Source organism: Sphingomonas tagetis (assembly GCF_024211275.1).
GTDB lineage: Bacteria > Pseudomonadota > Alphaproteobacteria > Sphingomonadales > Sphingomonadaceae > Sphingomonas > Sphingomonas tagetis.
Window position 1 is genome coordinate 1 of sequence record NZ_JAMLDX010000006.1, and the last position, 56,935, is coordinate 56,935.

At 65.7% G+C, this 56,935-nt stretch carries 53 protein-coding genes, 1 tRNA gene and 1 pseudogene (1 of these 55 cut by a window edge); 24 read left to right on the forward strand and 31 right to left on the reverse strand.

Features of this window, described 5'->3' with window-relative positions; all coding sequences use genetic code 11:
* From M9978_RS09305 to M9978_RS09320, 4 genes and pseudogenes are all read left to right on the forward strand, one after another.
* Nucleotides 1-104, forward strand: a pseudogene (locus M9978_RS09305) (IS5/IS1182 family transposase); the annotation flags it as partial.
* Between the two features lie 266 nt (nt 105-370).
* Nucleotides 371-739 carry a hypothetical protein gene (locus M9978_RS09310; RefSeq protein ID WP_254292755.1) on the forward strand — a complete coding sequence of 123 codons (369 nt, stop codon included), beginning with the start codon at nt 371-373 and terminating at the stop codon, nt 737-739.
* A 20-nt stretch (nt 740-759) separates the two neighbouring features.
* A complete protein-coding gene (locus tag M9978_RS09315; RefSeq protein WP_254292756.1) occupies nt 760-993 on the forward strand; it encodes a hypothetical protein in 234 nt (77 codons plus the stop codon).
* 189 nt (nt 994-1,182) lie between these two features.
* A complete protein-coding gene (locus M9978_RS09320) occupies nt 1,183-1,503 on the forward strand; it encodes a hypothetical protein (protein WP_254292757.1) in 321 nt (106 codons plus the stop codon).
* Between the two features lie 351 nt (nt 1,504-1,854).
* On the opposite strand, the gene M9978_RS09325 is transcribed toward M9978_RS09320, so the two are convergent.
* A complete protein-coding gene (locus tag M9978_RS09325; protein ID WP_254292758.1) occupies nt 1,855-2,085 on the reverse strand; it encodes a hypothetical protein in 231 nt (76 codons plus the stop codon).
* A 381-nt stretch (nt 2,086-2,466) separates the two neighbouring features.
* Between M9978_RS09325 and M9978_RS09330 the strand changes: the two genes are divergently transcribed.
* Complete coding sequence (locus tag M9978_RS09330) at nt 2,467-2,703, forward strand: hypothetical protein (RefSeq protein WP_254292759.1); 237 nt, start codon at nt 2,467-2,469, stop codon at nt 2,701-2,703.
* A 14-nt stretch (nt 2,704-2,717) separates the two neighbouring features.
* Here the strand turns inward: M9978_RS09330 and M9978_RS09335 are convergent, their stop codons facing one another.
* From M9978_RS09335 to M9978_RS09345, 3 genes are all read right to left on the reverse strand, one after another.
* Nucleotides 2,718-3,218 (reverse strand): hypothetical protein, encoded by a 501-nt coding sequence (locus tag M9978_RS09335; protein ID WP_254292760.1) that lies wholly within the window; start codon nt 3,216-3,218, stop codon nt 2,718-2,720.
* A 449-nt stretch (nt 3,219-3,667) separates the two neighbouring features.
* Nucleotides 3,668-3,886 (reverse strand): PEPxxWA-CTERM sorting domain-containing protein, encoded by a 219-nt coding sequence (locus M9978_RS09340; RefSeq protein ID WP_254292761.1) that lies wholly within the window; start codon nt 3,884-3,886, stop codon nt 3,668-3,670.
* Between the two features lie 169 nt (nt 3,887-4,055).
* On the reverse strand, nt 4,056-5,441 hold the full coding sequence (locus tag M9978_RS09345) for a helix-turn-helix domain-containing protein (protein WP_254292762.1): 1,386 nt from the start codon (nt 5,439-5,441) through the stop codon (nt 4,056-4,058).
* A 193-nt stretch (nt 5,442-5,634) separates the two neighbouring features.
* On the opposite strand from M9978_RS09345, the gene M9978_RS09350 reads away from it, so the two are divergent.
* From M9978_RS09350 to M9978_RS09360, 3 genes are all read left to right on the forward strand, one after another.
* The gene (locus M9978_RS09350) at nt 5,635-5,793 is read left to right on the forward strand and encodes a hypothetical protein (protein ID WP_254292763.1); all 159 of its coding nucleotides are present in this window, start codon (nt 5,635-5,637) and stop codon (nt 5,791-5,793) included.
* A gap of 116 nt (nt 5,794-5,909) precedes the next feature.
* A complete protein-coding gene (locus tag M9978_RS09355) occupies nt 5,910-7,055 on the forward strand; it encodes an acyl-CoA dehydrogenase family protein (protein ID WP_254292764.1) in 1,146 nt (381 codons plus the stop codon).
* A gap of 14 nt (nt 7,056-7,069) precedes the next feature.
* Complete coding sequence (locus M9978_RS09360) at nt 7,070-7,858, forward strand: SDR family oxidoreductase (protein ID WP_254292765.1); 789 nt, start codon at nt 7,070-7,072, stop codon at nt 7,856-7,858.
* Here M9978_RS09360 and M9978_RS09365 read toward each other — a convergent pair.
* A complete protein-coding gene (locus M9978_RS09365; RefSeq protein WP_254292766.1) occupies nt 7,855-10,113 on the reverse strand; it encodes an NADP-dependent malic enzyme in 2,259 nt (752 codons plus the stop codon). The two genes, M9978_RS09360 and M9978_RS09365, sit on opposite strands and share 4 nt — an antisense overlap.
* Before the next feature lie 232 nt (nt 10,114-10,345).
* Here M9978_RS09365 and mutS point away from each other — a divergent pair, with 232 nt between their 5' ends.
* On the forward strand, nt 10,346-12,919 hold the full coding sequence (mutS, locus tag M9978_RS09370) for a DNA mismatch repair protein MutS (RefSeq protein ID WP_254292977.1): 2,574 nt from the start codon (nt 10,346-10,348) through the stop codon (nt 12,917-12,919).
* Complete coding sequence (locus M9978_RS09375) at nt 12,919-13,077, forward strand: hypothetical protein (RefSeq protein WP_254292767.1); 159 nt, start codon at nt 12,919-12,921, stop codon at nt 13,075-13,077. The genes mutS and M9978_RS09375 overlap by 1 nt, the downstream gene beginning before the upstream one ends.
* Here the strand turns inward: M9978_RS09375 and M9978_RS09380 are convergent.
* The 4 genes from M9978_RS09380 to M9978_RS09395 all read right to left on the reverse strand — a co-directional run bounded on the left by M9978_RS09380 (nt 13,070) and on the right by M9978_RS09395 (nt 17,532).
* A complete protein-coding gene (locus tag M9978_RS09380) occupies nt 13,070-13,645 on the reverse strand; it encodes an NADPH-dependent FMN reductase (protein WP_254292768.1) in 576 nt (191 codons plus the stop codon). The genes M9978_RS09375 and M9978_RS09380 overlap by 8 nt on opposite strands.
* Before the next feature lie 387 nt (nt 13,646-14,032).
* Nucleotides 14,033-14,524, reverse strand: coding sequence for a hypothetical protein (locus M9978_RS09385; protein ID WP_254292769.1), 492 nt, complete (start codon nt 14,522-14,524; stop codon nt 14,033-14,035).
* A 50-nt stretch (nt 14,525-14,574) separates the two neighbouring features.
* Nucleotides 14,575-16,764: an excinuclease ABC subunit UvrB gene (uvrB, locus tag M9978_RS09390; RefSeq protein ID WP_254292770.1), complete on the reverse strand. Its 2,190-nt coding sequence runs from the start codon at nt 16,762-16,764 to the stop codon at nt 14,575-14,577.
* Nucleotides 16,765-16,962: 198 nt separating this feature from the next.
* A complete protein-coding gene (locus tag M9978_RS09395) occupies nt 16,963-17,532 on the reverse strand; it encodes a hypothetical protein (protein WP_367305066.1) in 570 nt (189 codons plus the stop codon).
* Nucleotides 17,533-17,688: 156 nt separating this feature from the next.
* Here M9978_RS09395 and M9978_RS09400 point away from each other — a divergent pair, with 156 nt between their 5' ends.
* Nucleotides 17,689-18,261, forward strand: coding sequence for a DUF3617 domain-containing protein (locus M9978_RS09400; RefSeq protein WP_254292771.1), 573 nt, complete (start codon nt 17,689-17,691; stop codon nt 18,259-18,261).
* A 40-nt stretch (nt 18,262-18,301) separates the two neighbouring features.
* On the opposite strand, the gene M9978_RS09405 is transcribed toward M9978_RS09400, so the two are convergent.
* On the reverse strand, nt 18,302-18,754 hold the full coding sequence (locus M9978_RS09405) for a hypothetical protein (RefSeq protein WP_254292772.1): 453 nt from the start codon (nt 18,752-18,754) through the stop codon (nt 18,302-18,304).
* A gap of 100 nt (nt 18,755-18,854) precedes the next feature.
* Here M9978_RS09405 and ligA point away from each other — a divergent pair, with 100 nt between their 5' ends.
* On the forward strand, nt 18,855-20,999 hold the full coding sequence (gene ligA / locus M9978_RS09410; RefSeq protein WP_254292773.1) for an NAD-dependent DNA ligase LigA: 2,145 nt from the start codon (nt 18,855-18,857) through the stop codon (nt 20,997-20,999).
* A gap of 151 nt (nt 21,000-21,150) precedes the next feature.
* Nucleotides 21,151-23,700, forward strand: coding sequence for a TonB-dependent receptor (locus M9978_RS09415; RefSeq protein ID WP_254292774.1), 2,550 nt, complete (start codon nt 21,151-21,153; stop codon nt 23,698-23,700).
* 105 nt (nt 23,701-23,805) lie between these two features.
* On the opposite strand, the gene M9978_RS09420 is transcribed toward M9978_RS09415, so the two are convergent.
* The 7 genes from M9978_RS09420 to M9978_RS09450 form a co-directional block, all read right to left on the reverse strand.
* Complete coding sequence (locus M9978_RS09420; protein ID WP_254292775.1) at nt 23,806-24,156, reverse strand: S24 family peptidase; 351 nt, start codon at nt 24,154-24,156, stop codon at nt 23,806-23,808.
* An 81-nt stretch (nt 24,157-24,237) separates the two neighbouring features.
* Nucleotides 24,238-25,152, reverse strand: coding sequence for a hypothetical protein (locus M9978_RS09425; protein ID WP_254292776.1), 915 nt, complete (start codon nt 25,150-25,152; stop codon nt 24,238-24,240).
* Nucleotides 25,149-26,390, reverse strand: coding sequence for a TIGR04063 family PEP-CTERM/XrtA system glycosyltransferase (locus M9978_RS09430; RefSeq protein ID WP_254292777.1), 1,242 nt, complete (start codon nt 26,388-26,390; stop codon nt 25,149-25,151). Before M9978_RS09430 ends, M9978_RS09425 begins: the two co-directional genes overlap by 4 nt.
* Nucleotides 26,391-26,488: 98 nt before the next feature.
* Nucleotides 26,489-27,484, reverse strand: a complete 996-nt coding sequence (locus M9978_RS23310) for a site-specific integrase (protein ID WP_254292778.1) — start codon at nt 27,482-27,484, stop codon at nt 26,489-26,491.
* A 22-nt stretch (nt 27,485-27,506) separates the two neighbouring features.
* Complete coding sequence (locus tag M9978_RS09440) at nt 27,507-27,749, reverse strand: hypothetical protein (protein WP_254292779.1); 243 nt, start codon at nt 27,747-27,749, stop codon at nt 27,507-27,509.
* A 1-nt stretch (nt 27,750) separates the two neighbouring features.
* Nucleotides 27,751-28,239: a hypothetical protein gene (locus tag M9978_RS09445; RefSeq protein ID WP_254292780.1), complete on the reverse strand. Its 489-nt coding sequence runs from the start codon at nt 28,237-28,239 to the stop codon at nt 27,751-27,753.
* Nucleotides 28,240-28,283: 44 nt separating this feature from the next.
* The gene (locus M9978_RS09450; protein ID WP_254292781.1) at nt 28,284-28,991 is read right to left on the reverse strand and encodes a hypothetical protein; all 708 of its coding nucleotides are present in this window, start codon (nt 28,989-28,991) and stop codon (nt 28,284-28,286) included.
* Between the two features lie 487 nt (nt 28,992-29,478).
* Here M9978_RS09450 and M9978_RS09455 point away from each other — a divergent pair, with 487 nt between their 5' ends.
* Nucleotides 29,479-29,961: a hypothetical protein gene (locus M9978_RS09455; protein WP_254292782.1), complete on the forward strand. Its 483-nt coding sequence runs from the start codon at nt 29,479-29,481 to the stop codon at nt 29,959-29,961.
* A gap of 31 nt (nt 29,962-29,992) precedes the next feature.
* On the opposite strand, the gene M9978_RS09460 is transcribed toward M9978_RS09455, so the two are convergent.
* From M9978_RS09460 to M9978_RS09480, 6 genes are all read right to left on the reverse strand, one after another.
* Nucleotides 29,993-33,937: a peptidoglycan DD-metalloendopeptidase family protein gene (locus M9978_RS09460; RefSeq protein WP_254292783.1), complete on the reverse strand. Its 3,945-nt coding sequence runs from the start codon at nt 33,935-33,937 to the stop codon at nt 29,993-29,995.
* 223 nt (nt 33,938-34,160) lie between these two features.
* Nucleotides 34,161-36,140 carry a prohead protease/major capsid protein fusion protein gene (locus M9978_RS09465; protein ID WP_254292784.1) on the reverse strand — a complete coding sequence of 660 codons (1,980 nt, stop codon included), beginning with the start codon at nt 36,138-36,140 and terminating at the stop codon, nt 34,161-34,163.
* A gap of 68 nt (nt 36,141-36,208) precedes the next feature.
* A complete protein-coding gene (locus tag M9978_RS23315; protein ID WP_367305067.1) occupies nt 36,209-36,409 on the reverse strand; it encodes a helix-turn-helix domain-containing protein in 201 nt (66 codons plus the stop codon).
* 129 nt (nt 36,410-36,538) lie between these two features.
* A complete protein-coding gene (locus M9978_RS09470; protein ID WP_254292785.1) occupies nt 36,539-36,796 on the reverse strand; it encodes a hypothetical protein in 258 nt (85 codons plus the stop codon).
* A 26-nt stretch (nt 36,797-36,822) separates the two neighbouring features.
* On the reverse strand, nt 36,823-37,053 hold the full coding sequence (locus tag M9978_RS09475) for a hypothetical protein (protein WP_254292786.1): 231 nt from the start codon (nt 37,051-37,053) through the stop codon (nt 36,823-36,825).
* 6 nt (nt 37,054-37,059) lie between these two features.
* Nucleotides 37,060-37,608 (reverse strand): hypothetical protein, encoded by a 549-nt coding sequence (locus tag M9978_RS09480; RefSeq protein ID WP_254292787.1) that lies wholly within the window; start codon nt 37,606-37,608, stop codon nt 37,060-37,062.
* Between the two features lie 325 nt (nt 37,609-37,933).
* Here M9978_RS09480 and M9978_RS09485 point away from each other — a divergent pair, with 325 nt between their 5' ends.
* The 3 genes from M9978_RS09485 to M9978_RS09495 are packed head-to-tail and all read left to right on the forward strand — an operon-like array spanning nt 37,934 to nt 41,180.
* Nucleotides 37,934-38,083 (forward strand): hypothetical protein, encoded by a 150-nt coding sequence (locus tag M9978_RS09485; RefSeq protein ID WP_254292788.1) that lies wholly within the window; start codon nt 37,934-37,936, stop codon nt 38,081-38,083.
* The gene (locus M9978_RS09490) at nt 38,076-39,434 is read left to right on the forward strand and encodes a DUF5935 domain-containing protein (protein WP_254292789.1); all 1,359 of its coding nucleotides are present in this window, start codon (nt 38,076-38,078) and stop codon (nt 39,432-39,434) included. The genes M9978_RS09485 and M9978_RS09490 overlap by 8 nt, the downstream gene beginning before the upstream one ends.
* Nucleotides 39,435-39,437: 3 nt before the next feature.
* Nucleotides 39,438-41,180 carry an asparagine synthase-related protein gene (locus M9978_RS09495; RefSeq protein ID WP_254292790.1) on the forward strand — a complete coding sequence of 581 codons (1,743 nt, stop codon included), beginning with the start codon at nt 39,438-39,440 and terminating at the stop codon, nt 41,178-41,180.
* Here M9978_RS09495 and ruvB read toward each other — a convergent pair.
* The 5 genes from ruvB to M9978_RS09520 form a co-directional block, all read right to left on the reverse strand.
* Entirely contained in the window at nt 41,177-42,199 is a 1,023-nt protein-coding gene (gene ruvB / locus M9978_RS09500; RefSeq protein WP_254292791.1) for a Holliday junction branch migration DNA helicase RuvB, read from the reverse strand. The genes M9978_RS09495 and ruvB overlap by 4 nt on opposite strands.
* A 109-nt stretch (nt 42,200-42,308) precedes the next feature.
* Nucleotides 42,309-42,905 carry a Holliday junction branch migration protein RuvA gene (gene ruvA, locus M9978_RS09505; RefSeq protein ID WP_254292792.1) on the reverse strand — a complete coding sequence of 199 codons (597 nt, stop codon included), beginning with the start codon at nt 42,903-42,905 and terminating at the stop codon, nt 42,309-42,311.
* 9 nt (nt 42,906-42,914) lie between these two features.
* Complete coding sequence (ruvC, locus tag M9978_RS09510; protein ID WP_254292793.1) at nt 42,915-43,400, reverse strand: crossover junction endodeoxyribonuclease RuvC; 486 nt, start codon at nt 43,398-43,400, stop codon at nt 42,915-42,917.
* Nucleotides 43,401-43,500: 100 nt separating this feature from the next.
* Complete coding sequence (locus tag M9978_RS09515) at nt 43,501-44,244, reverse strand: YebC/PmpR family DNA-binding transcriptional regulator (protein ID WP_254292794.1); 744 nt, start codon at nt 44,242-44,244, stop codon at nt 43,501-43,503.
* A 64-nt stretch (nt 44,245-44,308) separates the two neighbouring features.
* Nucleotides 44,309-44,548 (reverse strand): DUF2312 domain-containing protein, encoded by a 240-nt coding sequence (locus tag M9978_RS09520; RefSeq protein ID WP_254292795.1) that lies wholly within the window; start codon nt 44,546-44,548, stop codon nt 44,309-44,311.
* 128 nt (nt 44,549-44,676) lie between these two features.
* Here M9978_RS09520 and M9978_RS09525 point away from each other — a divergent pair, with 128 nt between their 5' ends.
* Complete coding sequence (locus M9978_RS09525; RefSeq protein WP_254292796.1) at nt 44,677-45,108, forward strand: DoxX family protein; 432 nt, start codon at nt 44,677-44,679, stop codon at nt 45,106-45,108.
* 4 nt (nt 45,109-45,112) lie between these two features.
* Here M9978_RS09525 and M9978_RS09530 read toward each other — a convergent pair.
* Nucleotides 45,113-45,189: transfer RNA gene (locus M9978_RS09530), tRNA-Asp, on the reverse strand.
* A gap of 45 nt (nt 45,190-45,234) precedes the next feature.
* Nucleotides 45,235-46,485 (reverse strand): AI-2E family transporter, encoded by a 1,251-nt coding sequence (locus M9978_RS09535; RefSeq protein WP_436977178.1) that lies wholly within the window; start codon nt 46,483-46,485, stop codon nt 45,235-45,237.
* Between the two features lie 96 nt (nt 46,486-46,581).
* Between M9978_RS09535 and M9978_RS09540 the strand changes: the two genes are divergently transcribed.
* Nucleotides 46,582-48,060: an FGGY family carbohydrate kinase gene (locus M9978_RS09540; protein ID WP_254292797.1), complete on the forward strand. Its 1,479-nt coding sequence runs from the start codon at nt 46,582-46,584 to the stop codon at nt 48,058-48,060.
* Nucleotides 48,061-48,324: 264 nt separating this feature from the next.
* On the opposite strand, the gene M9978_RS09545 is transcribed toward M9978_RS09540, so the two are convergent.
* Nucleotides 48,325-50,028, reverse strand: coding sequence for a class I adenylate-forming enzyme family protein (locus tag M9978_RS09545; RefSeq protein WP_254292980.1), 1,704 nt, complete (start codon nt 50,026-50,028; stop codon nt 48,325-48,327).
* Between the two features lie 194 nt (nt 50,029-50,222).
* On the opposite strand from M9978_RS09545, the gene M9978_RS09550 reads away from it, so the two are divergent.
* The 5 genes in view from M9978_RS09550 to M9978_RS09570 are tightly spaced (at most 28 nt apart) and all read left to right on the forward strand, a layout consistent with a single transcriptional unit that may run on beyond the window.
* The gene (locus tag M9978_RS09550; RefSeq protein ID WP_254292981.1) at nt 50,223-51,449 is read left to right on the forward strand and encodes a serine hydrolase domain-containing protein; all 1,227 of its coding nucleotides are present in this window, start codon (nt 50,223-50,225) and stop codon (nt 51,447-51,449) included.
* 28 nt (nt 51,450-51,477) lie between these two features.
* Nucleotides 51,478-53,505 carry a 3-hydroxyacyl-CoA dehydrogenase NAD-binding domain-containing protein gene (locus M9978_RS09555; protein WP_254292798.1) on the forward strand — a complete coding sequence of 676 codons (2,028 nt, stop codon included), beginning with the start codon at nt 51,478-51,480 and terminating at the stop codon, nt 53,503-53,505.
* Nucleotides 53,498-54,856, forward strand: coding sequence for an amidase family protein (locus M9978_RS09560; RefSeq protein WP_254292799.1), 1,359 nt, complete (start codon nt 53,498-53,500; stop codon nt 54,854-54,856). Before M9978_RS09555 ends, M9978_RS09560 begins: the two co-directional genes overlap by 8 nt.
* Nucleotides 54,853-56,040 carry an acyl-CoA dehydrogenase family protein gene (locus M9978_RS09565; RefSeq protein ID WP_254292800.1) on the forward strand — a complete coding sequence of 396 codons (1,188 nt, stop codon included), beginning with the start codon at nt 54,853-54,855 and terminating at the stop codon, nt 56,038-56,040. Before M9978_RS09560 ends, M9978_RS09565 begins: the two co-directional genes overlap by 4 nt.
* A 1-nt stretch (nt 56,041) precedes the next feature.
* Nucleotides 56,042-56,935: the 5' portion of an acyl-CoA dehydrogenase family protein gene (locus tag M9978_RS09570; RefSeq protein ID WP_254292801.1), read on the forward strand. The gene runs 240 nt beyond the window's last position; only the first 894 of its 1,134 coding nucleotides appear in the window; it begins with the start codon at nt 56,042-56,044; its stop codon lies off the right edge, out of view.

Genomic DNA, 56,935 nt, shown 5'->3' on the forward strand with positions numbered 1-56,935 from the left:
GGAAGCGCCTCGTGCGCGACTACGAAAAACGCCTCGACGTCTCCGAAGCCATGATCCACGTCGCCCTCGGCAGCCTCATGCTCCGCCGCATCGTTCATCCGTAAGCATTCTCAAACGGACTCTTAGGCCGATTCTGGTGTGACCACATTGATGCTGGTTAATGGGCGGTAGGCACTTTGGGGCCAGTAGCCTTTGAAGCGGCGGCCGCCCGGCGGATGCTGTCCGATGCCGGGGCGACCTCGCTCCGCTAGTCCTAGGTCGTGAACAAACCCCTATGTCCAGCAGGCGATGGCTCACAGATCAGCGGTAAGTCGAAGATCAGCAGAACCCTCCCGTGGCCATCGCAAGCGTGCCTTGGTAAGTCTTGGACATGCGACCGCCGCCTGAGTTCTATATCCCCGGCGTGCCCGCTGATCGGCAAGAAGAGATTTACGGCCGCTTCGCTGCGACGGGAGGTGGGTCCGTTCCGCCCATCGAGGAGCGTATATATTCGATCACCTTTGAGCTTGGCGGGGTCGGGTGGACTGCCACCGTTGGTTGCCAACTGTGTGGCACTCGACCGCGGGAGAAGAAGTTTTCTCGTAGGAACTGGATGGATGCGCCGGTCTTCAGCGATACCGAGATCGCCGTGATCATTCCCAGTCACCCCTATCTGATTTTCCACTGGGGCGAGCGATCGCCGTGGCCCAATCCGTTTTTCGCGAATGATGTGAAATCGGTAACGAAATTCAGCGCATGATGTTTCGGGGAGGCAACGATATGTGGTGGATTGTCTATGGGGCCGCAGGTGTGGCCCTCCTGTCGAGCTTCAAGGGCGACAAAAGCGCCATTTGGGACGGTTCGACAATCGGCATGTCTATCGGCCTTGTCGTCGCTGCGCTCAACGGCTTCGAGTTGTCGATGGTCGCCAAATGTGCGGCAATAGGCGCGTTATATGGCCTGGCCTCACAGATGCGCGCAATGATTGAGGATCGTCACACACAGGGCGCGTGAGGAACGGCGGACGCGGCTCAGATGCCGGTGCTTGAGAGTTGTGGACGGGCGAATAGACTCCCCCAAAAGCTCAATTTGAGTAACTCGATCAAGAATATGTATTCGATAGAAGTTGTCTGAAGATTGCGCGCGCGGCATGGCGACGCAATGCGCGGCTGCTTTGGCAACTCGGTGCGGCACAGCCGGGAGATGATCAAGTTGATCCGCGCCACGGCCGATCTAAGCGCATCCCAGATTGTTCAACATCACTTCATCGCCTCGGAAACGAGCGAGACGCGCAATCGCAACGGATCCAAATGGTGCTCGCAGTGCGCGATACTGGAGGCGAAGCTCGATCTCGGGCGCTATATAATTGATCAATCGGAATGCACGGCTACTGCCAAGGTACGAGAAGAAGCCGTCTTGTCGGACGAATGGGTGGAAGAGACCGCGAAGCTGATGTGCTCGCTGGCGGAGCTTTCCGGCACGGTCTACGCGGGTTGGGAGTGGTTGGGAGCTGTAACTGAATAGCGCGACAATCAGCGGCTGCCGCAAGCGGAAATCGACCGGATTTCAAACAGGCCAGCTACTGGTTCGTTTGAGCGTGGACGTTGGAGCGGCGGGTCCAATGTGAGATCAAATGCAGGCCAGAAATCTTGGATTTGCAGCGGTGCCCCGTTCTCGAACGAAACGGGTCTGGCGTCTCTTGATTCGACAGTTACATCGTCCGGAGTTGGACTCTCCGACAGGCTCCGCTTCGTCCAAAGCTGCAGTAAAACGTCGCCCCGGCGGATGCTGTCCGGAGCCGGGGCGACCGGCGTCGAGTAGGCCTCAGCTATGAACAAAGCACTACCCATGCTGTCGCCCAGATTTTCAACCAGACTAATTTCCGCGACTGGCGCCAGCCATGCTCGAATCGCCGCCAACCAAGGCAGCGTGCGCGGCCTTTACGACCAGAAGTCGCGCGTTCGAACCCTGAGCAAATGGCACCCGGCATAACTGAAGGTCGGCCTGGATGCGATCCGCGACGCGATTGAGCTCGGTAACGCGGGGATGGCGGCCCTCGGCGATGCAAGCGATCAGCTCGGGCGCAAATGTCTTGGGCTGCGTCATCGCCGATCCTCCTCTTGCTTGCTTAGCTGGGATTGATGACCGATTTGGGAAAGGGGTGAACGCTGAAATGATCGCGTTGCCTTGCACTGCGGCGTTTGCCTGTCCGGCGCTGCAGCCTCATGATCTCCGGTATGGACCGACGCCGGCTCCGTTGCGGTCTCGGCGCTCAGCTCAGCAAAAGCGATGCCGGCGATGGTTGCTGAAACCTGCTGTTAGTTGATTTCACTCAAAGGCTGCGGCGCTTGCCTGTTGACCATTGCTTCATCGGCGCGACCGTTGCCGCGGGCATTGATCTGAATTAGCCCGGAAAAAGACGTTCGACGGCGTTTGAGGCGACTCGCTTGTTGGAGGCATCGGGATTATGCCAAGTCTATTGGCGTCATGGCCTCGATCACGGCGCTGACGACAGCAAATGGAAAGCTGCCACGCACCAAGGGAGCTTTCAACATGCTTGCCGAGCAAGACCGCAGCTACCTCGAACGCCGCTACCATGACAGCCTGCTTCGAGCGGAGACTGCGACCGATCCTGGCATCGCGAAAATTCACCGCGAGTTCGCTTTGCAGTACGAGCGGCGCTTGAATGACCAAGGGCCGTCGTTGCGCGTGGTTCAGGGATAAACCACGCGCCGACATTACTGCCCGTCTGGTGGTGGCGCAGGCGGTGCAGGCGACGGCGAAACGCGCGGCACAGCTGCAGCCAGGTCAGCATCGGTCAACGTCACGGGCTGATCGCAAACGGCTACCTTGTGGACCTTCCTTCCGTCCGCAAGTTCGATCACGACAGAAACAAGTCTGGTGCAGGAGGTGCTGTCGACCGGTATCTGGGCCGAGCTGCGTGCCGCGAGTGGAGCATTGCCAGGCAACCGCAGGTTAATTCCCAATGTGCCCATACTTCGAACCAGCTGGCCAAATCCTTGGCGTGAAGACTTGGTGACGCGGATTGCGATACTGCTGATCACCTGGCCGCTTTGGTTCTCAATGCGGATGGACTTATCAGCCTGACAGGTTTCGCAGTCACCAGCTTTCACATTGGCGCGCTCACCCGGCTGCGGCCGGTTCGAAGGCTGCGCTTGACCAGCATCCTCTTGCGGCATGACGGGGGCGAAGAACGCCGCAATCAGCAACACGTGCATAGTCATTTTTTACCATCGCAACGGCGCCGAGTCGCTGCAAATTATCTACGCCTTATTCGTGACACTTGGCTCGCAGCTTGAGCGATCGAGACGCGGCCAGCCGTGGCGATGTCGCCTCATCCGGACAGTCTAGTGGCAGGTGTCGATGCCGCGTTCGAACAACAGGTCCTCGACGTTCCACAGCGACAGCGGTAACCGGCTACAGCGCAATCAAGGGGTCGCGCTGACCTAGGTAGCGCTAACGGGTCTGGCTCAATGCGCGGCCTGATGTCCGGGGTGGCGCCGTGCCATCACCGCCATAACGTCTCGTAAGGGGTCGTGTGCCGCCTGACCGTTATCAGGATCGCCGCATCACCGGCGTGACGGCTCAAGATGGGTTGGAAGCGGACTTCGTAAATAACGAAGCGCCGCCAGCCTCCCGACCGGCAGCGCTTAGTTAATCTGTCCAATCATGCAAAATTATGGCTCACCGTATTGATTGCCACTTTGCGGCGGCGGATAGCAAATCCGATCGAGCCGAATCCGCGCAACATCATGATCCAAGTCGCAGGCTCGGGCACAGCGGAAATCGCGGTATTGAAAGTTATGTTGTCCACCGCTTCGATCAGGTTAATCGGCGCGCCATTCGCATTTGCGTAAGAAAACTCGAAAAAGTGACGGAAGTTCATTTGCGCTGAACCGGCCGCCCGCAGGATGGGCGCGGCGTATCTGCACTGATAAAGCGCCGGATGAATATATATTACGCGTCGGATCGTGCGGAGCTACGCGCGCGCCTTTTATCAGCCACGCAGCCGCACTCCCTTGCCTACGACTACAACGGGGTCGTAACCCGCCCCTCTAATCCCCCGCGAAACCGAACGGCGATGCCCCCGCCTCGCGTTCGTTGACCAGCATTGCGCGGCCCGCGGGCGGGGCGCTGCGCTGGGGACAGTCGGCGCGGGTGCACGCCCGACAGCCCAGCCCCACGGGCACCGCCTCACCGCCGAAATCGAGCCCGCGGGCTGCGGCAAGGCCGGTCGCGGCGCTCGCCGCCAGCCCCAGCGTCACCACGAAACGCGCGCGCACCGCGCCGGCCCAGCCGCCCGGTGGCGCGACGCAGCGCGACGAGGTGAACCAGCGCGACCCGTCCTCCAGTTCGACCAGCTGGACGATCCGCTCGTCGGGCCGGGCAAAGGCGGCATAGGCATCGAGCAGCGGGCATGGCACCGTCGATTCGACGAGGGGAGAGCCGCTCGCCCCGGCAAAGCGCTTCGAGACTTGCCCGGCGCGGTCAATGCGCAGCATGAAGAAGGGCAGCCCGCGCGCGCCGACGCGCTGCAGCGTCGTCAGCCGGTGCGCGACCTGTTCGGCGCTCGCCCCGAAGCGGCGGCGCAGCAGTTCGAGGTCATAGCCGGTCGCCTCGCACGCGCGCAGGAAACGGGCATAGGGCATCATCACCGCGGCGGCGAAATAGCCGGTGAGGTGGCGGCGATAGAGCCGCTCGGCCACGCGATCGGCGAAGCCCGCGCCGCGCACCAGCGCGTCGATCTCCGCGCGCGCTTCGCCCGCGAGCTGCCGCGCCAGCGCGAACACGCGACTCGGCGGGTCGAGCGCTTCGCTCAATTGCAGCTGCCTTGCATGCAGGTCGAGCCGCGTGCGGATGCCCGCCAGCACCTCGATCGGCAGCACGCGGATCGACAGCTGATGCTTGACGCGCAGCCGCTCGGCCATCGCCCCGAACACGTCGCTCGACGCGATGCGCAGCCCGTCGGCGAGCGCTTCGGCGGTCGCGTCGAGATCGGCGAAATGATTGCGCCAGCGCTCGACTTCGCGCCGCACCGCCGCGCCGGGATCTTCCCCCTCCCCCGGCGTTGCCGCGCCCGCGCCGCCGAGCCGGTCATAGGCGCGCGCAAACGCCTCTGCCCCGCCCGGCGCGCCCGCCAGCCATTCGGTCAGTTCGCTGCGGTCGATCTCGATATCGGCGAACAGCGGATCGGCGAGCCGCCGCCGCATCGCTTCCTCACCGCCGCCCGGCTCGCCGGCCGACAAAGAGCGCGGATCGAAATCGAAGGTCTCGGCCAGCGACAGCATCAGCGTCGCCGACAAGGGCCGCTGGTTGCGTTCGACGAGGTTGAGATAGCTTGCCGAGACGCCCAAGCTCTCGGCCATCGCCGCCTGCGTCAGCGCCAGCCCGCGCCGCAACCGCCGCACCGCATGCCCCGCGAACAGCTTGCGCTCCGCCATTTTCCTACACGCCCCGTTTCTGTCACCTTCGCCCAAGGATGAGCGAATGACGATGTCAATTATTTACAGAATATCCAATCTTTGTCACGCGGAAAGCACACCGCGACCGTCTTTGACCCCCGTAAAAACTGTCAACTTCGACAATCAGCGTTCATACAAAACCTAGTCTGATTTACAGTGAGGAGTTGCCCCGATGACCGGTCCCGAACCCGCCCGCGCCCGCCCGATCTTCTCGACCGCCGATTTCGCCCTGCTCAAGGAAGCGGTCGCCGACTACACCCGCAAGATCGCAGACGACCCCCGCTCGGTCCAGTTCGCGAACCTCTACCACCGCCTCGGCCGGCTCGGCTGAAGCACAGCTGCTAAGAAAGATTGATGCCCGTCGGGGATTGCCCGGCGGGCATTTGCGTCTGTTTCGGCGCACTGCTATTCGCTCGATTCGAATAAAGGGTATGGAGCGGATCGCCGGTGAGTCTTGATCCTGAGACGTTCGATGCATTGATCGGCACGGTCCGCCGCTTCGTCACGGAACGGCTCCGCCCGCTCGAAGCCGAGGTCGAAGCCGCCGACGCGATACCCGACCCCATCATCGCGGAGATGAAGGCGCTGGGCCTGTTCGGGCTGTCGATCTCCGAGGACTATGGCGGGCTTGGCCTGACGATGCTGGAAGAGGCGAAGGTTGCGATCGAGATGGGCCGCACCACCCCCGCCTTCCGCTCGGCTTTCGGCACCAATGTCGGCATCGGCAGCCAGGGCCTCGTCATGGCCGGCACGCCCGAGCAGAAGGCGCAGTGGCTGCCGCGCATCGCCAGCGGCGAAATCATCACGAGCTTCGCCTTGACCGAACCCGATGTCGGCAGCGACAGCGGCGCGGTGAAGGCGCGCGCCGTTCGTGAGGGCGACACCTATCGGCTGTCGGGCACCAAGCGCTTCATCACCAATGCCGACAAGGCGTCGCTGTTCACCGTCATGGCACGGACGAGCGACGAACCCGGTGCCCGCGGCGTGTCCGCCTTTCTCGTGCCGCGCGACCTGCCCGGCATCTCGATCGGCGAGCCCGAGAAGAAGATGGGGCAGCGCGGCGCGAAGGTCGCCGACGTGATCTTCGACGACGTCCCCGTCCCCGCTGCCAACCGGCTCGCTGAAGAAGGCGAAGGCTTCCGGCTGGCGATGCGCGTGCTCGACCGCGGTCGGCTGCACATCAGCGCGGTCAGCGTCGGCGTTGCCGAGCGGCTGATCGCCGACAGTGTCGCCTATGCCGGCGAACGCCGCCAGTTCGGCAAGCCCATCGCCGAGCACCAGCTGATTCAGGCGATGATCGCCGACAGCAAGACCGAGGCGCTCGCCGCCCGCGCGCTCGTCCTCGAAACCGCTCAGGCCAAGGATGAAGGCAAGGACGTCGTACTCGAATCCGCCGCCGCCAAGCTGTTCGCGACCGAGATGGTTGGCCGAGTCGCCGACCGCGCCGTGCAGATTTTCGGCGGCGCCGGTTACATCGCCGACTATGGCATCGAGCGGCTCTACCGCGACGTCCGCCTGTTCCGCATCTATGAAGGCACCAGCCAGATCCAGCAGCTCATCATCGCCCGCGAAACGTTGAAACGCGGCGGCTGATCAAGGGGAAAGACATGGACACCAGCAATTTCTTCCGTCTCGACGGCCGGATCGCACTCGTCACCGGCGGCAGCCGCGGCATCGGCAAGATGATCGCGGAAGGCTTCATCGCCCAGGGCGCGAAGGTCTATATTTCCTCGCGCAAGGCGGCGGCGTGCGAGGAGACCGCCGCCGAGCTCGGCCCCAACTGCATCCCGCTGCCGATGGATGTCGCCACGGTCGAGGGCTGCAAGGCGCTGGCGGCAGAGCTCGCCACGCGCGAGGACCGTCTCGACATCCTCGTCAACAATGCCGGCGCCGCCTGGGGCGTGCCGTTCGAGGAGTTTCCGGAAAGCGGCTGGGACAAGGTGATGGACCTCAACGTCAAGTCGCCCTTCTTCCTGACGCAGGCGCTGCACGGGCTGCTGAAAGCGCAGGCGAGTTTCGACGCGCCGTCCAAGGTGATCAACATCACCTCGATCGACGGGCTGCGGCTCAATCCGTGGGAAACCTACAGCTACCACGCGTCGAAGGCGGCGCTGATCTATCTGACCAAGCGCATGGCGGCGCGGCTGATCCGGGATGGCATCATCGTCACCAGCCTCGCGCCCGGGGCGTTCGCCAGCGACATGAACAAGGCAGCCCGCGATCATGGCGACGAGGTGGCGAAGCGCATCCCGATGCGCCGCACCGGCACGCCCGAGGACATGGCCGGCGCCGCGATCTTCCTCGCCAGCCGGGCCAGTAACTATGTCGTTGGCGACACGCTGGTGGTCGATGGCGGGCTGGTCAACGCGTCGCTGGGCACCAGCATCGACGCCTAGCGCGCGATACCGCCAGCCGCCAGCACCGCCAGCGTCACCAGCTCGCTCGCCGTCGAGGTCATCGGCGCGACCTGAACCGGCTTTTCCATGCCCATCAGCATCGGCCCGATCATGCTGTCGCCACCCAGCTCGCGCAGCAGCTTGGCCGAGATATGGGCCGACTGGAGGCCGGGCATGATCAGGATGTTGGCCGGACCGGACAGCCGCGCGAAGGGGTAGTTGGCGAGCTGGCGCGGGTTGAGCGCGACGTCGGGCGCCATCTCGCCTTCATATTCGAAGCCGACCTGCCGCGCGTCGAGCACCTGCACGGCGTCGCGGATATTGTCGAGGAACGCGCCCTTGGGGTTACCGAAGGTCGAATAGCTGAGGAAGGCGACGCGCGGCTCATGGCCCATGCGCCGCGCGACTTGCGCGGTCTGCTCGGCGATGTCGGCGAGTTCCTCGGCGGTGGGACGCTCGTTTACGGTGGTGTCGGCGATGAACACCGTGTGGCTGCGGCCGACCATGATGTGCACGCCGAACGCCGTGCGACCCTCGGCCACGTCGATCACGCGGCGGATCTCGCGCATGTTCTGCGCATAGGGGCGGGTGATGCCGGTGATCATCGCGTCGCCCTCGCCCAGCTGGAGCAGCAGCGAGCCGAAGATGTTGCGGTCCTGATTGACCATCCGCTCGGCGTCGCGGCGGAGATAGCCGCGCCGCTGGAGCCGCGAATAGAGGAAGTCGACCATCGCCGGGACGAGCGGCGAGTTGCGGCTGTTATGCACCTCGAAGCTCTCGGGATCGCTCACGCCGAGCGCGCGCAGCCGGTCGGGCACGTCGTCGCGGCCGACCAGCACCGGCGTGCCATAGCCGCCGTCGCGGAAGGCGATCGCGGCGCGCAGCACCACTTCTTCCTCGCCCTCGGCGAAGATCACGCGCTTGGGATGCGCGCGGGCGCCCTCATAAGCGAGCGTCAGCACCGAGGTGGTGGGGTTGAGCCGGCCCTTGAGCGTATGGCGATAGGCCGCCATGTCGAGGATCGGCTTGGTCGCGACGCCCGAATCCATCGCCGCCTTGGCGACCGCGGCGGGCACGACCTCCATCAATCGCGGATCGAACGGCGCCGGGATGATGTAATCGGCGCCAAAGCTGTGCACGCGGCCATAGGCCAGCGCCACTTCCTCGGGCACCTGCTCGCGCGCCAGCTCGGCGATGGCATGCGCCGCCGCGATCTTCATCTCCTCGTTGATCCCGGTCGCGCGCACGTCGAGCGCGCCGCGGAAGATGAACGGGAAACCGAGCACATTGTTGACCTGATTGGGATAGTCCGAGCGGCCGGTGGCGACGATCGCATCCGGACGCACTTCCTTCGCCAGCTCGGGACGGATCTCGGGCTCGGGATTGGCCATCGCGAAGATGATCGGCGCGGGCGCCATGTCCTTGACCATCTCGGGCTTGAGCGCGCCGGCCGCCGACAGGCCGAGAAACACGTCGGCGCCGACCAGCGCTTCGGTCAGCGTGCGCCGGTCGGTGGCGACGGCGTGCGCCGACTGCCACTGGTTCACGCCCTCGCGGTCCTGCGTAATCACGCCCTTGCGGTCGCACATCAGCACATTGTTCTGACGGACGCCCATCGCCTTGATCAATTCGGTGCAGGCGATCGCGGCCGCGCCCGCGCCGTTCACCACCACCTTGATCTCGTCCATCTTTCGGCCCGTCAGCAGGCAGGCATTGATCAGGCCCGCCGCGGTGATGATCGCGGTGCCGTGCTGGTCGTCATGAAAGACCGGGATGTTCATGCGCTCGCGCAACGTCTGCTCGATGATGAAGCATTCGGGCGCCTTGATATCCTCGAGGTTGATGCCGCCGAAGCTCGGCTCCATCAGCTCGACGGCGTCGATGATGCGGTCGACATCTTCCGTCTTCAGCTCGATGTCGATCGAATCGACATCGGCGAAGCGCTTGAACAGCACCGCCTTGCCCTCCATCACCGGCTTGGAGGCGAGCGCGCCGAGATTGCCCATGCCGAGGATGGCGGTACCGTTGGAGATCACCGCGACGAGATTGCCCTTGGCGGTATAGTCGTAGGCGGTCGCGGGATCGTCGGCGATCGCCTGCACCGGCACGGCGACGCCGGGCGAATAAGCCAGCGCCAGGTCGCGCTGCGTGGTCAGCGGTTTCGACGCGACGATCTCGATCTTGCCGGGCCGGCCCTCCGAATGAAACAGCAGCGCCTCGCGCTCGGAAAACTGGACATTGGCTTCTTCGGACATGCGTCTCTCCCGGTTGGCCCCCTTTAGGGTCGGGGCGGGGCGGATTGCAACGTGAGAGCGCGGAAGGGCAGCTATCGATGCCGTTGCTGCTGCGCCGATCGGCGGGACCGGAATGTGCGGAAAAGCGCACAGTTCGACGATCCACACGAATCATGTCGGGCTTCCGACGGCGCCATTGTCCGTTTCCACCGCCTCGGCTACCTCCGCGCCGATGACTGCCGCCCCCACTCCGATGATGGCGCAATATCTCGCGCTCAAGGCGGAGGCGACCGACTGTCTGCTCTTCTACCGGATGGGCGATTTCTTTGAACTGTTTTTCGACGATGCCAAGACGGCGAGCGCGGTGCTCGACATCGCGCTGACCGCGCGCGGCGAGCATGACGGCGAGCGCATCCCGATGTGCGGGGTGCCGGCGCATTCGGCTGAGGGCTATCTCGCCCGGCTGATCAAGGCGGGACACCGCGTCGCCATCGCCGACCAGATCGAGACGCCCGAGGAGGCAAAGAAGCGCGGCGGGTCGAAGGCGCTGGTCGCGCGTGCGATCATCCGCGTCGTCACCGCGGGCACGCTGACCGAGGAGGCGTTGCTCGACAGCCGCACCGCCAACTGGTGCGCCGCGATCGGCGAAGCCGGTGGCGAGACGGCGATCGCCGCGGCGGATATTTCGACCGGGCGGTTCGAAATCCTGGAGTGCAGCGCGGAGGCCGTCGGCGCGGCGCTCGCCCGTCTCAATGCGGTCGAGGTGATCGCGGCCGAGGGCAGCGAGAGCCTCGACGCGACCAGCTCTCGCCCCAAGGCCGAGTTCGACAGCAGCGGCGGCGAGGCGCGGCTCAAGAAGTTGTTCGGCGTGGCGACGCTCGACGGGTTCGGCCAGTTCAACCGGGCCGCGCTGTCAGCCGCGGGCGGGCTTGCGGCATATCTCGAACACACCGCCAAGGGTTCACTCCCGTTCCTGCGTCCGCCGCGCATCACCCGCAGCGACGCGTGCATGGCGATCGACGCGGCGACACGCGAAAGCCTTGAGCTGACGCAGAACCAGTCAGGCGCGCGCAAGGGCAGCCTGCTCGACGCGATCGACCGCACCGTCACCGGCGCAGGCGCGCGGCTGCTCGCTGCCGATATCGCCGCGCCGCTGATGGACCGCGCGCTTGTCGAAGCCCGGCTCGACCTCGTCCAGCGCTTCCATGACGAACAGAATCTGCGCGACGACCTCCGCGCCAGCCTCCGCGCGCTGCCCGATATCGGCCGCGCGCTGGGGCGTCTCGCCGCGGGGCGCGGTTCGCCGCGCGATCTAGGCCAGCTGCGCGACGGACTCGACGGGGCGTGGCGGCTCGGCGAGAAACTGGCGAAGCTGCCCCAACCACCGCAACTGCTCGCCGCGGTCGCGCCGGATCTGCGCGGGCATGGCGCGTTGATCGACCTGCTCCAGCGCGCGCTCGTCCCCTCGCCGCCGATCGATGCAGCGCATGGCGGCTATATCGCCGAGGGCTATGACGCCGCGCTCGACGATTTGCGCGATGCCGGTGCCGGCGGACGCCGCGCCATTGCCGCGCTGGAGGCCGACTACAAGCAGCGCACGGGCATCGCCGGGCTCAAGATCAAGCATAATGGCGTGCTCGGCTATCATATCGAGGTCGCGGCGAAACATGCCGATGAGCTGATGCGCCCGGACAGCGGCTTCACCCATCGCCAGACGCTGGCCGGCGTGGTCCGCTTCAACGCGCCCGAGCTGCACGAGATCGCGATCAAGGTGACACAAGCGGGCGCGCATGCGCTGACCGCCGAGGCCGCGCATCTCGAGGACTTGACTGCCGCCGCGCTTGATCGGCGCGAAGCGATTGCCGCGACCGCCGACGCGCTGGCAAGGCTCGATGTCGCCTCGGCGCTGGCCGAGCGCGCGGCGGAGGGCGGATGGACACGGCCCGTGCTGGTCGATCACGCCTGTTTCGAAGTCGAGGGCGGACGCCACCCCGTGGTCGAATCGGCGCTGGCACGCAGTGGCGAGCGTTTCGTCGCCAATGACTGTGCGCTGTCCGAATCCAATCGGCTGTGGCTGGTCACCGGCCCGAACATGGGCGGCAAGTCGACCTTCCTGCGCCAGAATGCCCTGATCGCCGTACTCGCACAGGCAGGTGCCTATGTCCCGGCGGCGCGGGCGAAGCTCGGGCTGGTCGACCGGCTGTTCAGCCGCGTCGGCGCTTCGGACAATCTCGCGCGCGGACGTTCGACCTTCATGGTCGAGATGGTCGAGACCGCCGCGATCCTGGCGCAGGCGACGCCACGCAGCTTCGTGATCCTCGACGAGGTGGGGCGCGGCACCTCGACCTATGACGGGCTCGCCATCGCCTGGGCGGTGGTCGAGGCGATCCATGAGGACAATCGCTGCCGCTGCCTGTTCGCGACGCATTATCACGAACTGACGCGACTGGCCGAGCGGTGCGAGGCGCTGTCGCTGCACCATGTGCGGGCGCGCGAGTGGAAGGGCGATCTGGTGCTGCTGCACGAGGTCGCGGAAGGACCTGCCGACCGCAGCTATGGCCTCGCCGTGGCGCGGCTCGCCGGGTTGCCGCCGGTGACTCTCGCGCGCGCCAAGGCGGTGCTGGCGAAGCTTGAGGCGGGACGCGAGAAGACCGGGGGGATCGCCGCGGGGCTCGACGACCTGCCGCTGTTCGCCGCGGCGATGGTGCAGGAAGAGGAAGCGGTCGATGCATTGCGCGCCGAGCTTGGCGCACTAGATATCGACGCGCTGAGCCCGCGTGATGCACTGGATACGCTCTACCGGCTCAAGACTTTGATGGACCTTTGATGCGCGAATCCGGCCTTTTCGGGATCATCCAGATCGTCTTCGTGACCGTGCGCGACGGTTATTCGACGGCGCGCGCGTGGCAGGTGATGGCGGCGTTCGCGCTGCTCGCCGCGATCCCGATCGCGCTGGTCGTCGGCATCGCGCTGCTGCTCAGCTAGCGCGAGCCGCCTTCGCCGCCGCGATCCACCACAGTAATTCGTCGGCGAAGCGCGGGAAGCCGCGCACCAGCGCCTGCCCGCCCTCGCCCTGTGGCTCATCCTTCTCGTCGAGCGTCTGGCCGATCTGCGCGACGGTGATCGTCGCGGGCACCACCGCCATACCCATCCCGGTCAGCGTCGGGTGCCACATCGAGTTGCTGCGCGCGCCGGCGAGCCGGCCCGCCGAGTAACTGACGATGGCAGCCGGGCGGCGTGCCCATTCGGCGAGGAAATGGTCGGTCAGGTTCTTTAGGCCGGGCTGCATGCCCCAATTATATTCGCCGGCGACGAACAGGAATCCGTCGGCGCTGCGCAGCTTTTCGGCCAGCGTTTCCATCGCGGCCGGCGCTTCGCCCGGCGGATAGTCCATGTAGCGCCTGTCGAGCATCGGCAGCCCGACATCCCTGGCGTCGATCAGCTCGGCGTCCAGACCGCGCGCCGCCAGTTGCGCGACGATCCACCGGGCCAGCCGGATGCCGACGCGCGCTTCACGGTAGGAGCCGTAGAAAACGAGAATGCGGTCGGCCATGCGCGTGCTCCCAAAATGAAAGAGGCCACCGGGGCCATCCCTGGCACCCGGTGACCTCCGACATGGTCAGCGGCCGGAAGCTCCAGCCCGGGAGACCATGCGGGCCGCTTGTCCGCTGCTGGCGCCGTTGATTGGGGGAGGATACCCCCCGTGCGCCGTGCCGGTGGAGGGCTTCCACCGGTTGCATCGGATCTTAGCGGCGCGTCTCCCGAACGAACTGAACCGACCCCACTGCTGAACCATGAGACATCGGATCACCTCCTTTCGCTTGTTAAAACGCTGTACCCGGCCTGGGCACGGATGAACTTTGAATCATCCTGACTCATAGAACAAGTCTTGTAATGCATCGCGAAATCGGCGAATCTCAAAGTTCTGGCGCATGACAGCTCAGCGCCGGCAATCCTCAGCGACACGAAGCACCTCTGCCCAGGCAGGAATCACCAGCGGCGGCTGTGATGCGCTCTCGACGATGAATCGCCCGCGGCTATAGCCCATCGCATCGATTAGCGGGTCGCTGGCGGGCAACGCCGCGCCCGACAGGCTGCGCGCGGTGCTGGTGGTGCGGATCGTCATCGGGCCTGAAGCCGTACCCCGGGCGAGGATCAGCCTGCTACCGCCGGCCTCGCACTGGATCGAGAAGACCGCCGCACCGCCCGATCCATAGACCGCCCCCGTCCCCTGCCCGTCGCGCCGATAGCTCCAATTGCCCGGCGTCACCGGCCAGTCGCGCCAGTCGCTGCTGGCGGCGGGGGGCGGCGGCGCGGGTGCCGGGGCAGGTGCGGGAACCGGTACCGGGCGCGCCGGCGCAGGCGGCGGGGCCGACGGCGCCACGCAACCGGCGAGGATGGCAAGCGAAGCACAGGCGAGAAGGTTACGCATGGACAACCTTATGGGGGAGCGAGTCCGGCGGCTCAACCGTTCGCCGCCACTCAACGCTTTGCCCCACCCCATTTGCGCTGCACCTTGCCGTAACGCGTCTTGCGCGTGCCTGGCTTGCCCTCGTTGCTGCGGCCCATCACCGGCGCGCGGCGCAGTTCGTGCGGCAGGCCAAGCTCTTCCGCCTCGAGGCTGCGGATCTCGTCGCGCAGGCGGCCGGCTTCCTCGAATTCGAGGTTGGCGGCGGCATCGCGCATCTTCTTTTCGAGTTCCTCGATATAGGCGCGCAGATTGTGGCCGACCATGTGCGCCGGGCCGTCCTCGATCTCGACCGTAACCTGATCCTTGCTCGCCACATGCGCGATGATGTCGCCGATGTTGCGCTTGATCGTGGTCGGGGTGATGCCGTGTTCGAGGTTGTAGGCCTCCTGCTTTTCGCGGCGTCGGCCGGTCTCGTTGAGTGCGCGCTCCATGCTGCCGGTGACGCGGTCGGCATAGAGGATCACGCGGCCCTCGACGTTGCGCGCGGCGCGTCCGATCGTCTGGATCAGCGAGGTCTCGGAACGCAGGAATCCCTCCTTGTCGGCGTCGAGGATCGCGACGAGTCCGCATTCGGGGATGTCGAGCCCTTCGCGCAGCAGGTTGATGCCGATGAGCACGTCATAGACGCCCAGGCGCAGGTCGCGGATCAGCTCGATCCGCTCGAGCGTCTCGACGTCGCTGTGCATGTAGCGGACCTTGATCCCGGCCTCGTGCATATATTCGGTCAAGTCTTCGGCCATGCGCTTGGTCAGCGTGGTGACGAGCGTGCGATAGCCCATCTCGGCGGTCTTGCGGCATTCGACGATCAGATCCTGCACCTGCTCCTCGACCGGCTTGATCTCGACCGGCGGGTCGATCAGGCCGGTGGGGCGGATGACCTGTTCGCTGAACACGCCGCCGGTCTGCTCCATTTCCCAGCCGCCCGGCGTCGCCGAGACGCTAACCGTCTGCGGCCGCATCGCGTCCCATTCGTTGAAGCGCAGCGGGCGGTTGTCGATGCAGCTCGGCAGGCGGAAGCCGTACTCGGCGAGCGTGATCTTGCGGCGGTGATCGCCGCGCGCCATCGCACCGATCTGCGGCACGGTCTGGTGACTCTCGTCGACGAACAGCAAGGCGTTTTCGGGCAGATATTCGAACAGGGTCGGCGGCGGCTCGCCGGGCAGGCGGCCGGTGAGGAAGCGGCTGTAATTCTCGATCCCCGCGCAGCTGCCGGTGGCGGCGATCATCTCGAGATCGAAATTGGTGCGCTGTTCGAGCCGCTGCGCCTCGAGCAATTTGCCTTCGATGTGCAGTTCCTTGAGCCGCTCGGCGAGCTCGTGCTTGATCGCCTCCATCGCCTGTTTGAGTGTCGGGCCAGGCGTGACGTGGTGCGAGTTGGCATAGACGCGGATCGTGTCGAGACTGGCGACCTTGGCGCCGGTCAGCGGATCGAACTCGGTGATCTCCTCGATATCGTCGCCGAAGAAGCTGATCCGCCAGGCGGTGTCGTCATAGTGCGACGGGAAGATTTCGAGACTGTCGCCGCGCACGCGGAAATTGCCGCGGTTGAACGCCGCGTCGTTGCGCTTGTACTGGAGCGCGACAAGCTTGCGGATGATCTCGCGCTGGTCGGCGACCTGGCCCTTCTTCAAGTCGAAGATCATCGCCGAATAGGTCTCGACCGAACCGATGCCGTAGATGCACGAGACCGAGGCGACGATGATCACGTCGTCGCGTTCGAGCAGCGAGCGGGTGGCCGAATGGCGCATCCGGTCGATCGCCTCGTTCACCGAGCTTTCCTTCTCGATGTACGTGTCCGACCGCGGCACATAGGCCTCGGGCTGGTAATAGTCGTAATAGCTGACGAAATATTCGACGGCGTTCTCGGGGAAGAACGACTTGAACTCGCCATAGAGCTGCGCGGCAAGGATCTTGTTGGGGGCGAGGATCAACGCCGGACGCTGAAGCGCCTCGATCACCTTGGCCATGGTGAAGGTCTTGCCCGAGCCGGTGACGCCGAGCAGCACCTGATCGCGCTCGCCGGCCAACGCCGCCTCGGTCAGCTCGGCGATCGCGGTCGGCTGGTCGCCGGACGGGGTATATTCGCTGACCAGCTTGAACGCGCGGCCGCCCTCGGATTTCGGGGGGCGCTGCGGACGGTGCGGGACGAAGCTCTGGCCGGTTTCGGGCTCGTCGAGATTGGTGCGGATCTGAATGACCATGGCGGGGATATGGGGTCCGATCAGGTTGACACAATCAAGCGGTCTAACGCGCAAGTTGACGAAGTTGACACATTTGAGCGGGTGTCAGGCGTAAAGCGCCGCAATCGCGATGCGAAGCGCCGCTGACGTGACACCTGCGCGACACTCGCGCGCCGCGCCTGGACTCGCCCGTTCGAAAAGTCCCAAAGGTCACACCCTCTACGCGACCGGCCCGGACAGCCGCGGCGTCTGCGCGGGCGGATAAACCACACGCCGCTTGCCGGATTGCGCGCGCAGCGCGGCACGGCGGCGCTCGGGGTCTTCGACCGCGACATCAACCTCGTCGGGATAACGCATCTTCACCTCGAACTTGCCGCCCTTGATGACGCATTCGAGGACCGACCAGCGCATGTTCTTTTTCGCCGACTCGAGATACCATGCATCGAACAGAAGATCGGGCAGATCGGTCTCCCCTTCCTCCCAATCGAAATAGCGCACGACCTTGCCATCGCGCCGGAACACGCTGGACTCGACCCAGCCCTGCGTGATCTCGACATAGAGGAATGCACCTTCGGGATCTCCGGCGATGCGTGCGATTTCCGTCGCGATGCCGGACATCACCGGGCCGAGTGCAGCCAGCTTGTCCTTCGGCTTGCGCGCCGCTTTTCGCTTGGCGACATAGACGCGTTGCCAGCGCTCGTCAGACGAGGCGGTCGCGATGCCGAGCGACGGCGCAGCGGGCTTTTGGGGAGGGCTGGCGACGGCGGGGCCAGTGCCCAGAAAGATCAAGGCAATTGCTGCGACCGCCGGCTTCCAACCTATGTCATGTCTCCCCTCTACGGCCGCACGCGTCGCACGAAAGCCGGAACAAATAAAGAACAATTCATCTGTTGCATTCCACCTCCGGAACGGACAGCCATGCGACATACGAGAGGAGTCCGACCGATGCGCCACGCCGTTCTCATCCCCCTGACCGCCCTTGCGCTTACCGCCTGCGGCGACAACGAGGTCTCGCTAACCAACGCCTCGCCCGAGGAGGTCGCGAAGAAGGTCGATGCGGCGGGGGGCACGCGGTTCAAGCCCGGCAAGTGGGAGATGACGATCCAGACCGTGTCGGTCGACATCCCCGGCCTCGACGGCGAGATGAAAAAGCAGATGACCGAGATGATGCTGAAGAAGGTCCAGACCAGCACCAGCTGCATCACGAAGAAGCAGGCCGAGAGCCCGCCAGCCGAGGTCATCGCGCGCAGCCAGGGCCGCTGCAAATACGAGAATTTCCAGATGGACGGCGGCAAGATCGACGGCACGCTCGTCTGCCCCGCACAGGGCATGGGCGGGGCGATGAAGATGCGCGTCGCCGGCACGTTCGACGACGAGAGCTTCGCGATCGACAACGACATGGAAGCCACTTCGCCCAATGGCCCGGCGATGAAGATCAAGGCCAAGTCGAGCGGCAAGCGCATCGGCGATTGCACGGCGGAGGAAGAGAAGAAGGCCGACGCCGCGGTGAAGGCATGATTTGATCCGCTAACGCATCCGGCGCAGCCGAACCAAGAAGTCAAACCGGCCGGTACGCCACCCGCCACATCGCGACGGCGATCCCGGCCGCCACCGCCGCGAGCAGCGCGCTGGTGGCGAGCGCGCTGAGCCAGCGGAACAGGACGGTGTCGCTATCGCCCGGCAGGCCGAACAGCCCGAAACCCTGAGTCTGCCCGGCGACGAACAGGATCATCGCCAGCGCCGCGCCGAGCGCCCCGGCATGCCAGGCGCGGCGATAGCCGGCGATGTGCAGCGCCAGCCAGACCGGCGCGCCGACCGCGGCGATCGCAAGCGTGGTGAACAGCGCGCCCAATGCCGCTGCGGTCAGCCATTGCAGGGGATCGCGCTGCCCGCCGGCGATCACCAGCAGCAGCACGGCGAGGCTGCCCAGCCCTCCGCCCGTCGCCAGCGCCAAGCCGACGCGGTCGAGCGTGGTCTCGTAGCGGCACGGTGCGCGCGTCACTTCGTTCACTTGTGCCCTCCCCGTCCCCGGATCGATAGCATCGCGGCGGGATGTGGCTCAAGCGCGCGTGGTGGTTGATGCCTCCGGCGCGGAACGGTAGCGAGGGGGCATGGACAAGCTCCCCGTGCCTGAAGACCTGAGCCCGGCCGAGGCCGCCGCCGAGCTGGAAATGCTGGCGGCCGAGATCGCGCGCCACAACCGGCTCTATCACACCGACGACGCGCCCGAGATCAGCGATGCCGAATATGACGCGCTGATGCGGCGCAACGCGGCGATCGAGGCGGCGTTTCCAGAGCTGGTCCGCGCGGATTCACCCTCGCGGCAGGTTGGTGCGGCGCCTGCGGGACATCTCGCCAAGGTGCCGCATGCGCGACCGATGCTGAGCCTCGACAATGCGTTCGATGACGCCGAGGTGGCCGAGTTCGTCGCGCGCGTGCGGCGGTTCCTGGCGCTGGGCGAGAGCGAGCCGGTGGCGCTGACCGCCGAGCCAAAGATCGACGGGCTGTCCTGCTCGCTGCGCTACGAGAAGCGCCGCCTCGTGCTGGCGGCGACGCGTGGCGACGGGCAGGTCGGCGAGAATGTCACCGCGAATGTGCTGACGATTCCCGACATCCCGACCGAACTGCCCGCCGATGCCCCGGACGTGTTCGAGGTGCGCGGCGAAGTCTACATGGCGAAGAACGATTTCCTCGCGCTCAATGCGCGGCTGCTGGCCGAGGCCGAAGCGGCGGGCAAGGAAGCGCGGCAATTCGCCAATCCGCGCAATGCCGCTGCCGGATCGCTGCGGCAGAAGGATGCAGGCGTGACCGCCTCGCGCCCGCTGCGCTTCCTGGCGCATGGCTGGGGTGAGACGGCGGCACTGCCGGGCGAGACGCAGTATGAGGTGATGAAGGCGATCGCGGGCTGGGGCTTTCCGGTCCATCCGCTGTTCGTCCATTGCGGTCAGGTCGAGCCCGCGCTGGCGCAATATCGCGCGATCGAGGCGCAACGCGCCGATCTGCCGTTCGATATCGATGGCGTGGTCTACAAGGTCGATCGGCTCGACTGGCAGGCGCGGCTGGGGTTCGTCGGGCGTGCGCCGCGCTGGGCGATCGCGCACAAATTCCCCGCCGAGCGCGCCGAGACGACGCTGCGCGGCATCGATATTCAGGTCGGGCGCACCGGCAAGCTGACGCCGGTCGCGCGGCTCGAGCCGGTGACGGTCGGCGGCGTCACCGTCACCAACGCGACGCTGCACAATGCCGACGAGATCGCGCGGCTGGGCGTGCGGCCGGGCGACCGGGTGGTGGTGCAGCGCGCGGGCGACGTGATCCCGCAGATCGTCGAGAACCTGACGCGGGATGCCGGTCGGGACGACTATGTGTTTCCGACGCACTGCCCGATCTGCCAATCCGAGGCGACACGCGAAGAAGGCGAAGTCGATTATCGCTGCACCGGCGGACTGATCTGTCCGGCGCAGCGGCTGGAGCGGCTGCGGCATTTCGTCAGCCGCGGCGCGCTCGACATCGAGGGGCTGGGCGAGAAGACGATCGTCGAGTTCCTCGAGATCGGCTGGATCGCGGAGCCGGCCGACATCTTCCGGCTCGCCGCGCATCGCGACGAACTGCTCGGGCGCGAGGGGTGGAAGGACAAATCGGTCGACAATCTGCTCGCCGCGATCGAGGCGAAACGGTCGCCCGACGCCGCGCGGCTGCTGTTCGGGCTCGGCATCCGCCATGTCGGCATCGTGACGGCGCGCGACCTGCTCAAACGCTACGCGACATTGCCCGCGCTGCAGGCGCTCGCCGATGAACTGATCGCGTTGCGCGAGGCGACGCCGCCGGCGCTGGGCGAGACCGAGGCGAAGCACCGCACCCGGCTCGACAAGGCAATCGCCGAGGCGATCGGGGTGGAGAATGTCGGCGCGGCGGTCGGCCATGCGCTCGCCGACTTCTTCCACGAGCCGCACAACCGCGCGGTGTGGAACGATCTGCTCGCCGAGGTCAGCCCGCCCGACTTCGTGGTCGAGACGCGCGACTCGCAGGTCAGCGGCAAGACGGTCGTGTTCACCGGCAAGCTCGAGACGCTGAGCCGCGACGAGGCCAAGGCGCAGGCCGAATCGCTCGGCGCCCGAGTCGCGGGTTCGGTGTCGGCGAAAACCGACCTACTGGTCGCCGGAAGCGACGCCGGATCGAAAGCGCGCAAGGCCGCCGAGCTTGGAATCCGCGTGGTCAGCGAAGCGGAATGGGCGGAAATCGTAGCGTCAGCGCAATAGTTGCAGGTGATGCCTTTTTGCAACGCAGCAAAAGAATCTTGAATGACTATGAGGCGGCGATTTCCTCCGTCACTTTCACGACATAAATGCCGCTAAAGGGGCCGCAGCACCGGCGTGGCGCCGGCCAAAATCATGCCCATGGGGGACACCAATGCGTTCGAAACTGCTCACCAGTGTGGCCTTTGCCGCGGTCATGCTGCCGGCCTCGGCTTATGCCCAGTCGACCGGCTCGACGGATGTCGAAGAGATCGTCGTCACCGGTTCAGTCGGCCCCGCCGACACCAACGGCATCCAACTGCCTGAAACGCCGAAGGCGAAGGCTGTGATCACGCAGGAGCTGATCGAGCGCCGCACGCCCGGCCAGACCGTGTTCGACACGATCAACCTGATCCCCAGCGTCAGCTTCACGAATGCCGACGCCTATGGCGCTTCTGGCGGTAACATCCGTATCCGCGGCTTTGATGGCGCTCGCATCTCTGCGACGTTCGACGGCCTGCCGACCAATGACTCAGGCAATTATGCGCTGTATCCGTCGCAGGTACTCGACGCCGAGCTGATCGAGCAGGTCAATGTCAACTTCGGCGCCACCGACGTCGACTCGCCGACCGCCAGCGCCGCCGGCGGCACCGTCAACTATCGTTCGCTGATGCCGAAGGACGAGTTGGGCGCTGCCGCCGCCTATTCGCACGGCACCAACGACATGAACCGCGCGTTTGGCGTGATCCACACCGGCGAGGTCGGTCCGTGGGGGACGAAGGCGTGGGTTGCAGCGAGCACGCAGAGCTATGACCAGTTCCGTGGTCCGGGCAAGATCAAGCGCTGGCAGCTCAACGGCAAGATCTATCAGCCGCTCGGGGGCAACGATTTCATCTCGGTTGCGGGCCACTACAACCGCGCTCGCAACAGCTTCTACAACAATCCGTCGCTCGCCAATATCCGCACCATCGTCGGTACAAGCGTGATCCCGACCACCGGCACGGTGGCCAACCCGATCGTTGTCGATCTTACCGATGCGCAGTGGGATGCTGTGTTCAACGATCAATCGACGGCGTTCCGCTCGGTGCCCAGCTGCGTGCTGCCTTCGGCCAATGTACCGGCGGGCAATGGCACGGTGCAGGACGACCGCACGAACGCGCTGTGCGGCAGCCTCGCCACCACCGCGATCAACCCTTCGAACACCGGTAACGCCCGCTTCAACTCGCGCTTCTCGCTGAGCGACAAGCTGACGCTGACCATCGACGGCGGCTATCAGTACACCAAGGCGACCGGCGGCGGCTCGACCGTTCTGTCCGAACGCAATGCCGGCGCGTTCGGTATCGCACCCTCGTCGCAGACCAGCGGCCTGATCAACTATCAGTACAATCGCGTCGGCGCGGGTATCGCGGCGGGCGCCGATCTCAACGGCGACGGCGATGCGGTCGACTATGTCCGCCTCTACACGCCGTCCATCACGCGCACCGCGCGCCTGACGGCGATCGTCGGCCTGCGTTACGACATCAGCGACGAGCACCTCGTCCGTCTCGCCTACACGTGGGACCGCGCCCGTCACCGCCAGACCGGCGAGGCGAGCAACCTCCAAGGGACCGGTCAGCCCTTCAATCCGTTCGGCGCCGTGTATGGCGAGGACTATGAGGTCACCGACGCGGCAGGCAACGTGCTTATGAAGCGCAACCGCCTGTCCTATGCGATCCTGCATCAGATTTCGGGCGAATATCGCGGCAAGTTCTTCGACGAGGCATTGAACGTGGCGATCGGCGTGCGCGCGCCGTTCTTCCGCCGTAACCTCAACAATTATTGTTACACTATCCCCAGCAACTCGAGCGAAGCATATTGCACGGGCGAGACCGCTGCGCAGGTCGCGGCGAATGCGACCACGGCGACTTATGGCGCGCCGTACCAGAACCGCATCAAGTCCTATAAGGCAGTACTGCCGAATATCGGTCTCACCTATCACTTCGCGCCGAAGGTCAGCGCGTTCGCCAGCTATTCCAAGGGTTTCTCGGCACCGCGCACCGAGAATCTCTATGGCTTCGACGATGTGAAGATCAATCCGTCGATCGACGTGCTGCCGGAGAAGACCGACTCTTATGATCTCGGCCTGCGCTACACTTCGGGCATGATCCAGGCGCAGCTGGCGGGTTGGTACATCAAGTACAACAACCGCATCATCACCACGATCATCGAGCTGGAGGGCGGCGCCGGCAACATCAACGCCGACCGCAACGTCGGTGAGGTGCAGACCAAGGGCGTCGATTTCAGCCTCGGCGTCCAGCCGGTCCGCGGCGTGTCGCTCTATGGCTTCGTGTCGTACACCGACTCCGAGCTGAAGGAGAATGCGGGCGGTCTGCTCACCGCAGGCAAGTTCGTGGTCGAGACCCCGGAATGGCAGTTCGGTGGCCGCGCGCAGCTGTCGTTCGATCCCGTGTCGGTCGGCGTTCAGGCCAAGCACACCGGCGACCGTTTCGTGACCGATGTCAACGACATCGTGTCAAAGGGTTATACGGTGGTCGATCTCGACGCCCGCCTGAGCCTGAGCTTTGCCGGCCTGAGGAAGACGTACCTGCAGGTGAACGTGAGCAACCTGTTGAACGAAAAGTATTTCGGCAACCTCACCACGGCCGGGTCGGTGACCTCGGGCACGCCCCGCTTCACCTTCGGCGCGCCGCGCACGGTCATCGGGTCGATCCGCTTCGAGTTCTGATCGAACGCCGATCGGCGACAAACAGCCGCCGCTCCAGCGATGGAGCGGCGGTTTTCTTTTGTGCGCCGCAGATCAGCGCGCGGTGCAGCCAGACGACCCGGCCGGTCACATCGATCGCCGCGGCCGGGGCAAGCTGGACGGGAAAAGCCGGATCGTCGCTGACGATCTCGGGTCCCCGACCCGCCGCCGCCGCTCGACCGTCAACAGCCCGTCGCGGCGGAACACAAAGATGCCCGGGCGCGGTCCCAGCGATCGGCGCGCGCGATCGACCAGAATCTCGTCGCCGTCGAACAGGCCCGGCTCCATAGACGCGCCTTCGACGCGGATGGTGGAGGCCATGTCGGCACGCACCCCCAGCCGGCGCAACAGGCCGGGATCAAGCAGCATCTGGCTGCGCCATTCCTGTTCCACCGCTCGGCCCGGTCCGGCCGATGCGCCGGCATCAACGCGCGCCACCGTCACCAGTCCTTCAGCCGCCGCGCGTCGAACGGGCGATGCCGTGGAAATCGAGATCGAAGCGTTGACGGTGGAGGAGCGTTAGCCGCGAACCGCCATGCGGCGCAGCGATTCGAGTGCCGATTCGAGGCCCTGCGTTTCGGGCATCGGTTCGGAATCGGCGGGCAGGGCGCGCCGCGCGATGCCGCGTTCGAGCCGGTCGAGCAGCGAATGGACGGTTGCCACGGTCTCGGGGCCGGTGATCGGCGCGGTCGCGGGCTCGGCCGGCGGAGACACGGCCAGCGAGAGATCGAAGGTTTCGAACCGCTCGCCCTGGGCATAGACAGGCGCACGCGGCTGCGAACGGAGCAGCGGGGCGACCGGCCGCGGTGCTTCGAGCGGCGCATCGGGCAGCGCGCCCGGATCGAACACCGCGAGCGGCAGGTCGAGATCGGCCGGCAGCGGCTGGACCGGCGGCGGCGGCGGTGCGTCGGCGCGAATCGGCAGGGCGATCGGCTCGGCTTCGGGCTGGAAATCGGATTCGATCGGCGACTCTGCGGTGGGTGCCGGGGCGCCCATCGCGATCACCGGTTCCGGGGGCAATTCGAGCACGTCGAGGTCGAACGGCTCGAGCTCGAGTTCGAGTTCATCGGCCTCGACCGCCGGCTCGAAGCCGAGATCGCGGCCCGCGCGCAGCGGTTCGCGCGGTGGCGCATCGGGATGCGCGTCGGCGCGGCGCACGACGGGACCGCGTTTTGCCAATTCGACGCGAAGCTGAGGCAGGCCGGTGAGCAAGGTGAGCCCTGCCCAGGCGAGCAATGCGACGCCGCCGCCGGCAAATGCCGCGAGGCAAATGCGCGCAGTCGTGCCCAGCGGCGGTTCCGCCGCGGGCATGAAGGCGGCAATCCCGCCGGTCAGCACCGCGCTCTCGAACAGCGCGCCCGGCACGAGCAGCGCGCCCAAGGCGGCGATCACACCCACTGCGCCGGCCACGGCCAGCACGAGATTGGGCGTCAAACGTTGAACGAGGCTGTACGCGACCATTTCTTGTTCCCCCCAAGCGCGTCGATCAGCGCGTGGTAAACAGGTTCATAGCGAGCAATGTTTGACGACCAGTTACGCTCGGTCTCGACGAATGCGCGGCCGCGTTCGCGCTGGGCGTCCCAGCCGGTGCGGTTCTCGAACACGTTGGCGACGGCGCGGGCGAGCGCGGCGGGATCGTCGGGCGCGAACAGCGTGCCGGTCTCGCCGTCGCGAATCAGCTCGCGATGGCCGCCGACATTGGAGGCCGCGACCAGCCGCCGCTGCGCCATCGCCTCGATCGGCTTCAATGGCGTAACGAGATCAGTCAGCCGCATGTGCTTACGCGGATAGACCAGCAGGTCGATCACCGAATAATAGCGCTCGACCTGTTCGTGCGGCACGCGGCCGACGAAGTGGATCGCGTTGGCCGCCGAGGACGCCCAGGCCTGCGCGCGCAGGCGCTCCTCCATCGGCCCGCCGCCGACCATCACCAGCCGCGCTTTGGGATTGGTGGCGAGCAAAGCGGGCATCGCCGCGATCAGATCGTCGAGGCCTTCATAATCGTAGAAGCTGCCTATAAAGCCGATGGTGTCGGCGCCATCGAGGCCGAGTTGCGCCGAAATCTCCGCGTCGCGCGGTGCGGGCTCGCCGAACAGATGCAGGTCGACGCCATTGGGCGAGACCATGATCTTGCCCGCATCGATGCCGCGCGCGATCAGGTCGCGCTTGAGCCCGTCGCAGATCACCGCGACCGCGTCGGCGCGCCTGGCGGCGAAGGTCTCGAGCGCGCGGGTCAGGCGGTATTTCCACGAGCCTTCGCGGCCGGTGCCGTTGCCGACCGCGGCATCCTCCCAGAAGGCGCGGATCTCGTAGAGCAACGGGATGACGTGCTTCCGCGACGCATGCATCGCGGCGAGCGGGTCGATCACCGGCGAGTGCGCATGGAGGATGTCGGGACGGAAGCGCTGAACGACCTGGTCGATTCGCCGGGCAAAGGCTGCGATCTCCGCCCCCTCCCCAACCAGCGGCGGCAGGCGGCGCATCTGGCGCGTGCGGTGGAAGTCGATCCCGTCGAGCGTCTCGAACGGCGAATCGCCGGTGTGGTAACGCGGGCCGGTGACGCCGGCGACGGTCCAGCCGCGCTCGATCTGCGCCTTGAGGATCGCGCGCGTGCGAAAGGTATAGCCGCTGTGCAGCGGGAGCGAGTGATCAAGGACGTGCAGGATGCGCATGACGCGCTTTTACTGGCACGACAGCACTTAACGGCCCGTCAACTGGAACCCCACGTTTTCCGCGCCTTTCAGCACCGGTTTTCCAGAAGTTTTCCCGTTCACGCTTTGCCCCCCTCGAATTTGAGGATGGCTGACTGCGCCAATTTGCGGGTCGAGCGGCGCTTTGCGTAATGCTCGACCATCTGCAGCGACTGGCCCGTGACGGCCGCTGTTTCAGCCGCGCTGCACCCCAGCTCGAGCATTGCGTTCACCGCATTCTTGCGGAGGCCGTGGGGCACAACTTCATAGCCAAGCTTGCCGGCGAAGCGCTGCAGCCGCTCCCGCACCGTGTCCGGGCGCAGAGCGCGACTTCGATCATCGGCGATGATCGTCAGCGCCCTTCGCGGGTGCCGCGCTAGCTCGGCTGCAAGTTCGCGATGCAGCGGGATTTCCAACTCCTTCCTCGTCTTCTGCTGCTTGATCGACAACACGCCTTCACGCACGTCGCTCCAGCGGATCGCGCAGACGTCGCCGATCCGCTGCGCCGTGTAGTAGAGCAGCGCTACCGGGAGGCGGACGGAAGCATCATCGGCCGCTAGAGCGGCCTCCAACAGGGCTTCCGGCCACGGGGGATAATCCTCGGAGTCGAACAGGGGAATGCCCTTGCACGGGTCGATATCGAGATGCTGGCGATCGCGCGCCCATTTGTAGAGCGCACGCGTCGTGCGCAGCATCCCGTTCGCTGCACCAGGTGTGAGCGCCATCTTGTCACGCAGGGTCAGAATGTCGCGGCGCTCGACCATGTGCGCTGGCGCGGATCCGTTGACCGGACTGCGCAGCTCGGCCGAGACGCGCGCGAGGTAAATCGAATAAGTCTGGCGGGTGGACGCTGCGAGCCCGCGATACTCGGCGCTGCGCTCGTATAGGTCGATCAGGCGCTCAACCGTCAGTTGTGCGGCGACGTTGGCACGGCGGGTTCGCCCCGCCAACAGCGCTGCATATGCATCGCCAAAGCCCGCGTCGCCGATCGGCGGAAGCCGCTTGTAGATTGGCCTCCCATCCGCCTTCTTCGCGCCAGTGTCGAAATATACATAGCGATGCCCTTTCGCCTTCACGACTTTGACGAACGGGAGAGTCTTAGTTTTCCGCATACAATTTGCTTCCCGCGCGCCAGTCGGGGACCGATCCGCCCGCGAGGCGCTCTAAGGCTTCATCGAGCGCGCGCCGATGCCATCGCTCGCCGCGCCCCAGCTGCACCGGCACCGGCAGGCGCCCGCTCGCCACTTCGCCCTCGAACTCCCCCGGCGTCATGTCGCAGTAGCGCGCGGCCGTGGCGCGCTGCATCATCCCCGGCCAGTCTGGTGCCGTGCTGCGCGACATGTCAGGCCGCCGCTTCTTCCGCGGCAGTCAAGCTGCTCTGGTAGGCGCTCCACAGATCGCGCAGATTCACATGAGCACCGCCGATCGTTTCACCGGTCAGGCCGTTGGGCGATCCGAACCATTCCGCCCCTTCCGCTGTAAGACGGATACCGCATTGACCGGTAATCACGTTGCCGTCGGGTGCATCGCCGGAGATCACCCGAATGTCACCCCATGAGGCGTTGACGGCCTCACCAGCCATCACCGGCTCCACGCCAAGGGAGCGGAGCTTAGCGAACGCGAGCATGCCCAACAGGTGCGCAGGCTGATAGCGATCTTGCGCAGTGACCCCCTCGATGCCGCGCTCAATAAACGGAAGCTGCCCGCGCGAGCGCAGAGTGTTAAACGTGCCTCGCGATATATCCGCCGCGCCCAGCATATCCTGCAATTTCATCGGAACCTCCAAAATGTCTTCAAGCTCGGATATTTCACAAAGCAACAAGCGTTGCAAGAATGAATCGGCTTGAAGACATTTTGGTGCAGCGAAAGCGCGTATTATCCTTCTGATTTGCCACCGCGCTCGCCCAGGACGAGCCAACCGTTGCTGGTCCGATTGCCGAGCGTCTTTACGATCCGATGGATGTGGCGATGGTTCCGCCACCTCCCAGCCACGCGCATAAATCGCCGCCCAGCCTCTTCCAACTCACCCGCAACATTCGGCGAGGCTTTGGCCCAACGCCGCGTCATCCCGCCGATTTCCAGTCGACCTTGCGGATCGATCATCAACCGGAACCCAGCTTGGATGAAGGCGCGAGTCGCTGCTGTAGTTTCACGAGGATCAGCGGCGCGATTGTCACTAATGGCCCCCTCCCGCTCCAGATATGCCATCACTCCGGCACGCATGATGGAGTCGTCCATATGATCCATCAGAGCGCGGACACGGCGGCTACGCTCCCGATCTTGCGAGTCGGCGGGCACACTGGAGTAGAGCGCACGCCGACCATGAGCGTTCACTTCGACCATGGCGCTACACCCGATGTCGCGAACTTCCGCGAACCATTCAGCCGCATACGTATCGGGGCGCATCAAAGCGACGCGATCCAGAGCGTCGAGCGCGTGCTCCAGCGTCCGTCCGCTGGAAAGGTCCGGAAGACCACTCGCATAGCGATCCTCGAACATCAGCTCGTGAGCACCCCGTTCGATCACAGGGATAGCAGCGATCTGCCGGAGGCGACGCGGGGCAATGGCGATATGCATGTTCATGGTTGAGCTCCCTTGGATGTGAGGGGATGGGGCGACGCCGTCGCCATGCTCCCCAACATCGTCAGGCAACGGAAGTTCGCTCGGATCATCTCCCTCGCGCGGGATCTTCTCAATTATCATGACTCGTCTCTCTAGCTTGGCTTTCCACAGCCATGACCGCTGCGGGCGGTCGCCGGGGGTTGGAAACCTGCTAGAGACAGGTCGGCGGCTTTTAAGCTTGCGCTCTGGACATGACGCACCGCCCCCGGCTAAAGAGCCGAAGTCGGTCGCGCCGCCAAGCGCACCGCACGCGAGCCGCCAAGCTCGCAATTCGACGGCTCCGCGCCAACGGGCCGCCGCTCTAGTCCGGGTTTCCACACCCACGGGCACAGTGACTGTTTTCAAATTCAAGCGCAAGCATCTCCACGCAAATGGGGATCGCTTCCGCGCGTCTGGACTCCTTTGCATTTTCCGCGCAGCCTGAGCGTTTCCGGACAGGGGACACGCATTGGGCAGCTTCGACGATTTCACAAACCAGCTTGGCGCAGACCACGAGGCCAAGCTTGCGGAGCACAGGGCGCAGAAGGCACGCGAGCGCAGCGAGCTCGAGCGGGTGTGGGATGCCGAAATAGCAATGATAGAGGCAGACGCGACGCCGCTGATTGAGGAAGCACGCCGCGCGTGCCAGGCACGGGGTCTCCGCCCAGCCGTAAACAGAACCTGGGAGCCCCACCGCTTCACCAACCCATCAGTAGAATTTCAGTTGTTTGGGCCGAAAGAGCGACCGCACGATGCGAGTAGCTATGAGATTGAGGCGAACAAGGCGCTCGTCCGGGTCGAAGACGGGAAATTACGTGCTTCCGTGTCCAAGCGTGCGTTAAACAGCACGATTGGGGCGGATTACGTAGGCTACGGCATCGACGGCGTTCGAGAGGCGCTTAGGCTCGTCATCGCTTCGTATTTTGACGAGATTGATCCAAGCAGACAGTGACGAATATAGCGCTGGGCCGGTCGATGGCCGCTTAGGCGGCGAATAGCCGGTTTTCGTTCATGAAGCTGGCACCGCTACCGCCCATCGCCGCCCTGATCTGCGCGAGGATGCGGTTCGTCTCGGCATTTTGCTGCGTGACGAGCTCCAACATATCGGCACTCGCCTGCTGCGCCGTCGCGCCGGCCTTCACCCACGGATCGCTTTCAACGCGGATCGGCTTGGCGTTGTCGATGTCGCTGATCGCCTTACTGGTCAGGTTCTGCACCTTGCCCATCGCATCGAAGAAGGCCCCCGTCGACCCGAACAACTCGCGCTGCAGGTCGAGCCATGTCTGCGCGGCTTCGGTGAACTTGCCTTGGTCGACTCGCTCACCGCGCAAAATTGCTTCTTCGAACGGCTTGAACGCATCGGCGGCCATGCGCTCCTGATCACGCGTCGAGTAGGGCGACGCGCTCCCGTAGTTTAGTCCGGCGAGGAACGACTTGAAATCGGCTGATGCTTCGCGCGCGCTAGCCTTGGTCTGATCCAGCTCCAACTTATAGAGCTTTTGCGCGTTCGCCATTTCCTCCGCGCTCGCGCCACCTTCCTTCATCGCGGCGATCGTCTTTTCCCAGCTCTTGTTGAACGTATCGACGGCATAGCCGACCGGGTCGAGGATCGCCTGCAGTCGCTTCGGCACGTCCTCGATCAGCAAAGCCTTGGTGATTGCTGACGCGACGTCATCGCCGCCGGCCTTGATGATGTTCTTTGAGGCTTGGCTGATGCCATCCAGCGCCGCGTTCGTGAACGCGTATTGGATGGCATACTGAATGGCTTCCTGCTCGCCGCCTTCGCCGAAATCCTTGATCAGGCCAGCTTTACCAGCGGCGCTCTTAGCGTGCAGCGGATCGGAGGTATTGGTTAGCGCGACGCGCGCCTTGCCGTCCCACGTGCCGATCGTCACGCCGGGGATCCCGCTGATGGTGGCGCCGAGCTGCTCGGCTAGGCGATTGATGCCTTCTGCGACCGATCCCGCCCCGCCAGCGGCCGCCTTGATCTGGCTCGCCCCCTTGCCGACGCCTTCCCCGCCAGAAACGATACCCTTGTTGAGGTAGAGAGACGCGCTGCCCCATTTTGGCGAGGTGAACAGGCCCATCACCATCGGCAGCACCGCCGCCGCGATTGCCGCATAGGGCAGCGCCGAACTGATTGCGCCACCGATCCCTCCAAGGCCGCCGAGCAGGCCGCCCGCCTTTGCTGCGCCGGCCCCGGCATGTGTGATGTCGACAAGTCCGCCCGCGCCATGCGCGTTTGCACTTTTCTTCCCTCCCAACGCGCTCAACAGCCCCCCAAGCAGCCCACCGCCGCCCACGCCGCTCTGCGCGCCCATGTCCGATAGGATGTTGCCCATCGACGGCGTTTTGCCAGTGGTCAGCAGCGCGATCGTCCAGCGCGCGGTAAGCTCGCTGATCACGTCGAGCATCTCATCCTTGAAATTCTCGACGATGCTGCCCGTGCCGTTCTGGAATGCGTCGCGATACAGATCGGCCAGTGACATGATCCGGTCGCGCTCCGACTCCGCGCGCTCGCGCATGGTCTTTTCATTATCGTTGGCGGCTTTTTCGGCGGCCTGCTTATCGGCCCTTCCACGATCGTTGCCTTTACCTTCGGACGTGGCGATGCGCGCCCTGGCGCGGGCGATTTCTATATCGAGCGTTTTCTGTTCCGCCGCAGTCTCTGCCAGCGCACGGGCGGTCTCCAGCTGGGCAAGCATCGAACGGTTTGCATCGTCAAGCGCCTGCCGCTGATCCTCGGTCAGATTGGTGAGATCGCCGGCCTCCTCCCGCAACTTAGCATAAATGTCGGCTTGCGACCGCAGCACAATCGCCGCACTCAGCAGATCGGTATTGATCTCTTGCTGTTCTTTGCGCTGCGCTGGAGTCAGCTCCGCCATCCGATCCGCGTGCTCGCGCTCGATACGCGCAATGTCCATCTCGGCCGCCATCTGCTCGTCGAGCCCGCGAACCTTCATCCCCATGAAGCGCAAGCTCTCGACGTCGACGTCGAGCTGCCGCTGCGATGCCATCATGATGCGGTCGCGCTGCTCGGCTTCTTTTTTGCGTAGATTGTCCAGTTCACGCGCAGCATCGGCGGCGGCCTTGTCCCCCGCGCCCTCGCGCGCGCTGGCGTGGCGGGGGTCGATCGGCCTTCCGCCCTTCCGGACTTCATAATGAAGGTGCGGTCCCGTGCTCGTGCCAGTGTTGCCCGTCAATGCCACACGTTCCCCTGCCCGGACTACTTGCCCCGGCTTTACCAGCGCCTTGGACAAGTGCCCGTAAGTGGCCTCGAGCTTATCGCCATAGTCAATCACGACGACGTTGCCATACCCCCGCATCGTGCCTGTCCGCACCACGACGCCAGATGCACCAGCACGGACGATCGTGCCGACCGGGACGGCATAGTCGATGCCAGCGTGATTTTCTGATGCGCCGTCTTTTGGCGGTTTGCGCCGGCCATACCCGGACGAAATGCGGTCACTGCCGAATGGAACGGAAATCCCGACCCTTTGCTCATGGGCGCTGCCGCCGTCGCGATCGAGGCGCTGCCGCTCTTGCTCCCGCTTGATGGCTTGCTGTTCCTGGCGCCCTATCTCAACCAAACGCGCAGTGAGCTTCTCTTTTACTTTGATGGTCCGCTCGGCCTCGACGCGCAAGTCGGCATAGGTGTCACGGATACGCACAAGAGGATCGAGCGCATGCTGCGCGCTGCGGCGCGCCTGGTCGACAACAGTCCCTTCGATCTGACGTTCTGCGCCAGTGATGCTTTCCGCGATCTGATTGGCAATGCCCTGCAGCTTTTGGACACGGGCTTCGAGCCGATCCACTTCACTCTGCTTTCCTGCGATACCCAATGCGGCCATCTCGCCGGCCTGCGTGGGGCGCTGCGCGGCGCGCTCCTGACGCTGTAATGCATCACGGGCGTCAGCCAACTGCTGCTTTGCTTGCAACAGATTGAGCGCAGTATCGTCGCGCGCGCCGGTAAGCGTGGCGATCTGCTGTTGCGCAGCTTGGCGGGCGAGTCGGATATTCTCTTCGAACGTCCGATTCTGCTGATCCAGTGCGGCAGTTTGCTTCTTGATCGTGTCGATGATCGCGGGAATCGTTTTTGCGTAGGCGGCCTTCGCCGCCTCCATCTGGCGCGTCTTCTGCTCGTTGTCCGCGAGCTTTTTTCCCTCATCCTCGATCGCGTTACCAGATTCGATCAGCTTGGGGATAAACATGCCGAGCAGCGTAACGCCGCCAAAGATAGCGGCCCCCCATGGCCCCGAAAGGATCGCAGCGGCCCGCCCTGCGATGCCACCAGCCCCCTGCATGACGAACGCCAGCTGCGAAAGCTGTTGCGATGCCGCGACGGCGATGTTGCCGCCGCCCTGCACTTGGATGAAGAAGTCCTGAAATTGCTGCGATGCTTGCACCGATCGCTGACCAGATGCGCCGGTGGCAGCATTCAGTTGGCGGTTCTTTGCGATCACGGCATCGGTGGCGCTTGCCGTTTGATTGAGTTCGGCCTGCAGCATATCTGCGAAGTGCGCTTGATGCCCCATTGCCCGCGCATGCGCCTCGGCAGCGTCCGCCGCCGCGCGCGCGCCCATGATATAGGCGCTGTCTCGCTCCGCCAGAACGCCCTTTTGCTTGGCGACACGCTCCGCTGCCTGCGCAACCTCGCGCAACGCTACGGCCTCGGCTTCCGCCGCCTGCGCGGCCATCCGCGCGCCGGCAGCATCAATATTTAGCGATCCCGAAGCCGTTCGCGGGGCAGCTGCGGCGCGCTTCCCGATATCCTCGATCAGCTTGGATGTTGCGTTAAAATCGCGTCGGACATCCGCGTTGGCAGACGCTACCGAGCTACGGAGGCCAGACATTGCCTTGTCCAGACCGCTCGTGAACTGCTCACCGCGAAGGGTCAGCCGGGTTACGATGTCGTTCGTGCGGGACATAGCAGTCACTCCGAATGTTGCCGACGGCGGTCACACGGGGCCATGACCTAACCCCGGCGAGACCGCCGCCAGCGCGCAGGTGCGGCGCGACTGAACCTGCGCTTTTCTACCTCATTGCGAGGCTTTGTTAGTCGCTGGCGACGGTGAAGTGCGGGGATGCCTGGCCCCTTGCGCCGCCGCCGCCAGCGCGCAGGCCACCGGAGGGAAGCCCGCGCTATCTCACCTAGCTTGGTGCCGCACCGGGGTTCATATAGACACCGCGATAGTCGATGATGCCCGCGCCGAAATCGATCCGCGCCTTCGTCTCGATCGCGTCCACCTCGAACCCGACGCGGGTGTCGATAAAAACGTTGTCGCCCTGCCCGCGCAGAGTGGCATATTCGATGACGGGGGCGACAGCCGGATCGGCAAACAGATACCAGCGGTAATCGTTGATCTCATGATCGACGACCAACTCCAGCTTGCCAGCAAAAGCGTTGACGTCCCCCGCCTTGGCTGCCGCGATCGTGGCGAGCAACTGTTCAGCGGCGGTTTCCGACTTCGGCCCCACCACCAGCGTTTTCGGTGTCAGGCCGAGCTTGGTGATACCATCACGATCCGTTTGCCGTCGCATCGCCTGGCGGGCCGCATCGAGGCCGGTGGCCGACAGAAAGCTTCCGGAGCTTGCAAGGTTGCCGCGGCTTGCATGAAAGAGGGGCACGCCATCGGCCAGCGCCGGCCAAGTCATAAGCACGGCCGACAGTGTGTCAGCACGCTTGCGACCCGCCTCGCGTGCAAACCAACCTCCAATGTCGGAGAACGCACCCAGATTGTCGTTGATGAGCAATTGCCGCGTAAGAGCGAGGATCTTCCCGAATGTCGCGATGCGATAGCTCTCCGACCCCTCGATCAAGCGGCCGTAGGTATATTCGCCGTTCTCGGCGACGAGCTCGTACTGCACGGCCCCATCGACCCAAAGCGCCTTAATCTCGCGGAAGTCTGATACTTCGCGAGCGCGGGCGACGCTCAGGAGCGGGGAAGGCGCGGCTCTGTATTGCTCGGTAAGATACTGATTGAGCGCACCCGCCAGAATGATGGGGAAATCGCTCGTTGTCAGCGCCCCGCCGCGCTGGCTCATCATCTGCCAGATGCGAGAGGACGATTCGAAGCGGAGATTGCGACGCCCCTGCATTTCAAGCGTGGCTTTAGCCAGGTCGAGCATGCTCGCGCCCATGAACTCGCGAGCATCATCGTTCGGCGCCTTCCCGGCAATCCGCGCGTAGAGTGCGTTCTGCATCCGTGTCGCGACCGGATGCTGGCTACCGCCGCGCGCGTCGGAATAGCCGGACATCGACGTGATAGAGTTGTCCAGGTGTGGAGCGGATCGCGAAGCTGCATAGCGCGCGGCCGATTCGGAGTTGCGGCTCCAATCGTTATTCGATCCCTGCCGACTGCGCGGGTGCCACCCTCCTTCCCCGGTCGAAAGCTCTTGATTGCGGCGACCGACGCGGTCGATCATCGCCTCAAGAAATTCGCTGCGGCTGTGCGGCTCGCTGGTGAATTGCTCGATCAGGTCGAGCGTATCCGCATCGTCCAGATCGAGATTGCGGCACTTCTCCCGCACAAAACGGGCAGTGACCACCGCCGCGTCGTCGGCGGCGCTTGCATTCCGAATTTCCGGCACATTCCGTCCTTTCGATCTAATACCGGCACCGGGATCAGCTGGCACCGCAACAAGGGAAATTTCGACTGGCTCCCAGTCGACGGCGCGCATCTCGGCACGCTGGCCGGCACGTTCGATGCGCTCAAAAACGTAGACGTGGTAACCGACGGAGACCTTCCTCAGGTGTCCGTCCTTGATCTTGGCGACAACGTCACGAACGTCGTCGCTGGATGCGAGCTGGACCCGCGCATAGCCTGACCCGCCTTCCAGCCGGATCGAGTTCGGCACGACCGAACCGATCACTGCATTGATGTCTCGGTCATTATGGCTGTTCAGGAACGGAGCGCGATCGTTCAGCCGGTCGAGCCTGACTGCGCCCGGCTCAACGCTAAGCGTTTCGTCATAGTATTCGCCATCACACCAGTCGAAGCGAAGCACCGCCGCGCCGGTAGTCCAGCATATCTCAAAGCTGTTGTCCGCCGCGTTGAAGCTTGAAGGCGCAACTTGAGCCGTTCGAAACTGGCGGTGGTCCTGCGGGGGCGTGAAGCGTTTGCTCGACATGCCTTATTGCTGGCACAGTCTATTTGCGCCGTCTCTGGACACGGACGGGCGCAAGTGGACGTGTCAGGTCAGTGACGGGCAATCGGGTCAGATGGCACCTGCATTTCGGCCCCAATCTGGACAAGTTGCTCGAATGTATAGCGAACCCTGCCGCCAGGCGTGCGGCAGAACGGCACTTTGCCGCCCTGCCGCCAGCGCCTCAGGGTCCGAGCATGCACGCGCAGCTGCTGCGCTGCTTGCTCCTCACTCCAAACATCATCGTGATTCATCGATCATCGCCCCATTGCGACCAAAACCGAAAGAACAAGAACAAGGGTGCAAAAAATGGCGGAAATTCGCGCGTTCTGCGCCTTCGGCTCCCGTATAGGGCAAATGCCCCGGAAGGACCCATCGGCCTCTCATTGCACGACCCGAAGGCCATCGCCGCCGCTCCATTCCCTTGCGGTGTCCGCCAGCAGGCCGTTGAGGATGGCGAGGCGTTCGCTGGCATCATACCCTTGCTCAATCACGGTCGTTAGCGCCGTGGCGAGCGCGCCAATGACCGCTGGCGTCTTGAACCCAGCGCCTTCCAATAGCTCGATCGCTGCCACCGCACCGCCTGCGGTCTGCGCTTGCAATTTGACGAAGTCGCGCTGTTCCTGGGTAAGTGTTGTCATCTGATGATCCTCCTCTAGGTTGAAGTTCAGGACGCGGCGTTCCCCGCGCCATAGCCATTAGCTGCTTGCATCAAGCGCCATTCGTCCAGCGCGCCGGTCGTGGCACACGGGCAACCTCCGACGTTGATAGTGGGGATGCGTCGCTGGCGATGCAGGTGAGTGATATGCTTAGCGGTGACGCCGAGATACTCGGCGATCGCCTTTGCGCCGCGTAACAACACGGGTATTTCCGGTGGCGTCATGCGGATGATCCTCATGCTGGATTAGTTGGCGAGCGTGGCCGCAGTGTCGATCCGCTCCAGATCGCGGCGAACCTGCAGCAGCAGCTCAAGCGCGCTATCGACGCGCTGGATGTGCTGACGAACTGCCATCCCCGCCTCGCCTTCCCGCCGCACTCGGCTGATGTTTGACAGGTCAGCGCGGCCGTCAATGCAATCGGCAAAAGCGAGGTCCTGAAACCACCGCCCATTACTATGCACGCGCTCGTGGCCGATCGCCCGCATGCAGATTGCCAGAACCCGAGGGCTGATCACCGGCTCGCGCGCTTGCTCGGACCACGCGCAATAGGCCGCATGGACATCGGCGGACCTGGTGCGCGTGCCTGGCGCCCGTGACAGGACGTCCTCATAGAACCGGGCCACCGGCCCGATCATTGGCGGAAAGGCCGCGCCTTCCGGCCGGAAGCTACTTTGGAACACTTCGAACTCCTTTCTTGAGTGCTGCGAGCATGTCGAAAGCTGCTGTTTTTGCTTACTTATTTTCGAATGATCAGAATGATCCGGAAGGGTGGAAGGATAATTAGGGGTAATCATCGGGCGCACGCCTGCGCGCCCGCGCCCGCATACGTGAGGGGGTAGGCCGAAATGCTATTCCACCCCCTTCCAAGCCTAGGAAATCTGCGAGTTTCCGCCTTCCGATCGCCCTTCCGGATGGAACCCCCTCGCCTTCCGCCCCTTGCGGGGGTCCGGGGGGCGGATCGCAATGCGTTTTCCGGTGAGGCGCTAAGCCATTGACCCTGTTCAGTGTGGTTTTCCGGTCGAACTGGCGAGAAATCGCAGAAATCAGCCAAACGCAGTTTACGGCCCGTCAACCGGGTATGGGTATCAGGACCTCATCGCAGCAAAGGGGCCGACAGCGGTGATCGACAATCTGGTGCTCGGCCTGACCCATGGCCTGCTGCTGCTGACGGCATGGCGGCTGATCAACCGGCCCGAGCTCGACGACGAGCGCGCGGTGCCCGCCGGCGACGACGAACCCAAGCCGAAATGGGGCCGCAAGCGTGCGTGACCTCGCCTTTATCGGTTTTCTGGCGGCGATCTTCGCGCTCGGCTTTCGGCGGCCGTTCCTGTTCGTACTCGCCTATGTCTATATCGACGTCGTCTCGCCGCAGCGGATGAGCTATTTCCTGCTCAACGCCTTTCCGATCTCGGCGATGGCGGTGGGGTTCGCGGTGCTCAGCTGGGCGGCGATGGACGACAAGCGCGACGTGCGCGTGGCGCCGCGGCAGGGGCTGATGCTGGCGCTGCTGATCTGGTGCTGGATCACCACGATGCGCGCCGATTTCCCGATCGACGCGGCGTTCAAATGGGACTGGGTGTGGAAGGCGCTGGCGTTCGCGATCTTCCTGCCGCTGACCTTGCGAACGCGGCTGCGGATCGAGGCGCTGCTGCTGTTCATGCTGCTGGCGGTGGCGACGATCATCATTTCGGGCGGGCTCAAGACGGCGCTCGGCGGCGGCGGCTATGGCCAGCTGAAGCTGATCGTCGACAATAATTCGGGGCTGTTCGAGGGCAGCATCATCTCGACCGTCGCGATCTGCATCATCCCGCTGATCCTGTGGTTCGTGAAGTTCGGCACGATCTTTCCGCCCGACTGGCGCGTGAAGCTGTTCGGCGCGGGGCTGATCTTCGCCTGCCTGCTGATGCCGGTGGGGACGCAGGCGCGCACGGGCCTCGTCTGCGCGGCGCTGCTCGCCTTGCTGATGCTGCGCGACGTCAAGCGGCGCATGGTTTATATCGCCTGCGCTGGCGTGGTCGGGCTGCTGGCGATCCCGTTCCTGCCGGCAAGCTTCACCGCGCGGATGGGGACGATCGGCAGCTATCAGGCCGACGCTTCCGCCTCGACTCGAATCGAGGTTTGGAAATGGACCTGGCAGTACGTCAAGGACCATCCGCTCGGCGGCGGGTTCGAGGCCTATCGCCAGAACCAGATCAAGTACGACAAGATCGAGGTGGTCGGCGAGGGTACCAACCAGACGATCGTCCGCACGCCCGAAATCGACAAGGCGCGCGCCTATCACTCGGCTTATTTCGAGATGCTGGGCGAGCAGGGCTGGCCGGGCTTCATCCTGTGGGCGCTGATCCATGTCGCGGGCATCTTCCGCATGGAAGTGCTGCGCCGCCGCTACTGGAAGGCACTGCCCGAGCAGGCGTGGGTTTCGCCGCTGGCGACCGCGCTCCAGCATTCGCACATCATTTATCTGTTCGGCTCGACCTTTGTCGGGATCGCGCTCAATCCGTTCTGCTACATGCTGGTCGGCGCGCAGATCGGGCTCGACACCTATCTCGGCCGCAAACGCGCCGAGGAAGGGTTGAAGCCGATGCGACCCGCGCAGGGTCCAGCACCGGTGGCGGCGTAACGCATGGCCGGATTGTTCCTCGTCCGCAGCGACGACATGAGGTTCGCCTCCGCGGCGATGACGGCGGCGCGCGGGGCGTTCGCAGCGCAGGGCTTTCCCGAGCCGGTGCGGCACGAGCTGCCCGGCTGGACGCTGCTGTGGTTCTCGCACATTATCGGCGGGCCGGCCGGCTGGCTCGATCGGGGCGATGCACAGGCGGCGGTGGCAGGCACGCTGACGGTCGATGGCAGACTGGGGCGCGAGGCACTGGCGGCGCTGCTGACGATGGACCCGCTCAAGCTCGACTGGACGCGGATCGGCGGACAGTTCGCGGCGCTGGTGCGGCGCGCGGGGCGAACCTTTCTGTTCGGTGACTATTTCTCGGCCTTCCAGCTGTTCGGCGATACCGGCGGGCGGGTCTTCTCGACCTCGTTGCTCGCTGCGACGGCGGCGCTGCCGAAGCTCAGCTTCGATCCGCAAGGGGTGTACGAACTCGCCTTCAACGTCATGCCGATCGGCGACGATACCGTGTTCGCCGAGCTCAAGACGCTGTCGCCATTCGCGGTGGCCGAGCTGACCGAGAGCGGGGTCGTGCGGCACGCCGTCGCCAAGCCGCTGCCCGATGCGCCGAGCGGCCTGCCCTTTGCCGAGCGGATCGAGCGGGCGCATGCACGGCTGGCGGCGGCGGTCGGCGCGCATGCCGGCAGCTTCGACGGCGAGATTTGCTGCCCGCTCTCGGGCGGGCTCGATTCGCGGCTGGTGCTCGCGGCGTTGCGCGAGCAGGGGGTGCGGCCGCACGTCTATGTCTATGGCAATCCGGGCGACCCGGATGTCGACATCGCCATCGGCATCGGCGCTGCGCTCGGCTTCCCGGTCGAATGGTTCGACAAGGACGAGGCGCAGGTGGCGCCCGACGCGTTCCCGGAGCTGGTGTCGCGCAATTTCCACCAGTTCGACGGGCTGCCGACGTTCGGCAACATCTTCGACAATGGCAGCCACGCCGCAGGGCAGCTGCGGCGCCATGCCGGCGGGGCGATGGCGGTGTCGGGCGGGTGCGGCGAGATCTACCGCAACTTCTTCTACCTGCCCGACGGCCGCTTCACCGCCGCCGACATCGCCGCGACCTTCTTCGCCCGCTTCGATGCGAGCGATGCCACCGCCGAGTTCGATGCGCGGACCTTCATGGCCGGCGTCACCGCCAAGATCCGCGCGGCGATCGAGCCACCCGCCGCGACCGGCCCGCTCGGCCGGTCACGGGTCGAGCAAATCTATCCGCGCATCCGCTGCCGGGCGCTGTTCGGGCGCGAGATCAGCCTCGAGGCACGGTTCAGCCCCTATCTCATGCCGTTCCTCGACCATCAGGTAGTGGGGGAGGCGATGACCTTGCCGCTCGGGCTCAAAAATGCCGGGCGGTTCGAGGCGGTATTGCTCAACGCGATCGACCCCGAGCTCGCCCGCCAGCCCTCGGCTTATGGCCATGACTTTGCCGGGCCGCCCAATCTGCACCACCGTTTTGGCGAGTGGCAGAGCCGCATCCGCCCGGTGTGGCTGCGGCGGCGGACCTATGCCCTGCGCCGCCGCTTCGGCACGATGGGCGACGAGCATGGCGGACTGCTGACGCCGGACTATATGAACCGCGTGATCGACCCGGACTTCCCGATCATGCGGCGCTTTTTCGCGGTCGACCGGATCGCGGACTATGGGCTGTGGCGGCGGATCGCGAACCTCGAATATCTCGCCGCCAGCCTCGGGTCGAAGCTCGCTTAGGCGTCGAACAGCCCCTCCTGCGCGCCGGCGGGCGGATTGAGGCCGAGATGCTTCCATCCCGCGGCGTTGAGGCAGCGGCCGCGCGCGGTGCGGGCGATCAGGCCGATCTGGATGAGGTACGGCTCGATCACCTCCTCGATCGTGTCGCGCGGTTCGGAGAGGCCCGCGGCGAGCGTCTCCACCCCGACCGGGCCGCCGCGATAGATGTCGGCGATCATCATCAGATAGCGCCGGTCCATCGCGTCGAGGCCGAGCGCATCGACCTCGAGCCGGGTCAGCGCCGCGTCGGCGGCCCTGGCGTGGACCGTGGTCTCGCCGAGTACATTGGCGAAGTCGCGCACGCGGCGCAGCAGGCGGCCGGCGATGCGCGGGGTACCGCGCGAGCGGCGGGCGATCTCCTCGGCGCCGTCAGGGGCGATGTGCAGGTCGAGCAGCGAGGCGGCGCGGGTGACGACGCGGGTCAGTTCCTCGACCGTGTAGAATTGCAGCCGCACGGGGATACCGAACCGATCGCGCAGCGGCGTGGTGAGCAGGCCCTGGCGGGTGGTGGCGCCGACCAAAGTGAAGCGCGGCAGGTCGATGCGGACGCTGCGCGCCGACGGCCCCTCGCCGATCATCAAATCCAGCGCGCGGTCCTCCATCGCGGGGTAGAGCACTTCCTCGACCGCGGGGGCGAGGCGGTGGATCTCGTCGATGAAGAGGACGTCGCCATCCTCGAGATTGGTGAGCAAGGCGGCGAGGTCGCCCGACTTGGCGATCACCGGGCCGGAGGTCGCGCGAAACCCCACCCCCATCTCGCGCGCGACGATCTGCGCGAGCGTGGTCTTGCCGAGCCCGGGCGGGCCGAAGAAGAGGACGTGATCGAGCGCATCGCCGCGCTGTCTGGCGGCGTCGATGAACACGCGCAGATTCTCGCGCGCGGCGCGCTGGCCGACGAACTCGTCGAGCGACTTGGGGCGCAGCGCGGCGTCGACGTCTTCCGGGCGGCGTGCGGCGGCGAGGATGCGGTCGTCGGTCATGGGCGATGCTTTCGAGCGGTCCGCGTCAGTATCATGCCCTTCGCCTGCGGCTGGGTGGATTCTGAAACAAGTTCAGCATGACGGCAGGAAATGGGGCGGGCGGTGAGATTCATTTCGCCGCCTTCCGCAGCGCCAGCCTCACCAGCGCGTCGAGCGTTGCCCCCGGACCCAGTTCGTCGTTCGCGGCGTTCACCGCCGCGCTCGCTTCGGCTGGCTTGAAGCCAAGGTTCATCAGCGCCGAGACCGCGTCGTTCGCCGCGCCGCTCGCGGGCACCGCCGCCGCGCCGCCGCCGCCGAGCGCGATGCCACCGGCCTTGTCCTTGAGTTCGTTGACGATGCGCTGCGCCAGTTTCGGGCCGACGCCGTTGGCGCGGGCGATCATCGCGGCGTCGGCGCGGGCGACGGCGGTCTGCACCTCGGCGGGCGAGAGGATCGAGAGGATCGCCAGCGCGACCTTGGCCCCCACACCCTGCACGCCGGTCAGCAGCTTGAACCAGTCGCGTTCCTCGGCCGAGGCGAAGCCCATCAGGCGGATCGAATCCTCGCTCACCAGCATCTCGGTATGCACGGTGACGAACTCGCCCAGCGCGCCCAGCGCTGTCAGCGTCTTCGCCGACGCGCCGACCAGATAGCCGACGCCGTTCACGTCGATGACAGCATGGTCGATGCCGGTCGCGGCGAGGTGGCCGTTCAAATGCGCGATCATGGAACGATACTAGAACATCCGCCGCGCGCTTGCCAAGTGATGCGCGTGGCAGATCGCGACCGCGAGCGCATCGGCGGCATCGGGGCCGTCGATCTTTGCGCCGGGGAGCAGGCGGGTGACCATCGCATGGACCTGCGCCTTTTCGGCATTGCCGGTGCCGACCACCGATTTCTTGACCAGCCGCGCGGCATATTCGCCGACGTCCAGACCCGCCCGGGCGGCGGCACAGATCACCACGCCGCGCGCCTGGCCGAGCTTGAGCGTCGATTGCGGGTTGGCGTTGACGAACACCTCCTCAACCGCGGCGGCATCGGGCGCGTGGTCGGTGATCAGCGCGGCGAGCATCGCATCGAGATGCGCGAGCCGGCGCGGCAGCGGCGCGGCGCTGTCGGTCTTGAGCCGGCCGTTGGCGAGATGGCTCAGGCGATTGCCCTCGGCGCGGATCAGCCCCCAGCCGGTGGTGCCGAGACCCGGGTCGAGGCCGAGGATGATCAACGCGAACGCCGGCTCGAGGAGGACAGGCCCTCCCCCAACCCCTCCCGCAAGCGGGAGGGGAGATATTGGAATCCCTCCCGCAAGCGGGAGGGGAACTGGCTCAACCCAGCTTCTCCATCACCGCGTCGGACACTTCGTAATTGCCCCATACGGTCTGGACATCGTCGTCGTCGTCCAGCGCGTCGATCAGCTTGAAAAGGGTCGCGGCGTCGTTTTCGTCGACCTCGACCATCGTCTGCGGGCGCCAGGCGAGCTTCGCGCCCTCGGCCTCGCCGAGCACGGCTTCCAATGCCTTGGCGACTTCGTGCAGGTCGCCGTTCGAGGTCCAGATCTCGTGGCCGTCCTCGCTCGACGTCACATCCTCGGCACCAGCGTCGAGTGCGGCTTCGAACACCTTTTCGGCGTCGCCGGCGCTGGCGGGATAGGTGATCAGGCCCATCCGGTCGAAGGCATGGCTGACCGAGCCCGACGCGCCGAGATTGCCGCCATTCTTGGACACGGCGGTGCGCACGTTGGTGGCGGTGCGGTTGCGGTTGTCTGACAGCGCCTCGATGATCAGGCTGACCCCGCCGGGGCCGAAGCCCTCATAGCGGATTTCCTCGTAATTCTCGCCGTCGCCCTTGCTCGCCTTGTCGATCGCCCGCTGGATATTGTCCTTGGGCATCGACTGCGCCTTGGCGGCGTTGACCGCGGCGCGCAGGCGCGGGTTCATGTCGGGGTCGGGCAGCCCCATCTTGGCCGCGACGGTGATTTCGCGGCTGAGCTTCGAAAACATGCCCGAGCGCTTCTTATCCTGCGCGCCCTTGCGGTGCATGATGTTCTTGAATTTGGAATGGCCTGCCATGGATTGTCTCGATCGAGTTGCGTGGCGGCGTCTCTAGGCCAGAGGCGCCGCCCGACGCAACGGGTCAGGCCATCCCCAGCGCAGCGCGATAGGTTTCGAGCAGCGCGTCCTGCTCGTCGAGCTGGTGCTTCTCCATCTTCCGCAGGCGGATGATGGTGCGCATGATCTTGGCGTCGAACCCGGTCGCCTTGGCCTCGCCATAGACGTCCTTGATGTCGTCACTGATGCCCTTCTTTTCCTCTTCCAGCCGCTCGATCCGCTCGATCAGAAGGCGCAGCTGCTCGGCCGAAATCGAGTCGCTCATGTCTTGCTCCAGAATGGTGAATGGGCGCGTGTAGCGGCTGCGAACCGGGGCGCAAGAGTGGCGGCGCAACACGGCTGTGGATAGCGGCTGTGCGGCGGGATAGACTGGGCAAAACGAGGGAGGATGCGATGCCGCGCGATTGGCTGTTGCTGGCGCCATTGGCGCGCGGGGGCGATGCGGCGCTGCTCGCGGCGCGGCTGGTGGTGGGCGCGTTCCTGATCTGGGGCGTGTGGGACAATCTCGTCAGCGCCGCACGGATGGCCGAGTTCACCGGCTTCCTCGCCGCGCATGGCTTTGCGATGCCGGCGGCGATGGCGCGGCTGTCGGTCTATGCGCAGTTTCTGGTGGGCGTGGCGCTGATCGCAGGGTTCGCAACGCGCTGGGCGGGGCTGGTGTGCGCGTTCAACTTCATCGTCGCGCTGTGGATGGTCGATGCGCCGCTCGGCATCCGTCCGGCCTTTCCGGCGACGGCATTGGTGCTGTTCGGGCTGATCTTCGCGACGATCGGCGCGGGGCGGCTGTCTATCGATTCGCTGCTGGCGAGAAGGCCATCCGCATGAAGGATGGCGCGAGTGACGGGGCTCGAACCCGCGACCTCCGGCGTGACAGGCCGGCGCTCTAACCAACTGAGCTACACCCGCAGTTCCTTGCGAGAGCGCGGCACCTAGACTCGCCGCCCTACCCTGTCAACTGCCGGTTTCGCGATCCTGCAGCGGCCGGACGGGCGGCGGCGTGCCGCCTGCGACCAGCGTGCCGTGCTCGAACAGGAAGCCCGCGATATCGGGCTTGCCGGCGGCGTTGAGCACGGTCTGGATGATGATCAGCAGCGGCACCGCGAGCAGCGCGCCCGGCGTGCCCCACACCCAGCCCCAGAAGCTCAACGACACGAGGATCAGGATCGGGTTGATCGTCAGGCGGCGGCCGACGACGAGCGGCGTGATCAGATTCGCCTCGATCAGATGCATGCCCCCCATGATCGCCGCGGGCAGCAGGGCGGTCCAGATGTCCTGATAGGTCATCATGCCGCCGACCGCGAGCAGCACGGCGGCGAAGATCGGGCCGAGATAGGGGATGTAGTTGAGCAAGGCGACGATGCCGCCCCACATCAGCGGAGTCGGCATCTCGATCAGCCACAACGCGCCGGCGACCAGCAATCCCAGCGTCACGTTGATGATCGTGATCGTGCCGAGATAGGCCGAGGTGTCGTCGACCACGTCCTGGATCACCCGCGCGGTCGCCATCGCCCCGCCGAAGCTGGTGCGGCTGGTGATCGCTTTGCGCCGCAGCCGCGTCCAGCCCGAGAGGAAGAAGAAGATCACCAGCACCGCGAACAGCATCTCGATGATCGCGGTCGGCGCCGAGGTCGCGGCGAATTCGAGGATAGAGCGCGGCGGCGATTCGGCGGCGGTCTGCGACGGGCGGATCGGGCGCGACTGGGCAAGCTCCTGAATCGTGCGGTTCACGAACTTCTCGAAGTTCGAATAGAAGTCGATCAGCGGCTTCAAATTGTCCTGGATGTTGTCGATCCGCTCCGGGATGATGCTGAGCCAGCCCCAGGCCGGCACCACGATCGAGGCGAGCGCGGCGTTGGCCGCGACCAGGAACAGCAGCACGCACAGCAGGGAGGCGAGCGGCGCGGGCACGCGGTGCCGCTCGAGCCATTCGAGCACGGGCACCAGCGCGATCGCGATGACGATCGCGGCGGTCAGCGGCAGGAAGAAGGGCGAGCCTTCGCGCAGTGCGAAGGGCAAGGCGAGGACCAGGCCGATGCCGATCATCAGGGTGAGGCCGGCAAGCAGGCGGTCGCGACGATTCTCGGCCTCGCTGTCGTGCGGCACGGGCGTGACCATTGGCGCCGCACGCGGCGACGGGTGCGACACCGCGCCCTCCTGCCCGTCCTCCCTGTCGCCCAAATTGTCCACCTGCCCGCCTTTCATCCGATTCTAGCGTGATTTGCGCGACTTGTAAGCGAGCTTTTGCGGGGGCGCTCCACCAGCGTATCCGTGCCACCCGAAAAGGGGTAAGCTACCCAAATGGGTGATGCTCTGCTGGTCATCGACGAAGGCACGACCTCGACCCGCGCGATGCTGTTCGCGCCCGGTGGCCGCTGCCTCGACTGGCAGGCGGAAGAACTGACCCAGCATTATCCGCAGGCCGGCTGGGTCGAGCATGATGCGACGGAGATCTGGACCAAATCCGCACGCTGCGCGCTGGCGATGGTCGATGCGGCCGGCGGGGCCGAGCGGATCGCGGCGATCGGGATCACCAACCAGCGCGAGACCATCGTCTTCTGGGACAAGACCACCGGCGCGCCGCTGGCGCCTGCGATCGTGTGGCAGGACCGGCGCAGCGCCGCGATCTGCCGCGAGCTCAAGGACCGCGGCGAGGAGCCGGGGGTGCAGGCACGCACCGGGCTGCTGCTCGATCCCTATTTCAGCGGAACCAAGATCGCCTGGGCGATGGCCAACTTTCCGCAGCTGCGCGAGGCGGGAAACCGGCTGGCGATCGGCACGGTCGAGAGCTGGCTGGTGTGGAAGCTCACCGCCAATCAGACCGGCGGCGGGCTGCACATCACCGACGCCACCAATGCGTCGCGCACGCTGTTGATGGGACTGGGCAGCGGCGGCTGGAGCGACGGGCTGATCGACCTGTTCGATGCCCCGCGCGAGGCGCTGCCCGAGATCGTCGATTGTGCGGGACGGTTCGGCGAGACGACGTTGTTCGGCGGGCGCATCCCGGTGTGTGGTCTCGCCGGCGACCAGCAGGCGGCGACGATCGGCCAGGCTTGCCTGGCGAAGGGGGAGACCAAGGCGACCTTTGGCACTGGCGCATTCGTGCTGACCAATGCCGGCACCTCGCCACCCTCGTCGAAGCATCGCCTGCTCTCGACCGTGCTGTGGCAGTTCGGTGGGCGCCGCAGCTATGCGATCGAGGGGTCGGTGTTCGTCGCGGGGAGCGTGGTCAAATGGCTGCGCGATTCGCTCGGGCTGATCGGCAGCGCGGACGAGACCGAGGCGCTGGCGCGGTCGGTCGCCGACAATGGCGGCGTCTATTTCGTGCCGGCGCTGACCGGCCTCGGTGCGCCGTGGTGGGAACCGGAAGCGCGCGGCGCGATCAGCGGATTGAGCCTCGCCAGCACCCGCGCGCATGTCGTTCGCGCCGCGCTGGAGGCAATGGCGCACCAGAGCCACGACTTGAAGACCGCCTTCGCGGCCGACGGCGCCGACTGGTCGCGGCTGCGCATCGACGGCGGGATGGTCGCGAACGGCTGGATCGCACAGGATCTCGCCGACATGCTCGCGATCCCGGTCGAACGGCCGGCCTTCACCGAGACGACGGCGCTGGGTGCGGCGATGCTGGCGGGGGTCGGGTGCGGGATGTTCGCCGGGCTGGACGAGGGTGCGGCGGCGATGCGCGGCGAGGTGGAGGTCTTCGAGCCGCGGCTGGAGGCTGGCGTGCGGGATGCGCGGTTGGCGGGGTGGCAGGCGGCGGTGCGGGCGGTGATCGGCTAGGGTCTGAACTCAATTGGCGCGACGGCCGGGATCGCTTGGAGACGGGCGCTGGCAAGGAAGCTCGCGCAGCACGGGCTGGTGGCCCGTGCAAGCGAGTTGACGCAGTCCAGCGTTCGTCTCCGGGCGACCGCATAGCGGCGGGCGGATTTTGGCGCAGGGCTGCGTTGCTCGTCGGTCACGATGCGCCGCATCGCTCCCTCCTCGCGCCTTGCCCTGCACCAAAATCCGCTCCGTCACGGCCATCGCGCCAATTGAGTTCAGACCCTAAGCCGCCGCCTCATCCACGAACAGCCCGCGCAACTCGGTCTTCAAGATCTTCCCGTTCGCGTTTCTCGGCAGCGTCGCCGTCACGAAGCGGATCGCCACCGGGACCTTGAAGCCCGCCAGCCGCTCGCGCACCCAGGCTTGCAGTTCGGCCTCGCTCGCCGCCATCCCCGGCGCGAGGTGGACGACCGCGGCGGGTTCCTCGCCGAGTTGCTTGTGCGGGATGCCGATCAGCGCGGCGTCAGTCACCGCGGGGTGGGCGTAGAGCACGTCCTCGACCTCGGAAGAGTAGATGTTCTCGCCGCCGCGAATGATCATGTCCTTGGCGCGGTCGACGATGAACAGAAAACCTTCCTCGTCGAGGCGGGCGAGGTCGCCGGTGCGGACCCAGCCGTCGCGGAAACAGTCGGCGGTCGCTTCGGGCTTGTTCCAATAGCCCTTCACGATCATCGGGCCTTTCGCCCAGAGTTCGCCGACCTCGCCGACGGGCAGCTCGGTGGCACCGTCCACGTCCATGATCTTGAGCTCGGCCACCGGCACCGGCGGGCCGGCGCTGGTCGGGCGGTTGAGATAATCCTCGCCCATATGCTGGGTGACGGTCGCCATCGTCTCGGTCATGCCCCAGCCGCTGCCGGGCAGCGCGCCGAATTCGGTGAAGATGCGCTTGACCAGCTCGGGCGCGGCGGGCGCGCCGCCATAGGAAATCGCCTCGAGGCTGGAGAGGTCATAGTTGGCGCGCTCGGGATGTTCGAGCAATTGCCAGGCGATGGTCGGCACGCCGCCGGTGATGTTGACCCTCTCGCGCTCGATGATCGCCATCGCCGCCACCGGGTCCCATTTGCGCATGAAGATCGTGGTGTGGCCGGCCGCGACCGCACCCATCAGGCTCGCGGAACAGGCGGTGACATGGAACAGCGGGATGACGAGCAGGCCGGTCTTGGGCGTGGGCTCGGGCGGCATCTCGCCGCGGCGCAGATAGGGCCGCGCGCCGCAATAGCCGCTCGACAGGATGTTGGTGGCGAGGTTGCGGTGCGTGCCGAGCGCGCCTTTGGGATGGCCGGTGGTGCCGCTGGTGTAGAAGATCGTCGCATCGTCCTCGGGCGCGAGGTCCGGGTCGGCAGGGAACGCGATATCGGGCAGCGACGCCCAGTCGCCGGGCTTGCCGACAATGTCCTCCAGCCGGCCGGTGCCTTCGGGCAGTTCGCCCTGACAACGGCTGACGACGACGCGGTCGAGATCGGGGAGGTCGGCGAGCCGCGATTGCAGCCGGTCGTAACGCTCGCCGTCGAGGAACAGCACACGCGTCCCCGAATCGCGCAGGGCGTAATCGAGCTCGCCGCCGGTCCACCAGGCGTTGAGCGGCACCAGGATCGCGCCGATGCTGACGGCGGCGAAAAAGATTACCGGCCATTCGGGCAGGTTGCGCATCGCCAGCGCGACGCGGTCGCCCTTGCGCACGCCCATCTCGCGCAGCGTCGCGGCGAGGTGCGCGGTCGCGCGGAAATTCGCCTCGAAGCTGACGCGTTCGTCCTCATGGATCGTGAAGATGCGGCCGCCATGCGCGCGCGACGCCTGGATCAGCAGCGCGAGGTTGGCGGGCGCGTGTTTCCACACCCGCGTCGGCACGCCGCGGATGGTCAGCTCGTCCATCTCGAACTTCTGACCCGGCGCGGTGAGCAGCGCGCCGGCTTGCGCCAGCGACATCTTCGGCCAGGCCGGGTCGAGCGGGATGATCGGGTCGGCGGCCAAGCGGGTCTCTCCGTATCACTTGTTGAATATCGGGTTTGGCCTGTCCGCCGTGCCGAATTGCAGATCATTCTTGATTCATCTGCGCGGGAACGCAATAGGGAAGCGACTCTCCCGGGCAGCGCGTCCGAACATGGATTCGAATGACAGGTATGGACTCGGCTCACTTCGCTCCGACGACCGGTCTCGGCTTCGATCCGCGCCGGCTGGCCGCGATCGATTCGTTCGTGAAAGCGCGCTATCTCGATAGCGGCAAGCTGCCCCATGCCCAATTGCTGATCGCGCGCGACGGCCACATCGCGCATTTCAGCCATCAGGGTCCGGCGCGCGAGGGTGGCGCGCCGATCGACGAGCGCTCGATCTTCCGCATCGCATCGATGACCAAGCCGGTCACCTCGATCGCGTTCATGCAGCTGGTCGAGGAAGGCCGCGTCGCGCTCGACACGCCGGTCCACCACATCCTGCCCGAGTTCGCGAAGGCCGGCGTCTATGCCGGGGGCGGCGCGGGCGTGCCGTTCATGCACAGACCGCTGGCCGAGCCGATGCGCATGATCGATCTGCTGCGGCACACTTCGGGCCTGACCTACAGCTTCCAGCAGCGTTCCAACATCGACGCCGCGCATCGCGAGGGGCGGATCGAGGCGTGGCACGGCAATCTCGATCTCGATGGGCTGGTTGCGGCGTTGGGCAAGCTGCCGCTCGAATTCGCGCCGGGCGAGGCGTGGAATTATTCGGTGTCGACCGACATGCTCGGCGCGGTGGTCGAGCGCGTGACCGGCATGCCGCTCGACCGCGTATTCGAGGAGCGCGTGTTCGGCCCGCTCGGCATGGCCGACACCGGCTTCTGGGTGCCCGAGGACCAGATCGATCGCCTGACCGACTGCTACACCATGGCGCAGGGCAAGCGCGTGATGCACGACGAAGGCGCCAAGTCGGCCTGGAGCAAGCGCCCCACGCAATTGTCGGGGGGCGGCGGGCTGGTCTCGACCGCGCTCGACTATCATCGCTTCTGCACGATGCTGCTGAACGGCGGCACGCTGGACGGGCAGCGGATCATCGGGCGCAAGACGCTCGAACTGATGACGCAGAACCATCTGCCGGGCGGCGGCGATCTGGCATCGATGTCGCGCTCCCTGTTCAGCGAGACGACCAATGCCGGCACCGGCTTCGGGCTCGGCTTCGCGGTGACGATCGACCCGGCGAAGTCGCTGATCCCGGGCTCGAAGGGCGAATTTTACTGGGGCGGGATGTTCTCGACCGCCTTCTTCGTCGATCCGGTCGAGCGGGTGACGATGGTGTTCATGACCCAGCTCTCACCTTCGGGACTATACCCGATCAGGCGCGAGCTCAAGACGATGATCTATTCGGCGCTGGCCTGACCCCGCGCCATTCAAACTGGAGGGTTTAATGTCCGTCATCACCACCGAGAAGCAGGGCGATATCCTCGTCATCACCTCGAACAACCCGCCGGTGAACGCGCTCGGTGCGGCGGTGCGGCAGGGACTCGCGGCGGCGATCGAGGAGTTGAATGGCGATGACAGCCTGAAGGCGGCGGTGATCCGCTGCGACGGGCGCACCTTCTTCGCGGGCGCCGACATCACCGAATTCGGCAAGCCGATGCAGGAGCCGAGCTTGCCGGTGCTGGTCGACCAGATCGAGGCGAGTGGCAAGCCGGTCGTCGCGGCGGTGCACGGCACCGCGCTCGGCGGCGGGTGCGAGGTCGCGCTGGCATGCCATTACCGCATCGCCGTGCCCTCGGCCAAGTTCGGGCTGCCCGAGGTCAAGCTCGGCATCCTGCCCGGCGCGGGCGGCACGCAGCGGCTGCCGCGCGTGGCGGGGGTCAAGGCGGCGCTGGAGATGGCGACCAAGGGCGATCCGATTTCGGCCAAGGCCGCCCAGCCCGCGGGGCTGGTCGACCGGCTGGCGGGCGAGGACAGCCTGGCCGCCGACGCGATCGCCTATGCCACCGAGGTCGCCGGCGCACGCCCCCTGCCCCGCGCGAGCGAAAAGCCGGTGGTGGTCGAGGACGGCGTGTTCGACGCGTTCCGCAAGGAGAATGCCAAGAAATTCCGCGGCTTCGATGCACCGGCCGAGATCATCGACGTGATCGAGCAGACCGCTTCGCTGCCCTATGCCGAAGGGGCGCAGCGCGAGCGCGCGGGCTTCATGAAGCTGATCATGGGCACGCAGTCGGCGGCGATGCGCCACATCTTCTTTGCCGAGCGCAAGGCGGCGAAGATCGACGACGTGCCCGAGGACACGAAGCTGCGCCCGATCGCGCGGGTCGGCGTGATCGGCGCCGGCACGATGGGCGGCGGCATCAGCATGAACTTCCTATCGGCGGGCATCCCCGTGACGATCGTCGAGATGCAGCAGGAAGCGCTCGACCGCGGCACCGGCACCATCCGCAAGAATTACGAAGCGACCGCCGCCAAGGGCCGCATGACCGCCGAACAGGTCGAAGGCGCGATGGGGTTGCTCAAGCCGACGCTGAACTTCGACGATCTCGCCGAATGCGACCTGATCATCGAGGCGGTCTATGAGAATATGGACGTCAAGAAGGAGATTTTCGGCAAGCTCGACAAGATCGCCAAGCCGGGCGCGATCCTGGCGTCGAACACCAGCTATCTGAACGTCGACGAGATCGCGGCGGCGACCTCGCGGCCGCAGGACGTGCTGGGCATGCACTTCTTCTCGCCCGCCAACATCATGAAGCTGCTCGAAATCGTGCGCGGCGCGAAGACCGCGCCCGACGTGCTGGCGACGGCGATGGACGTCGCCAAGAAGATCAAGAAAGTCGCCGTGGTCGCGGGCGTGTGCTTCGGCTTCATCGGCAACCGCATGCTGATCCCGCGCCAGACCGAGGCGAACGCGCTGCTGATGGAAGGCGCGACGCCGCAGCAGGTCGACAAGGTCCATGTCGAGTTCGGCATGCCGATGGGCCCGTTCCAGATGGCTGACCTCGCCGGCGTCGATATCGGCTGGCACCGCGACCCGACGCGTATCGAGAATCTGCGCGACGCGCTCGCAGCCGAAGAGCGCTGGGGGCAGAAGAAGGGCGCGGGCTTCTATGACTATGACGAGAAGCGCAATCCGTCGCCCTCGCCGCGCGTCGCCGAGCTGATCGAGGAATGGCGCGGCAAGACCGGCACAGCGCAGCATGAGGTGACCGACCAGGAGATCGTCGAGCGCACGCTCTACACGATGGTCAACGAGGGCGCGAAGATCCTCGAGGAAGGCATGGCACAGCGTGCGTCGGACATCGATGTCGTGTGGATCTATGGCTATGGCTGGCCGGTCTATCGCGGCGGACCGATGTTCTGGGCGGACACCGTCGGGCTGAAGACCATCGTCGCGGGGCTGGAGAAGCACGGCTTCGATGTGTCGAAGCTGTTGCGCGAGAAAGCCGAGAGCGGCGGGCGCTTCAATGGCTGAGCTTGCCGCCCCGGATGTGCTTCGGGCGACCGATGCATTGGCCGGGGCGGGCGCGCTCGACATCGCCGCGGCAATCGCGCGCGGCGAGACCAGCGCGCGTGAGCAATGCAGCCAGGCGATCGCGCGGATCGAGGCGCTCGACGGGCCGGTCAACGCGGTGGTGGTGCGCGACTTCGAGCGGGCGCTGGAAGCCGCTGATCGCGCCGATCAGGCGGTCGCGCGCGGCGAGCGCCGCCCGCTGCTCGGCGTGCCGATGACGGTCAAGGAGGCCTTCGACGTCGCCGGGCTGCCCACGAGCTGGGGGCTGGAAGAGGGCCGCGGCTGTATCGCGGACAGCGACGCGGTGGCGGTGCAGCGGCTAAAGGCGGCGGGCGCGGTGATCCTCGGCAAGACCAATGTCGCGCCGGGGCTCGGCGACTGGCAGTCGGACAATGCCGTCTATGGGCGCACCGCCAATCCGTGGGATTTGAGCCGCACGCCCGGCGGGTCATCTGGCGGATCGGCGGCGGCGCTGGCGGCGAACATGGTGCCGCTCGAGATCGGCTCCGACATCGGCGGCTCGATCCGCGTGCCGTCGAGCTTTTGCGGGGTGTGGGGGCACAAGCCGAGCTACGGCATCGTCGATGTCTATGGGCACCGCTACCCGGGCAGCGACGGCGCGCCGCAGCCATTGGGCGTGGTCGGGCCGATGGCGCGCAACGCCGCCGACCTCGCCGCCGCGCTCGACGTGATCATAGACGCGCCGCTCGACCGGCCGGGACCGCTTGACCCCGGCAGCAAGCAGTTGCTGCTGCTCGACGCGCATCCTTGCGCGCCGCTCGACCCCGAAATCCGCGCGGCGCTCGATCGCGCCGAACGCGCCGCCCTGGCGCAGGGCATGGATGTCGTGCGGTCGAGCGAGTTGCTGCCCGATCTCCACGCCCAGCACCGCGCCTTTTGCAAGATGCTGGCGATCACCTTCGCGCGCGGTGCGCCCGCGCCCGATGGCCGCGCCGCGAGCCTCGCCGACTGGTTCGAGCTGCTCGACGCGCAGGCGCGCAACCGCCGCATGTGGAGCCGGCTGTTCGACTCTTTCGACGCGGTGCTCATGCCCGCCAATGTCGTCCCCGCCTTTCCGCACCGCGACGATCCCTATGATGCGCGCCGGATGACCGTGGCCGGGCAGGACGTGCCCTATGACACGCAGCTGGTGTGGGCCGGCGTCGCCACCTGGCCCGGCCTCCCCGCCACGACCTTCCCGGCTGCGACCACCGCCGACGGCCTGCCGATCGGCCTTCAGGTGATGACCGATTTCCGCGACGACCACCGCGCAATTCTCATCGCCGACCTGCTTCACGGAGCCTTGCCATGAGCGATCTCGACAATTTCCGCGCCGAAACCCGCGCCTGGCTGGAGGCGAACGTGCCCCCATCGATGCGCGAGCCGGTGCGCGGCGATGCCGACGTCAATTGGGGCGGCCGCAGCGCCGATTACGGCAAGAATCCCGACCAGAAGCTGTACATGGACCGCATGGCGGCGCGCGGCTGGACGGTGCCGGACTGGCCGACGGCCTATGGCGGCGGCGGGCTGTCGCCGGAGCAGTCGAAGATCCTGCGCGAGGAGATGCAGCGCATCCGCGCGCGCAATCCGCTCTCCAGCTTCGGCATCTCGATGCTCGGCCCGGCGCTGCTCAAATATGGCAGTGAGGCCCAGAAGCTCGAGCATCTGCCCAGGATCGCGCGCGGCGAGATCCGCTGGTGCCAAGGCTATTCCGAACCCAATGCCGGCAGCGACCTCGCCAGCCTCGCCACCAGCGCCGAGGATGCGGGCGATCATTATGTCGTCAGCGGGCAGAAGGTATGGACCAGCTATGCCGACAAGGCCGACTGGATCTTCTGCCTCGTCCGCACGTCGAAGGAGAGCAAGCAGGGCGGGATCAGCTTCGTGCTGTTCGACATGGAAAGCCCGGGCGTTTCGACCAAACCGATCCTGCTGATCAGCGGCTATTCGCCATTCTGCGAGACCTTTTTCGACAATGTGAAGGTGCCCAAGGCCAATCGAATCCATGACGAGAACAAGGGCTGGGACGTCGCCAAATATCTGCTCGGCCACGAACGCGAGATGATCAGCGCGATGGGTCTCGGCCTGTCGAGCGAGGGCACGCTGGTCGAGATCGCGGTCGAGCGCATGGGGCTGGACGCGAACGGCCGGCTCGCCGATCCATTGCTGCGCGGCCAGATCGCGCTGCACGAAGTGCGCGCGCGGGCGTTCAAGGCGATGTCGGAACGCTTTCTCGACGAGTTGAAGGCGGGCCGCGCGCATCCCGCCCAGCCCTCGATGATGAAATATTACGGGACCGAACTGAACAAGTCGCGGCACGAGCTGGAGATGGCGGCCGGAGGCTCCGACACGCTCGAATGGGAGAGCGAGCGCTCGGTGAACGGCGCCGCGCCGCGCGCCTGGCTGCGTACCAAGGCCAATTCTATCGAGGGCGGGACCAGCGAAGTGCAGCTCAACATCATCGCCAAGCGCATCCTTGAGTTGCCGGGAGCCTGACATGCCTTTGTTCTTGAACGACGAGCAGACGATGCTCCGTGACACCGCGAAGGATTTTGTCGCCGGAACCGCGCCGGTCTCGCACATGCGGGCGCTGCGTGACGCCAGCGACGCCACCGGCTTTTCGCGCGACCTGTGGAAACAGTTCGCCGAGATGGGCTTCACCGGCATCCTGATCCCGGAGGCGGATGGCGGCCTCGGCCTCGGCCTCGGCCATGTCGAGGCGGGGGTGGTGCTCGAGGAGATCGGGCGCAACCTCTCACCCTCGCCCTTCCTGACCACCGCGGTCGCGGCGGTCGAGGCGCTCAAGGGCAGCGGCCAGCGCGAGCGCTGGTTCCCCGGCATCCTGTCGGGCGAGACGGTTGCCGCGCTGGCGATCGATGAGAAGGCCAAGCACGGCAATGCGGTGGCGATGCGCGCCGAGCGGTCCGGCAATGGCTTCAGGCTCAGCGGCGCGAAGCAGTTCGTCACCCACGGTCATGTCGCCGACCTGCTGCTGGTTGCGGCGCGCACCGCTGGCGCGCCCGAGGACGTGTCGGGCGTCACGCTGTTCGCGGTGTCCAAGGATGCTGCGGGTCTGACCGCCGACCCACAGCGGCTCGCCGATTCAAGCTTGGCGTCGCGCGTGACTTTCGACGGCGTCGAGGTCGATGCCGATGCGGTGATCGGCGAGGTCGATGGCGGCCGCGCGGTGCTGGACAAGCTGCTGAACGCCGGGCGCACCGGCGCTGCGGCGGAACTGCTCGGCGTCGGCGGCGGCGCGATGGACATGACCGTTTCCTATCTCAAGGAACGCAAGCAGTTCGGCGTGCTGATCGGCAGCTTCCAGGCGCTCCAGCATCGCGCCGCGCATCTCTATGCCGAGCTGGAGGTCGCGCGTGCCGCGGTGCTCAAG

Coding starts and splice junctions, on each gene's coding strand:
- M9978_RS09450 (WP_254292781.1), bottom strand. CDS start 28,991: ATGAACATGCATATCGCCATTGCCCCGCGTCGCCTCCGGCAGATCGCT.
- M9978_RS09315 (WP_254292756.1), top strand. CDS start 760: ATGTGGTGGATTGTCTATGGGGCCGCAGGTGTGGCCCTCCTGTCGAGC.
- M9978_RS09540 (WP_254292797.1), top strand. CDS start 46,582: ATGGGTGATGCTCTGCTGGTCATCGACGAAGGCACGACCTCGACCCGC.
- M9978_RS09470 (WP_254292785.1), bottom strand. CDS start 36,796: ATGACAACACTTACCCAGGAACAGCGCGACTTCGTCAAATTGCAAGCG.
- M9978_RS09460 (WP_254292783.1), bottom strand. CDS start 33,937: ATGTCCCGCACGAACGACATCGTAACCCGGCTGACCCTTCGCGGTGAG.
- M9978_RS09385 (WP_254292769.1), bottom strand. CDS start 14,524: ATGCGTAACCTTCTCGCCTGTGCTTCGCTTGCCATCCTCGCCGGTTGC.
- M9978_RS09515 (WP_254292794.1), bottom strand. CDS start 44,244: ATGGCAGGCCATTCCAAATTCAAGAACATCATGCACCGCAAGGGCGCG.
- M9978_RS09350 (WP_254292763.1), top strand. CDS start 5,635: ATGACCGGTCCCGAACCCGCCCGCGCCCGCCCGATCTTCTCGACCGCC.
- M9978_RS09545 (WP_254292980.1), bottom strand. CDS start 50,028: ATGTCGCTGGCGCAAGCCGGCGCGCTGCTCACCGCGCCGGGTCAGAAG.
- M9978_RS09340 (WP_254292761.1), bottom strand. CDS start 3,886: ATGAACTTCCGTCACTTTTTCGAGTTTTCTTACGCAAATGCGAATGGC.
- M9978_RS09480 (WP_254292787.1), bottom strand. CDS start 37,608: ATGATTACCCCTAATTATCCTTCCACCCTTCCGGATCATTCTGATCAT.
- M9978_RS09465 (WP_254292784.1), bottom strand. CDS start 36,140: ATGTCGAGCAAACGCTTCACGCCCCCGCAGGACCACCGCCAGTTTCGA.
- M9978_RS09525 (WP_254292796.1), top strand. CDS start 44,677: ATGCCGCGCGATTGGCTGTTGCTGGCGCCATTGGCGCGCGGGGGCGAT.
- uvrB (WP_254292770.1), bottom strand. CDS start 16,764: ATGGTCATTCAGATCCGCACCAATCTCGACGAGCCCGAAACCGGCCAG.
- M9978_RS09535 (WP_436977178.1), bottom strand. CDS start 46,485: ATGAAAGGCGGGCAGGTGGACAATTTGGGCGACAGGGAGGACGGGCAG.
- M9978_RS09375 (WP_254292767.1), top strand. CDS start 12,919: ATGCGCGAATCCGGCCTTTTCGGGATCATCCAGATCGTCTTCGTGACC.
- M9978_RS09400 (WP_254292771.1), top strand. CDS start 17,689: ATGCGCCACGCCGTTCTCATCCCCCTGACCGCCCTTGCGCTTACCGCC.
- M9978_RS09430 (WP_254292777.1), bottom strand. CDS start 26,390: ATGCGCATCCTGCACGTCCTTGATCACTCGCTCCCGCTGCACAGCGGC.
- M9978_RS23315 (WP_367305067.1), bottom strand. CDS start 36,409: ATGAATCACGATGATGTTTGGAGTGAGGAGCAAGCAGCGCAGCAGCTG.
- M9978_RS09415 (WP_254292774.1), top strand. CDS start 21,151: ATGCGTTCGAAACTGCTCACCAGTGTGGCCTTTGCCGCGGTCATGCTG.
- M9978_RS09310 (WP_254292755.1), top strand. CDS start 371: ATGCGACCGCCGCCTGAGTTCTATATCCCCGGCGTGCCCGCTGATCGG.
- ruvA (WP_254292792.1), bottom strand. CDS start 42,905: ATGATCGCGCATTTGAACGGCCACCTCGCCGCGACCGGCATCGACCAT.
- M9978_RS09380 (WP_254292768.1), bottom strand. CDS start 13,645: ATGGCCGACCGCATTCTCGTTTTCTACGGCTCCTACCGTGAAGCGCGC.
- M9978_RS09550 (WP_254292981.1), top strand. CDS start 50,223: ATGGACTCGGCTCACTTCGCTCCGACGACCGGTCTCGGCTTCGATCCG.
- M9978_RS09345 (WP_254292762.1), bottom strand. CDS start 5,441: ATGGCGGAGCGCAAGCTGTTCGCGGGGCATGCGGTGCGGCGGTTGCGG.
- M9978_RS09440 (WP_254292779.1), bottom strand. CDS start 27,749: ATGTCGCGCAGCACGGCACCAGACTGGCCGGGGATGATGCAGCGCGCC.
- M9978_RS09475 (WP_254292786.1), bottom strand. CDS start 37,053: ATGAGGATCATCCGCATGACGCCACCGGAAATACCCGTGTTGTTACGC.
- M9978_RS09320 (WP_254292757.1), top strand. CDS start 1,183: ATGATCAAGTTGATCCGCGCCACGGCCGATCTAAGCGCATCCCAGATT.
- M9978_RS09565 (WP_254292800.1), top strand. CDS start 54,853: ATGAGCGATCTCGACAATTTCCGCGCCGAAACCCGCGCCTGGCTGGAG.
- ligA (WP_254292773.1), top strand. CDS start 18,855: ATGGACAAGCTCCCCGTGCCTGAAGACCTGAGCCCGGCCGAGGCCGCC.
- M9978_RS09555 (WP_254292798.1), top strand. CDS start 51,478: ATGTCCGTCATCACCACCGAGAAGCAGGGCGATATCCTCGTCATCACC.
- M9978_RS09560 (WP_254292799.1), top strand. CDS start 53,498: ATGGCTGAGCTTGCCGCCCCGGATGTGCTTCGGGCGACCGATGCATTG.
- ruvB (WP_254292791.1), bottom strand. CDS start 42,199: ATGACCGACGACCGCATCCTCGCCGCCGCACGCCGCCCGGAAGACGTC.
- M9978_RS09360 (WP_254292765.1), top strand. CDS start 7,070: ATGGACACCAGCAATTTCTTCCGTCTCGACGGCCGGATCGCACTCGTC.
- M9978_RS09495 (WP_254292790.1), top strand. CDS start 39,438: ATGGCCGGATTGTTCCTCGTCCGCAGCGACGACATGAGGTTCGCCTCC.
- M9978_RS09335 (WP_254292760.1), bottom strand. CDS start 3,218: ATGCACGTGTTGCTGATTGCGGCGTTCTTCGCCCCCGTCATGCCGCAA.
- M9978_RS09325 (WP_254292758.1), bottom strand. CDS start 2,085: ATGACGCAGCCCAAGACATTTGCGCCCGAGCTGATCGCTTGCATCGCC.
- mutS (WP_254292977.1), top strand. CDS start 10,346: ATGATGGCGCAATATCTCGCGCTCAAGGCGGAGGCGACCGACTGTCTG.
- M9978_RS09520 (WP_254292795.1), bottom strand. CDS start 44,548: ATGAGCGACTCGATTTCGGCCGAGCAGCTGCGCCTTCTGATCGAGCGG.
- M9978_RS09330 (WP_254292759.1), top strand. CDS start 2,467: ATGGCCTCGATCACGGCGCTGACGACAGCAAATGGAAAGCTGCCACGC.
- M9978_RS09365 (WP_254292766.1), bottom strand. CDS start 10,113: ATGTCCGAAGAAGCCAATGTCCAGTTTTCCGAGCGCGAGGCGCTGCTG.